The organism is Pseudomonas sp. NPDC090208 (genome assembly GCF_044746785.1).
Taxonomy (GTDB): domain Bacteria; phylum Pseudomonadota; class Gammaproteobacteria; order Pseudomonadales; family Pseudomonadaceae; genus Aquipseudomonas.
Window position 1 is genome coordinate 378436 of sequence record NZ_JBIVCU010000002.1, and the last position, 57509, is coordinate 435944.

Annotated in this window: 49 protein-coding genes (2 of these 49 only partly in view); 24 read left to right on the forward strand and 25 right to left on the reverse strand. The window is 62.3% G+C overall.

What is annotated here, in order from left to right; genetic code table 11:
- The 6 genes from lepB to pdxJ all read left to right on the forward strand — a co-directional run.
- Window positions 1–497, forward strand: partial view of a signal peptidase I gene (gene lepB / locus ACIPL0_RS04780; RefSeq protein ID WP_400592979.1) — the 3' portion only. It extends 358 nt beyond the left edge of the window; only the last 497 of its 855 coding nucleotides appear in the window; the start codon falls outside the window, past its left edge; it ends in the stop codon at window positions 495–497.
- Window positions 498–601: 104 nt separating this feature from the next.
- Window positions 602–979, forward strand: coding sequence for a DUF4845 domain-containing protein (locus ACIPL0_RS04785; protein ID WP_400593922.1), 378 nt, complete (start codon window positions 602–604; stop codon window positions 977–979).
- On the forward strand, window positions 976–1665 hold the full coding sequence (rnc, locus tag ACIPL0_RS04790) for a ribonuclease III (protein WP_400592976.1): 690 nt from the start codon (window positions 976–978) through the stop codon (window positions 1663–1665). The genes ACIPL0_RS04785 and rnc overlap by 4 nt, the downstream gene beginning before the upstream one ends.
- Window positions 1658–2560, forward strand: coding sequence for a GTPase Era (gene era, locus ACIPL0_RS04795; protein ID WP_400592973.1), 903 nt, complete (start codon window positions 1658–1660; stop codon window positions 2558–2560). Before rnc ends, era begins: the two co-directional genes overlap by 8 nt.
- 178 nt (window positions 2561–2738) lie before the next feature.
- Window positions 2739–3428: a DNA repair protein RecO gene (gene recO, locus ACIPL0_RS04800; protein ID WP_400592971.1), complete on the forward strand. Its 690-nt coding sequence runs from the start codon at window positions 2739–2741 to the stop codon at window positions 3426–3428.
- Window positions 3429–3473: 45 nt separating this feature from the next.
- Window positions 3474–4220, forward strand: a complete 747-nt coding sequence (pdxJ, locus tag ACIPL0_RS04805) for a pyridoxine 5'-phosphate synthase (RefSeq protein ID WP_400592968.1) — start codon at window positions 3474–3476, stop codon at window positions 4218–4220.
- 136 nt (window positions 4221–4356) lie between these two features.
- On the opposite strand, the gene cmoB is transcribed toward pdxJ, so the two are convergent.
- From cmoB to lon, 4 genes are all read right to left on the reverse strand, one after another.
- Window positions 4357–5316, reverse strand: coding sequence for a tRNA 5-methoxyuridine(34)/uridine 5-oxyacetic acid(34) synthase CmoB (cmoB, locus tag ACIPL0_RS04810; RefSeq protein ID WP_400592965.1), 960 nt, complete (start codon window positions 5314–5316; stop codon window positions 4357–4359).
- Complete coding sequence (gene cmoA, locus ACIPL0_RS04815; protein WP_400592962.1) at window positions 5313–6056, reverse strand: carboxy-S-adenosyl-L-methionine synthase CmoA; 744 nt, start codon at window positions 6054–6056, stop codon at window positions 5313–5315. Before cmoA ends, cmoB begins: the two co-directional genes overlap by 4 nt.
- A 254-nt stretch (window positions 6057–6310) precedes the next feature.
- Entirely contained in the window at window positions 6311–6703 is a 393-nt protein-coding gene (locus ACIPL0_RS04820; RefSeq protein ID WP_400592959.1) for a protease inhibitor I42 family protein, read from the reverse strand.
- Window positions 6704–6948: 245 nt separating this feature from the next.
- Entirely contained in the window at window positions 6949–9363 is a 2415-nt protein-coding gene (gene lon, locus ACIPL0_RS04825; protein ID WP_400592956.1) for an endopeptidase La, read from the reverse strand.
- 382 nt (window positions 9364–9745) lie between these two features.
- Here lon and ACIPL0_RS04830 point away from each other — a divergent pair, with 382 nt between their 5' ends.
- Genes ACIPL0_RS04830 through ACIPL0_RS04845 form a run of 4 tightly spaced genes read left to right on the forward strand, consistent with a single transcriptional unit; the run spans window position 9746 to window position 14108 of the window.
- Window positions 9746–10417, forward strand: coding sequence for a methylamine utilization protein (locus ACIPL0_RS04830; RefSeq protein ID WP_400592953.1), 672 nt, complete (start codon window positions 9746–9748; stop codon window positions 10415–10417).
- Window positions 10414–12768: a putative bifunctional diguanylate cyclase/phosphodiesterase gene (locus ACIPL0_RS04835; protein ID WP_400592950.1), complete on the forward strand. Its 2355-nt coding sequence runs from the start codon at window positions 10414–10416 to the stop codon at window positions 12766–12768. Before ACIPL0_RS04830 ends, ACIPL0_RS04835 begins: the two co-directional genes overlap by 4 nt.
- A 60-nt stretch (window positions 12769–12828) precedes the next feature.
- Window positions 12829–13677, forward strand: coding sequence for a DUF3034 family protein (locus ACIPL0_RS04840; protein WP_400593919.1), 849 nt, complete (start codon window positions 12829–12831; stop codon window positions 13675–13677).
- 2 nt (window positions 13678–13679) lie between these two features.
- Window positions 13680–14108 (forward strand): group 1 truncated hemoglobin, encoded by a 429-nt coding sequence (locus ACIPL0_RS04845; RefSeq protein WP_400592948.1) that lies wholly within the window; start codon window positions 13680–13682, stop codon window positions 14106–14108.
- Window positions 14109–15391: 1283 nt separating this feature from the next.
- On the opposite strand, the gene ACIPL0_RS04850 is transcribed toward ACIPL0_RS04845, so the two are convergent.
- From ACIPL0_RS04850 to ACIPL0_RS04860, 3 genes are all read right to left on the reverse strand, one after another.
- The gene (locus ACIPL0_RS04850) at window positions 15392–17812 is read right to left on the reverse strand and encodes a glucose/quinate/shikimate family membrane-bound PQQ-dependent dehydrogenase (protein ID WP_400592946.1); all 2421 of its coding nucleotides are present in this window, start codon (window positions 17810–17812) and stop codon (window positions 15392–15394) included.
- A gap of 125 nt (window positions 17813–17937) precedes the next feature.
- Complete coding sequence (locus ACIPL0_RS04855) at window positions 17938–19290, reverse strand: carbohydrate porin (protein ID WP_400592943.1); 1353 nt, start codon at window positions 19288–19290, stop codon at window positions 17938–17940.
- Between the two features lie 565 nt (window positions 19291–19855).
- Window positions 19856–21886 carry a TonB-dependent receptor gene (locus ACIPL0_RS04860; protein ID WP_400592940.1) on the reverse strand — a complete coding sequence of 677 codons (2031 nt, stop codon included), beginning with the start codon at window positions 21884–21886 and terminating at the stop codon, window positions 19856–19858.
- 332 nt (window positions 21887–22218) lie between these two features.
- Between ACIPL0_RS04860 and ACIPL0_RS04865 the strand changes: the two genes are divergently transcribed.
- Together ACIPL0_RS04865 and ACIPL0_RS04870 are read left to right on the forward strand one after the other, a co-directional pair.
- Complete coding sequence (locus ACIPL0_RS04865; RefSeq protein WP_274135493.1) at window positions 22219–22446, forward strand: VF530 family protein; 228 nt, start codon at window positions 22219–22221, stop codon at window positions 22444–22446.
- A gap of 37 nt (window positions 22447–22483) precedes the next feature.
- Window positions 22484–23131, forward strand: coding sequence for a Pr6Pr family membrane protein (locus tag ACIPL0_RS04870; RefSeq protein WP_400592937.1), 648 nt, complete (start codon window positions 22484–22486; stop codon window positions 23129–23131).
- Between the two features lie 157 nt (window positions 23132–23288).
- Here the strand turns inward: ACIPL0_RS04870 and ACIPL0_RS04875 are convergent, their stop codons facing one another.
- The 6 genes from ACIPL0_RS04875 to ACIPL0_RS04900 all read right to left on the reverse strand — a co-directional run bounded on the left by ACIPL0_RS04875 (window position 23289) and on the right by ACIPL0_RS04900 (window position 32133).
- On the reverse strand, window positions 23289–24059 hold the full coding sequence (locus ACIPL0_RS04875; RefSeq protein ID WP_400592935.1) for a siderophore-interacting protein: 771 nt from the start codon (window positions 24057–24059) through the stop codon (window positions 23289–23291).
- Window positions 24056–24640, reverse strand: a complete 585-nt coding sequence (locus tag ACIPL0_RS04880) for a PadR family transcriptional regulator (RefSeq protein WP_400592933.1) — start codon at window positions 24638–24640, stop codon at window positions 24056–24058. The genes ACIPL0_RS04875 and ACIPL0_RS04880 overlap by 4 nt, the downstream gene beginning before the upstream one ends.
- Window positions 24641–24859: 219 nt before the next feature.
- Entirely contained in the window at window positions 24860–27985 is a 3126-nt protein-coding gene (locus tag ACIPL0_RS04885) for a transglycosylase domain-containing protein (protein WP_400592931.1), read from the reverse strand.
- 168 nt (window positions 27986–28153) lie between these two features.
- A complete protein-coding gene (locus tag ACIPL0_RS04890; protein WP_400592928.1) occupies window positions 28154–29299 on the reverse strand; it encodes an OpgC domain-containing protein in 1146 nt (381 codons plus the stop codon).
- A gap of 325 nt (window positions 29300–29624) precedes the next feature.
- Window positions 29625–31238, reverse strand: coding sequence for an FMN-binding glutamate synthase family protein (locus ACIPL0_RS04895; RefSeq protein WP_400592925.1), 1614 nt, complete (start codon window positions 31236–31238; stop codon window positions 29625–29627).
- 79 nt (window positions 31239–31317) lie between these two features.
- Window positions 31318–32133, reverse strand: coding sequence for a response regulator transcription factor (locus ACIPL0_RS04900; RefSeq protein WP_400592922.1), 816 nt, complete (start codon window positions 32131–32133; stop codon window positions 31318–31320).
- Window positions 32134–32266: 133 nt separating this feature from the next.
- Between ACIPL0_RS04900 and ACIPL0_RS04905 the strand changes: the two genes are divergently transcribed.
- The 4 genes from ACIPL0_RS04905 (at window position 32267) to ACIPL0_RS04920 (ending at window position 36269) form a co-directional block, all read left to right on the forward strand.
- Window positions 32267–33091, forward strand: a complete 825-nt coding sequence (locus ACIPL0_RS04905) for a carbon-nitrogen hydrolase family protein (protein WP_400592920.1) — start codon at window positions 32267–32269, stop codon at window positions 33089–33091.
- 123 nt (window positions 33092–33214) lie between these two features.
- Window positions 33215–34540 carry an APC family permease gene (locus ACIPL0_RS04910; protein ID WP_400592917.1) on the forward strand — a complete coding sequence of 442 codons (1326 nt, stop codon included), beginning with the start codon at window positions 33215–33217 and terminating at the stop codon, window positions 34538–34540.
- 236 nt (window positions 34541–34776) lie between these two features.
- Window positions 34777–35868: a D-alanine--D-alanine ligase gene (gene ddlA / locus ACIPL0_RS04915; protein WP_400592914.1), complete on the forward strand. Its 1092-nt coding sequence runs from the start codon at window positions 34777–34779 to the stop codon at window positions 35866–35868.
- Entirely contained in the window at window positions 35865–36269 is a 405-nt protein-coding gene (locus tag ACIPL0_RS04920) for an NUDIX domain-containing protein (RefSeq protein WP_400592911.1), read from the forward strand. Before ddlA ends, ACIPL0_RS04920 begins: the two co-directional genes overlap by 4 nt.
- Window positions 36270–36464: 195 nt before the next feature.
- On the opposite strand, the gene metR is transcribed toward ACIPL0_RS04920, so the two are convergent.
- Window positions 36465–37382 carry a transcriptional regulator MetR gene (metR, locus tag ACIPL0_RS04925; RefSeq protein WP_400592908.1) on the reverse strand — a complete coding sequence of 306 codons (918 nt, stop codon included), beginning with the start codon at window positions 37380–37382 and terminating at the stop codon, window positions 36465–36467.
- Window positions 37383–37636: 254 nt separating this feature from the next.
- Between metR and ACIPL0_RS04930 the strand changes: the two genes are divergently transcribed.
- From ACIPL0_RS04930 to ACIPL0_RS04955, 6 genes are all read left to right on the forward strand, one after another.
- On the forward strand, window positions 37637–38629 hold the full coding sequence (locus ACIPL0_RS04930; protein ID WP_400731315.1) for an alpha/beta fold hydrolase: 993 nt from the start codon (window positions 37637–37639) through the stop codon (window positions 38627–38629).
- Between the two features lie 200 nt (window positions 38630–38829).
- Complete coding sequence (locus tag ACIPL0_RS04935; RefSeq protein ID WP_400592903.1) at window positions 38830–39498, forward strand: DsbA family oxidoreductase; 669 nt, start codon at window positions 38830–38832, stop codon at window positions 39496–39498.
- Between the two features lie 160 nt (window positions 39499–39658).
- The gene (locus ACIPL0_RS04940) at window positions 39659–40372 is read left to right on the forward strand and encodes a GntR family transcriptional regulator (RefSeq protein ID WP_400592900.1); all 714 of its coding nucleotides are present in this window, start codon (window positions 39659–39661) and stop codon (window positions 40370–40372) included.
- Window positions 40369–41385, forward strand: coding sequence for an ADP-ribosylglycohydrolase family protein (locus ACIPL0_RS04945; protein WP_400592897.1), 1017 nt, complete (start codon window positions 40369–40371; stop codon window positions 41383–41385). Before ACIPL0_RS04940 ends, ACIPL0_RS04945 begins: the two co-directional genes overlap by 4 nt.
- A 161-nt stretch (window positions 41386–41546) precedes the next feature.
- A complete protein-coding gene (locus ACIPL0_RS04950) occupies window positions 41547–43016 on the forward strand; it encodes a purine-cytosine permease family protein (protein WP_400592894.1) in 1470 nt (489 codons plus the stop codon).
- Window positions 43006–43926, forward strand: coding sequence for a PfkB family carbohydrate kinase (locus ACIPL0_RS04955; RefSeq protein ID WP_400592892.1), 921 nt, complete (start codon window positions 43006–43008; stop codon window positions 43924–43926). The genes ACIPL0_RS04950 and ACIPL0_RS04955 overlap by 11 nt, the downstream gene beginning before the upstream one ends.
- A gap of 152 nt (window positions 43927–44078) precedes the next feature.
- On the opposite strand, the gene ACIPL0_RS04960 is transcribed toward ACIPL0_RS04955, so the two are convergent.
- Genes ACIPL0_RS04960 through ACIPL0_RS04985 form a run of 6 tightly spaced genes read right to left on the reverse strand, consistent with a single transcriptional unit; the run spans window position 44079 to window position 51375 of the window.
- Window positions 44079–45476 (reverse strand): sigma-54-dependent transcriptional regulator, encoded by a 1398-nt coding sequence (locus tag ACIPL0_RS04960; protein ID WP_400592889.1) that lies wholly within the window; start codon window positions 45474–45476, stop codon window positions 44079–44081.
- On the reverse strand, window positions 45473–47242 hold the full coding sequence (locus ACIPL0_RS04965; protein ID WP_400592886.1) for an ATP-binding protein: 1770 nt from the start codon (window positions 47240–47242) through the stop codon (window positions 45473–45475). The genes ACIPL0_RS04960 and ACIPL0_RS04965 overlap by 4 nt, the downstream gene beginning before the upstream one ends.
- Window positions 47239–48366, reverse strand: coding sequence for a GNAT family N-acetyltransferase (locus ACIPL0_RS04970; RefSeq protein ID WP_400592882.1), 1128 nt, complete (start codon window positions 48364–48366; stop codon window positions 47239–47241). Before ACIPL0_RS04970 ends, ACIPL0_RS04965 begins: the two co-directional genes overlap by 4 nt.
- A gap of 3 nt (window positions 48367–48369) precedes the next feature.
- A complete protein-coding gene (locus tag ACIPL0_RS04975) occupies window positions 48370–49293 on the reverse strand; it encodes an alpha/beta hydrolase (protein WP_400592879.1) in 924 nt (307 codons plus the stop codon).
- On the reverse strand, window positions 49290–50684 hold the full coding sequence (locus ACIPL0_RS04980) for an aspartate aminotransferase family protein (RefSeq protein ID WP_400592876.1): 1395 nt from the start codon (window positions 50682–50684) through the stop codon (window positions 49290–49292). Before ACIPL0_RS04980 ends, ACIPL0_RS04975 begins: the two co-directional genes overlap by 4 nt.
- Entirely contained in the window at window positions 50677–51375 is a 699-nt protein-coding gene (locus ACIPL0_RS04985) for an MtnX-like HAD-IB family phosphatase (protein ID WP_400592873.1), read from the reverse strand. The genes ACIPL0_RS04980 and ACIPL0_RS04985 overlap by 8 nt, the downstream gene beginning before the upstream one ends.
- Window positions 51376–51627: 252 nt before the next feature.
- Here ACIPL0_RS04985 and ACIPL0_RS04990 point away from each other — a divergent pair, with 252 nt between their 5' ends.
- Together ACIPL0_RS04990 and ACIPL0_RS04995 are read left to right on the forward strand one after the other, a co-directional pair.
- Entirely contained in the window at window positions 51628–52413 is a 786-nt protein-coding gene (locus ACIPL0_RS04990; protein WP_400592870.1) for a MipA/OmpV family protein, read from the forward strand.
- A gap of 63 nt (window positions 52414–52476) precedes the next feature.
- Window positions 52477–53343, forward strand: coding sequence for a fatty acid desaturase family protein (locus tag ACIPL0_RS04995; RefSeq protein ID WP_400592867.1), 867 nt, complete (start codon window positions 52477–52479; stop codon window positions 53341–53343).
- Window positions 53344–53492: 149 nt separating this feature from the next.
- Here ACIPL0_RS04995 and ACIPL0_RS05000 read toward each other — a convergent pair whose 3' ends face one another.
- From ACIPL0_RS05000 to ACIPL0_RS05020, 5 genes are all read right to left on the reverse strand, one after another.
- A complete protein-coding gene (locus tag ACIPL0_RS05000) occupies window positions 53493–53906 on the reverse strand; it encodes a transporter (protein WP_400592864.1) in 414 nt (137 codons plus the stop codon).
- Window positions 53899–55059, reverse strand: a complete 1161-nt coding sequence (locus ACIPL0_RS05005; protein WP_400592862.1) for a GNAT family N-acetyltransferase — start codon at window positions 55057–55059, stop codon at window positions 53899–53901. The genes ACIPL0_RS05000 and ACIPL0_RS05005 overlap by 8 nt, the downstream gene beginning before the upstream one ends.
- A gap of 7 nt (window positions 55060–55066) precedes the next feature.
- On the reverse strand, window positions 55067–55441 hold the full coding sequence (locus tag ACIPL0_RS05010) for a transporter (protein ID WP_400592859.1): 375 nt from the start codon (window positions 55439–55441) through the stop codon (window positions 55067–55069).
- Window positions 55438–56358: an arginase gene (locus ACIPL0_RS05015; protein ID WP_400592856.1), complete on the reverse strand. Its 921-nt coding sequence runs from the start codon at window positions 56356–56358 to the stop codon at window positions 55438–55440. Before ACIPL0_RS05015 ends, ACIPL0_RS05010 begins: the two co-directional genes overlap by 4 nt.
- A gap of 209 nt (window positions 56359–56567) precedes the next feature.
- Window positions 56568–57509, reverse strand: partial view of a sigma-54-dependent transcriptional regulator gene (locus ACIPL0_RS05020; RefSeq protein ID WP_400592853.1) — the 3' portion only. It continues 390 nt past the right edge of the window; only the last 942 of its 1332 coding nucleotides appear in the window; its start codon lies off the right edge, out of view; the stop codon is at window positions 56568–56570.

A 57509-nucleotide genomic window follows, 5' to 3' on the forward strand; every position in this document is an offset into this window, starting at 1 on the left:
TCCCGGTCGGTGATCCGCAGCGGGGCGATGTGATGGTGTTCCGCTATCCGAGTGACCCGAACGTCAACTACATCAAGCGTGTAGTGGGCCTGCCGGGTGACAACGTGCGTTACACCAACGACAAGCAGCTGTACGTCAACGGCCAGCTGGTCGCCAAACAGCTGATCGGCTCCGAGCCGGGCACGCTGGGCAGCGCCGAGCTGTACATCGAGAAGCTGGGTGAGGTGGAGCACCAGATCCGTCAGGAAATGAGCCGCTACCGCGCACCGCCGGACCACGAATGGACCGTGCCGGCCGGGCACTACTTCATGCTCGGCGACAACCGCGACAACTCCAACGACAGCCGTTACTGGGATGACCCCAATATTCCCAAGGACGAGCTGGGCATGGTTCCCGACAAGAACATTGTCGGCAAGGCCTTTGCCGTATGGATGAGCTGGCCTGAGCCGAAGCTCAGCCACCTGCCGAACTTCTCGCGGGTCGGCTTGATCAAGTAACCGCTGCGGCGCTGTCTCAAGACAGCGCCGTATGTCATTTCGGCGGGCTATGCTGCAACGTTCAGGCGGTATGCAGCGGGAAAGGACTATTCTTGATGGCGCACATGACATCTGCCGGTTCGCAAAAAGGCTTGTCGTTCATTGGCTGGCTGGTTTTGCTGGCTGTTCTGGCTTTTGCCGCGAGCACGGCCGCCAAGGTGGTGCCGCATTACCTCGATTACATGTCGATGAAGAAAATCATCGAAGCAGCCGGAACCGACAAGGCCGCGGAAATCAACAACAGCAGTGAGTTCCTCGACTACGTTGCCAAGGGCATGCAGGTCAATAACATTCGGGATTTGGATTTGAACAAGGCGTTAAGTGTGACGACGGAGAACAACAGGTTCCTCGCCCATTTGAAATATGAAAAACGTGAACCGCTGATCCAGAACATCGATCTGGTGGTCAAGTTCGATCACGAATTCAGCGTGGTCAAACCGTGAGCATGTCATTGAGTCGTCTGGAGCGTCAGCTCGGTTATACCTTCAAGAATCAGGAACTGATGGTGCTGGCTCTGACCCACCGCAGTTTCGCCGGACGCAACAACGAGCGTCTGGAGTTTCTCGGTGATGCCATTCTCAACTTCGTGGCCGGCGAGGCGCTGTTCGAGCGTTTCCCTCAGGCCCGCGAAGGTCAGTTGTCGCGTCTGCGCGCCCGTCTGGTCAAGGGTGAAACTCTGGCCCTGCTGGCCCGCGGCTTCGATCTGGGCGAGTACCTGCGCCTGGGGTCGGGGGAGCTGAAAAGTGGCGGTTTCCGCCGCGAATCGATCCTCGCCGACGCGCTGGAAGCCCTGATCGGCGCGATCTATCTGGACTCCTCCATGGAAACCGCGCGCGATCGCGTGTTGTCCTGGCTGGCCAGCGAGTTCGACAGCCTGACGCTGGTGGACACCAACAAGGACCCGAAAACCCGTCTGCAGGAGTTTCTGCAGTCCCGGGCCTGTGACCTGCCACGCTACGAAGTGGTGGACATTCAGGGCGAGCCGCATTGTCGAACCTTTTTCGTCGAATGCGAAGTCACCCTATTGAACGAAAAAAGCCGGGGACAAGGCGTCAGCCGACGGATTGCCGAACAGGTAGCCGCCGCTTCAGCCCTTATCGCCCTTGGTGTGGAGAACGGCAATGACTGATTCAACTGCAACACGCTGTGGCTATGTCGCCATTGTCGGCCGGCCAAACGTGGGCAAGTCGACGCTGCTGAACCACATCCTCGGCCAGAAACTGGCGATCACCTCGCGCAAGCCGCAGACCACTCGCCACAACATGCTCGGCATCAAGACCGAAGGTGATGTGCAGGCGATCTACGTCGACACCCCGGGCATGCACAAGGGCAGCGACAAGGCACTGAACCGTTACATGAACAAGACCGCTTCGGCGGCGTTGAAAGACGTCGACGTGGTGATCTTCGTAGTGGACCGCACCAAGTGGACCGACGAAGACCAGATGGTGCTGGAGCGCGTGCAGTACGTGACCGGCCCGCTGATCGTCGCCCTGAACAAGACCGACCGCATCGAAGACAAGACCGAGCTGATGCCGCACCTGTCCTGGCTGCAGGAACAGCTGCCGAACGCGCAGATCATTCCGATTTCGGCTCAGCAGGGGCATAACCTCGATGCGCTGGAAAAAGTGATCGCCAACGAACTGCCGGAAAACGATCATTTCTTCCCCGAAGACCAGATCACCGACCGCAGCAGCCGCTTCCTGGCCGCCGAGTTGGTTCGCGAGAAGATCATGCGTCAACTCGGCGCAGAGCTGCCGTACCAGATCACCGTCGAGATCGAAGAGTTCAAGCAGCAAGGCAAGACCCTGCACATCCACGCGCTGATCCTGGTCGAGCGCGACGGCCAGAAGAAAATCATCATTGGCGACAAGGGCGAGCGCATCAAGCGCATCGGCTCCGACGCGCGGCGTGACATGGAAGTGCTGTTCGACTCCAAAGTCATGCTCAACTTGTGGGTCAAGGTCAAGGGTGGCTGGTCCGACGACGAGCGCGCGCTGCGTTCGCTGGGTTACGGCGACCTGTAAGGATCCGTTCGTACCACCGTTTTCTGGTACAGGCGCCAAATATTGTGGGAGCGAATTCATTCGCGAGAGGCCGGTTCAGTCGATATGGATATGTCGTCTGGAATGGCGCATCGCGAATGAATTCGCTCCCACAGTGATATCAGGCAGACCTGACATCTGTTTCGGTCATTGAGAATCCATGTCCCAGAACCCTCCCGCCGGCCAGTTTGCCTACGTGCTGCACAGCCGGCCCTACCGCGAAAACAGCGCTTTGGTGGATTTCCTCACGCCGCAAGGTCGCTTGCGCGCGGTGCTGCGCAGTGCCAAGGGCAAGGCCGGGTCGCTGGCGCGGCCGTTCGTGCCGCTGGACGTGGAGTTTCGCGGACGTGGCGAGCTGAAGAATGTCGGGCGCATGGAAGGTGCGGGCCTGGCGGTCTGGCTGGAAGGCGAGGCGCTGTTCAGTGGCCTCTATCTCAACGAACTGCTGATCCGCCTGCTGCCGGCCGAGGACCCGAACACCGTGGTGTTCGAGCAATATGCGGCGACCCTGCTGGCGCTGGCCGAAGGGCGTCCTCTGGAGCCGCTGTTGCGTGCGTTCGAGTGGCGCCTGCTGGACGAGCTGGGTTACGGTTTCGCCCTCGACATGGACATCAATGGCGAGCCGCTGGCCGCGGACGGCATGTATCGTCTGCTGGTGGACGCCGGGCTCGAGCGGGTGTATCTGTTGCAGCCCGGATTGTTTCAGGGCGCCGAATTGCTGGCCATGGCCGAAGCCGACTGGAGTGCGCCAGGCGCCTTGTCGGCTGCCAAGCGTCTGATGCGTCAGGCGCTGGCCGTGCATCTGGGAGGCCGCCCCTTGGTGAGCCGGGAATTGTTTCGCAAGCCTTAGCCACGGTCGTCGAGGCCTGGCAGATCAAGTTTTCAGGAGAACAAAGTGACCCAAAGCACCCGCATTCTGCTTGGCGTGAACATCGACCACGTCGCGACCCTGCGTCAGGCCCGTGGCACCCGCTATCCCGACCCGGTGAAAGCCGCGCTGGACGCCGAAGAGGCGGGCGCCGACGGCATCACCGTGCACCTGCGTGAAGACCGTCGGCACATTCAGGAGCGCGATGTGCTGCTGCTCAAGGACGTGCTGCAGACCCGCATGAACTTTGAAATGGGCGTCACCGAAGAGATGATGGCGTTTGCCGAACGCATTCGTCCGGCGCACATCTGTCTGGTTCCGGAAACCCGTCAGGAGCTGACCACCGAAGGCGGTCTGGATGTCGCCGGCCAGGAAGCGCGGATCAGGGCCGCCGTGGAACGCCTGTCGGCCATTGGCAGCGAAGTGTCGCTGTTCATCGACGCCGACGAGCGCCAGATCGAAGCGTCGGCTCGGGTCGGCGCGCCGGCCATCGAGTTGCACACTGGCCGTTACGCCGATGCCGAAACGCCGAGCGATGTGGCGGAAGAGTTGAAGCGGATTGCCGACGGTGTCGCGTTCGGTCTGGGCCAAGGCCTGATCGTCAACGCCGGTCACGGTTTGCACTATCACAACGTCGAAGCGGTGGCAGCGATCAAGGGCATCAACGAGCTGAACATCGGTCACGCGCTGGTGGCCCATGCGCTGTTCGTCGGCTTCAAGTCGGCGGTGGCGGAGATGAAGGCACTGATTCTGGCGGCGGCTGCCAAGGCTTGATTCACGACTGCAACCGATTCATCTGTGGGAGCGAATTCATTCGCGAAGCGGCATTCCAGACGATATATCCATATCGGCTGAACCGGCCTCTCGCGAATGAATTCGCTCCCACAGTGTTTTTCGGTGTTGCAGAGTGTCAGGCCTTGCGCCCGACAATCACCGCGCGGCGTGGCGCCGGCAGGCCTTCCACGGTTTTGCTGTGGTCGTTCGGGTCGAGGAAGTCGCTCAGCGACTGATAGCGCATCCAGTCGGTGCTGCGCTGTTCTTCCACCGTCGTCGTGCTGACATCGACACAGCGCACGTCGACGAAACCGGCACGACGCAGCCACAGCTCCAGCGCCGGCACCGACGGCAGAAACCACACGTTGCGCATCTGCGAGTAACGGTCTTCCGGCACCAGCACCTGGTGCACGTCGCCTTCCACCACCATGGTTTCCAGCACCAGTTCGCCGCCTTTGACCAGGCAGTCCTTCAGCGCCAGCAAGTGATCGATCGGCGACTTGCGGTGATACAGCACGCCCATGGAAAACACCGTGTCGAAGCCTTCCAGCCGTGCCGGCAGGTCTTCCAGGGCGAACGGCAGGTGCCACGCCGGCAGATCCGGCAGGTAACGTTGCATGGCCTGGAACTGGCAGAAGAACAGCCAGTTCGGGTCGACGCCGATCACGCTGTCGGCCCCGGCACCGAGCATGCGCCACTGGTAATAGCCGTTGCCGCAGCCGACATCCAGCACGCGTTTGCCTTTGAGGTCCAGATGCGGCGAGACCCGCGACCATTTCCAGTCCGAGCGCCATTCGGTGTCGACGTGTACGCCGAACACATCGAACGGGCCCTTGCGCCATGGCGACAGGCCCATCAGGGCTTTGTGTACCTGCGCGCGGGTGGCGTCGTCGCAATCGGTATCGATGGCGAAGCGCTCGACCAGCTCGACCTGGCTGGGCAGCAGATCCGGCAAGGCATTGAGCGCACCCTGCCAGCGTTCCAGGTCGCCATGACCTTTTTCCATCTTGGCATCGAGTTGCGCTTGCAGGCCCTGGGCCCAGGTGTACAGAGGAGTGCCCGCCAGACGGCGGACCAGTGGAGCGAGATCGATCATGGCAGGGCAATCAGCGAAGAGAAGTTAAGGCACTGGAACCACAGCACGACTTTGGAAAACCCGGCGGCCAGCAGGCGTTCGCGGTGTTCTTCCAGGCTGTCGGGTTTCATCACGTTTTCGATGGCGCTGCGCTTCTGGGCGATTTCCAGTTCGCTGTAGCCATTGGCGCGCTTGAACGCCACGTGCAGGTCGGTGAGCAGGGCGTGCTCGGCGTCGTCGTTGAAGCGCAGCTTTTCCGAAAGGATCAGCGCCCCGCCGGGCAGCAGCGACTGGCGGATCTTGCCGAGCAGTTCGAGCCGCTGTGCCGGGGCGATGAATTGCAGGGTGAAGTTCATCGCCACCACCGAGGCCGGCTGAAAGTCGAGGGCGAGGATGTCGCCTTCGATGACTTCGGCCGGCAACAGCTCCTGGAACATCGAGTCCTGGGCGTTGAGGTATTCCCGGCAACGCTCGACCATGGCAGCGGAGTTGTCCACGGCGATCACTTTGCAGTCATCGGTACGCACGTGCCGACGCAGGGACTGGGTCACCGCGCCGAGGGAGCTGCCCAGGTCGTACAGCACGCTGTGGGGCTGGGCGAACTGCGCGGCGAGCACGCCAAGGTTCTCGACGATGGTCGGATAGCCGGGCACCGAGCGCTTGATCATGTCAGGGAACACCCGCACCACGTCCTCGTTGAAGGCGAAGTCGGGCACCTGGGCCAGTGGCTGGGCGAATAGGCGATCGGGTTCTTGGCTCACGGCAGTTCCGGTGGATGAGGCGAAAAGTGCGGCATTTTAGCCAATTGAGCGGGGATGTAGAAAGCTAATCTGCTTGAACGGCACGGATCTCCTGTAGAAGCTGGCTTGTCCTGCGAGCGGCTGCGAAGCAGTCGTAAAACCATACGCATTGGTTGTGTCAGGTGCGCCGCGTGCACAGGTTTTACGACGACTGCGTCGCCGCTCGCAGGGCAAGCCAGCTCCTACACATACGCCAGCGCCTGCAGAGTGACTGGTCACTTCACAGTGATGACGCAATCGAAGGTCTTTTCGGGCCGTACTTCCGGTGCCCAGGGTTGTTGATAGACCAGGGTCAGGCGACCGGAACCGGCGGCGGTGGCTTTGTAGCGCCATACCGACTGTCCGGCGGTGCCGACCAGGCCAGCGTCTTCGGCCGAGTTGAACACTTCCGGCCCCAGGCTGGTGAGGATCGCCGGTGCCGGGTTCTGCTTCAGCCAGCGATGCCCGGTGGTGGGGTTGCTGGGCAGCATCAGCATCAGGGTCTGGCCGGTGTTGAGGGTGATCGGGCAGTCCTGCTGGTTTTCCAGGGTGACGATCTGTTTTGGCGTCTGGGCGCAAGCGGCCAGCAGGGCAAGGCTTGCAGGGACGAGCAGGCGGGCAGGGGTCATGAAGGCTCCGGTCTGGGCAACGTTGGCCGAGCATAACCGAAGATGATGAAGCTGGGAGTGCTGTAGGAGTGAGCTTGCTCGCGATTGCGTACTAACCGTCGTCACAACCTCGACAGATAGATCGTAATCGCGAGCAAGCTCACTCCTACAAAATTACGCGGGGTGACCTGTGTAGCAGTCCGGCTTGCCGGCGGTAGCGATCCAGAAGACGCCACCGCCGGCAAGCCGGACTGCTACGGGGCACGTTAGAACAACACCTTCGACACATCCGAGAAGCGCTTGGCGAAGTGCACGGTCAGGCCTTCCTTGAGGTAGTCCGGCAGTTCTTCAAAGTTGCCACGGTTGGCTTCCGGCAGGATCAGTTCAAAGATCTTCTGCCGGCGCGCCGCGATGACTTTCTCGCGCACGCCGCCAATCGGCAGGACATGGCCGGTGAGGGTCAGCTCGCCGGTCATCGCCACGCCTTTCTTCGGCGCCTGATTACGCGCCAGCGACAGCAGGGCGCTGGCCATGGTCACGCCAGCGCTCGGGCCGTCTTTCGGTGTAGCGCCTTCCGGCACGTGCAGGTGAACGAACGCCTCGTCGAAGAAGCCCTTGTCGCCGCCGAACTTCGCCAGATTCGAGCTGACGTAGCTGTAGGCGATTTCCGCAGACTCTTTCATCACATCGCCCAGTTGCCCGGTCAGCTTGAAGCCGCGGTTATGGGTGTGGATGCGTGTGGCTTCAATCGGCAAGGTCGCGCCGCCCATGCTGGTCCAGGCCAGACCGGTAATCACGCCCGTGCCGGACAACACCTGTTCGCTGCGGAACACCGGCATGCCGAGGGAGGCTTCCAGGTCTTTCGGGCCGATCTTGACCACCGTGTCCGGGTTATCCAGCAACTTGACCACGGCCTTGCGCACCAGTTTGCCCAACTGTTTTTCCAGCTGACGCACGCCGGACTCGCGGGCATAGCCCTCGATGACCGCACGCAGGGCGCTGTCGCTGATGGTCAGGCTGCTTTTCGACACGCCAGCCTTGTCCAGCTGCTTGGGCCACAGGTGGCGTTTGGCGATGGCCAGTTTTTCTTCGGTGATGTAGCCGGACAGGCGAATCACTTCCATGCGGTCCAGCAGCGGGCCGGGGATCGAGTCCAGGGTGTTGGCGGTGCAGACGAACAGCACTTTCGACAGATCCAGACGCAGGTCCAGGTAGTGATCGAGGAATTCGACGTTCTGCTCCGGATCGAGGGTTTCCAGCAGCGCCGAGGCCGGGTCGCCCTGATAGCTCTGGCCCATCTTGTCGATCTCGTCGAGCATGATCACCGGGTTCATCACCTCCACTTCTTTCAGTGCCTGCACCAGCTTGCCCGGTTGGGCGCCGATGTAGGTGCGGCGGTGGCCCTTGATCTCGGCTTCGTCGCGCATGCCGCCGAGGCTGAAACGGTAAAACGGACGCCCCAGCGACTCGGCAATCGATTTGCCGACACTGGTCTTGCCCACGCCCGGCGGGCCGACCAGCAGCACGATGGAGCCAGCGATCTCGCCTTTATAGGCACCGACCGCGAGGAATTCGAGAATACGGCTCTTGATGTCGTCGAGCCCGGCGTGATGCTGGTCGAGCACCTTGCGCGCGTGTTTCAGGTCGAGCTTGTCTTCACCGTACACGCCCCATGGCACCGAGCTGGCCCAGTCCAGGTAGTTACGGGTGACGGCGTATTCCGGCGAGCCGGTTTCCAGTACCGACAGCTTGTTGATCTCTTCGTCGATGCGCTTGCGTGCCTGCGGCGGCAGAACCTTGCCGGCCAGACGCTCTTCAAACTGCTCGATGTCGGCGCTGCGGTCGTCCTTGGTCAGCCCCAGCTCCTGCTGGATGACCTTCAGTTGTTCCTTGAGGAAAAACTCGCGCTGGTGCTCGCCGATCTTGCGGTTCACCTCGGCGGAGATTTCCTTCTGCAGGCGCGCTACTTCAACTTCCTTGCGCAGCATCGGCAAGACTTTTTCCATGCGCTTGAGCACGGGCACGCAGTCGAGCACTTCCTGCAGCTCGTTGCCTTTGGCCGACGTGAGGGCGGCGGCAAAGTCGGTCAGCGGCGAAGGATCGTTGGGGCTGAAGCGGTTGAGGTAGTTCTTCAGCTCTTCGCTGTACAGCGGGTTGAGCGGCAGCAGTTCCTTGATCGCATTGATCAGGGCCATGCCGTAGGCCTTGACCTCATCGGTCGGCTCATTGGGCTGGTGCGGGTATTCGACTTCCACCAGGAACGGCGGGCGATGGTGCTTGAGCCAGGTCTTGATGCGCACGCGGCTCAGGCCCTGGGCAACGAATTGCAGTTTGCCGCCTTCACGGCTGGCGTGATGGACCTTCACCAGGGTGCCGTATTCAGGCAGCGCCTTGGTGTCGAAATGGCGGGGGTCTTCAGGCGGCGTGTCCATGAAGAACAGCGCCAGCGAGTGGTGTTCGGACTTGCTCACCAGCTCCAGGGTTTCGGCCCAGGGTTCTTCGTTGACGATCACCGGCAGCACCTGCGCGGGGAAGAACGGGCGATTGTGAATCGGGATGACATAGACCTGATCGGGCAGATTCTGGCCCGGCAATGCCAGGCTCTTGCGGTCGGAACCGAGCACGACGTGTTCGTGATCGAGTTCGTCGGCGTGTGTGGCGTCTGCTTGCTGGTCGCTCATGGGGCACCTGCATAAAGGGAGTTGAGGCTTAGATGGGGCAGTGGGGTACAGGTTTCAATAGCCGCCATTCATACCTGTGTATAGAAGCGCGCCGCGTATTTGTGGCAATCCGCTTGTTTTTGCCGCCATCGGTGGCACCGTCGTGGAGCCTGTCGCAGGGATGAACGGTGCTCAGGATTCACTTGTTCGAGTCGATAACGATAGAGAGAGTGTGGAGCGTCGGAGGGGCAATATCGGCCGTTTGTCGGCGAATCGTGCGGTGATGGCATTTTGATATTTTTAGTGCGTGATCTTCCGCTCCCGGGCGGCTAACCTGCGCGGGACGCAACAGATATTGCCAGGGCCGGCACTTTTTTCGACCATGCCGTTCTGGAACGTCTACATGACCCATGTTGCTCCGTCATTTCTGCTGGCTGCGAGTTTGTTGTGCGCCAGCGTCGTTCATGCCGCCACGTTGACGGCTGATTTCGTCGACGCCCAGGGCAAGCCGCTGAACGATGTCGTGCTGACCCTGCAAGGGCCGGCAGGCAAGCCCGATCCTGCGCCCAAAGCCGACATGGACCAGCGCAATCAGCGTTTCGCACCCCATGTGCTGGCTGTGCGTACCGGCACCCAGATCAAATTCCCCAACAGCGACAACATCCGCCATCAGGTCTACTCCTTTTCGGCGGCGAAACGTTTCGAGTTGCGTCTGTATGGCGGCACACCGTCGGACCCGGTGCTGTTCGACAAGCCGGGCATCGTGGTGCTGGGCTGCAACATCCACGACTGGATGTTGGGCTATGTTTATGTCACGGACGATCCGTGGTTCGGTGTCAGCGACGGTAAAGGTGCGCTGACCCTCGATCAACTGCCTGCCGGCCATTACAAGGCCACCCTGTGGCATCCACAGGTACAGGACATGCAATCCGTGCCAGGAGGCGATTTTGATATCCCTGCCGAAGGTCTGCACCGACGCATCACCGTTGCGATCCAGCCCAAGGCTGACGACATGCCGGCCGCGCCGCCCCCCGATGCGTTCAGCGACGCCTTTCACAAGGCCGCCCATGAATGAAATTGCGCGTTAGCTTTCAGGCACGCATTGCCGGCGTGTTGATCATGTTGTTGCTGACCGTGGTCGTGGCGGTGTTTCTTGCCGTCAAGGCGGCGACCCAGGACGCCGTGCGCAAGCAGGCCCAGGCGCAACTGGAGGTCGGCACGCGGGTGTTTGAAGGCTTGCTGGAAATGCGCGGCAAGCGTCTGCGCGATGCCGTGCAATTGCTCTCCAGCGACTTCGGTTTTCGCGATGCGGTGGCCTCGGCGGACTCGGCGACGATCCGCTCGGTATTGCTCAACCATGGCGCGCGAATCAGCGCCGACGACATGTTTCTGCTGGGCATGGACGGCACTGTGCTGTCCAGCACTGCCGAGCAGATCCCGGCCGGTTCGCCGTTTCCGTACACCAAGGCGCTGCGTGAACTGAAGTCGCGCAACCAGTCGATGCTCATCGTGCCGTTGCAGGGCAAAGCGCACCTGCTGGTGGAGAGCACTGTACTGGCCCCGCTGCCGATCGCCCGGGTGGTCATGGGGTTCAGCATGGACGACGAGCTGGCACGGGAGCTGCGCACCCTCAGCGGTCTGGAAGTGTCGTTCCTGTCGGTGGTCGACCGCACTCAAGGGCAGATCGTCAGTACCCAGCCGTCGGCGATGTTCGACAGCCTGGGGCAGGTGATGATGAGCCCGGCCAGCGAGCAGAGTCAGATGACTCGGCACTCCAGCCACAGCTTTCTGAGCAAGACCCTGGAGTTGGACAACACCGGTAATGACAACGGCGACCGCGTCGTCGCGTTGCTGCAAAGCCCGCTGGATCAGGCGATGCAGGCGTTCGCGCCGATCAACGAGCGGATTTTCTGGATCACCGTGATTGCGCTGCTCGGTTCGCTGATCGGCACATTGCTGCTGGCAAGAAGCGTGTCCCTGCCGGTGCGCGCCCTGGCGCTGGCGGCCCGGCGCATTGGCGACGGCGATTACGGTACCCAGGTCGAACTGCGCCGCAATGACGAACTGGGCCTGCTGGCCGGGGCGATCAATTCGATGCAGAGCGGCATTGCCGAACGCGAACAGCAACTGGCGCACAACGCCCTGCATGACGGCTTGACCGGCCTGCCCAACCGGGTGCTGGTGATGGAGCGTCTGACCAGCGCCATCGCCGCCCAGCGCCCGGTGGCGCTGCTGTGCCTGGGCATCGACAACTTCCCGGCCATCAATGACAGCATCGGCGCGGAAGGGGTCGAGGACCTGTTGCAGCGCGTCGGCGAGCAAGTGCAACTGCCGCTGCGGCCGGGTGATACGGCGGCGCGGCTGTCCGGCCACGAATTTCTGCTGCTGGTGGAAAACGCCGAAAGCGACACGGCGGTGGCGATGGCGGACCGTCTGCAACGCCTGCTGATGGTGGCGCACCGCATCGGCGAACACGACGTCGTGCTGGAGCCCAGCATCGGCATCGCTACTTATCCGCACAACGGCGACATGCCGTCCGAACTGCTGCGCCGCGCCGCCATCGCGCGTCAGGATGCTTCGCAAATGCCCGGCCGTTTGCGGGTATATGAAGACGGTCGCGACCTGGCGCACCAACGCCAGATCAGCCTGATTCGCGACCTGCGCCATGCCGCGCACAAGGGCGAACTGGCGCTGCACTACCAGCCCAAACTGGATATCCGCAATGGCCGCGTGCGTCAGGCGGAAGCCTTGCTGCGCTGGCAGCATCCGCAATTCGGCGCGGTCTCGCCGGCAGAATTCATTGCCCTGGCCGAGCGCACCGGCAGCATCCGCACGCTGACGCTTTGGGTCATCGAAGAAGCCATGCGCCAACTGGCCGAATGGGCGCGGCGGGGTCTGCATGTGCAACTGTCGGTGAACATTTCCGCCGATGACCTGCTCAGTGCGCAACTGGTGGACCGCGTGTCGGGCCTGCTCAAACGCTATCGCGTGCCGGCCGAACAGCTGATTTTCGAGATCACCGAAAGCGCGGTCATGCGCGAGCCAGAGCATTCGCTCAGAGTCCTCAATGCGTTGCGTGAGCTGGGGATCAGCCTGTCGGTGGACGACTTCGGCACCGGTTACTCGTCGCTGGCGCACCTCAAGCGCCTGCCGGTGCAGGAGTTGAAAATCGATCAGTCGTTCGTGCGCAACCTGGATGAAACCAGCGAGGACGCGGTGATCGTCCGTTCAACCATTGAAATGAGCCACAACCTGGGTCTGAAGGTGGTGGCTGAAGGTGTCGAGTATCAGCACAGCCTGCGCCTGCTGGAGCGCTGGCATTGCGACACCGCGCAGGGCTATCTGATCAGCCGGCCGCTCAATGCGCTGGCGTTCGAGGCATGGATCGCCAATTCCCTTACTTCACCGGGCATGGTGCTTCACTGAGTGGTTCGATGACTTATGACACGTAGTCTCTCGGCTGTTTTCAGCCCTGTGGTGTTGGCAATGGTGGCGGGTGGATGCGCTTCGGCCCTGAGCGGTACGGCTGAAGCCGGCGGCCAGGGGCGTCTGATCGCCACGGGCGGTGCCACCAGTATCGAAGGTGCGGCGGGCGGCGGGATCATCCCGTGGGCCGTGCTGGCCGGGTATGACGAAAAGGGCGAGTGGGGCACGAACCTGTTCGCCACCCACATTGACCTGCCGGATTACACGCTGGATGTCGCCGGCATGGCGTTTTCCTACGGCAACCGTGTAGAGGTGTCCTACGCGCACCAGCGCTTTGACCTTGGCTCGCTGGTTCACAAGTTCAGCCTGCCGGAAGACAACCTCAGCCAGGACATCTTCGGGGTCAAGGTTCGCCTGTTTGGCGACCTGATCTACGACCAGTTGCCGCAGGTGTCCGTAGGGCTTGAGTACAAGCATCAGAACGACTTCCTGATCCCCAGCCTGGTCGGCGCCAGACGCGATTCGGACGTCGAGGGCTACCTCACCGCCAGCCGCTTGTTCATGGGCGCGGCGTTTGGCTACAACGTGGTGGTCAACGGCGGCGTGCGCTACAGCCGCGCCAACGAAACCGGACTGCTCGGTTTCGGCGGCGATCGTCGCGACAGCCGCAGCGTGCTCAAGGAGGGTTCGGTGGCGCTGCTGTTCAACCCGCGCTGGGCGGTGGGTGTCGAGTACCGCGAGAAGCCGGACAACCTGTCGTTTGCCGGTGAAAGCGACTGGGCTGACGCCTTTGTCGGCTGGTTCCCCAACAAGCACGTGTCCGTGGTGCTGGCCTACGCCCGCCTCGGTGAAATCGCCACGCTGGACAACCAGAACGGTACTTATCTGTCCATCCAGGGGAGTTTTTGATCATGCGCCCCTTGTCCTGGATCACCGTGCTGATGCTGGCGCTACTGGTCGGCTGCGCGCAGCAGCCGCCGAAGGATGACAGCTTGTACCGCGACCTCGGCGAACGAGCCGGGATTCAGAAAATCGTCGAAGGCATGCTGTTGCATGTGGCACGGGACCCTCGGATCTACAAATTCTTCGCCAAGGTCGACATCGTCCGCGTGCGCAACAAACTGATCGAGAAATTCTGCGTGGAAGCGGGCGGGCCGTGTACCTACACCGGCGACACCCTGGCCGAGGCACACAAAGGCCTGAACCTGAGCCGTAGCGACTTCAATGCGCTGGTGGAAAACCTGATCGATTCAATGGACGATCAACACATACCCGTACCGGTGCAAAACCGCCTGATCGCACGACTGGCGCCGCAGCGCGGGGATGTGATCGAGAAGTGAAGGATCACCCGTAGCAGTCCGGCTTGCTGGCGGTGGCGATTTCAAGAACGTCTTCGCGGGCAAGCCCGCTCCCACAGGAGTTTGGGTTTCGCCGGCTTTTGATCTGGCTTTTGATTTTGATCTTGGGCCCCGTTCCAGAAGGCCGAACGCAGGCGATGTGGAGTGGGTTGAGCGACAGGATGTCGCGAGAGCCGCGTGGGCCATGGATGGCCCATTCGCGGCGTGCCCACGGAGCATTGCCTGTGTGAGGGAACACCGAGCATTAGCGAGGTGCCGTATGGCGGGGTAAAGAGCCCTTGGTTACTTGGGGCTTTTCCAAGTAACTCGCCGCCCGGCGAAACCAGCTGCGTTAGCAGCTACAGCGATCCGCCAGATAAACCGAGTGCATAGGATTTACGACGACTTCGTCGCCGGTCGCAGGGCAAGCCAGCTCCTACAAGAGTTCGCGTAACGTGCTGGAGGCGAAATGGGGCTGCGTTCGCAGATCAGCAATCCATCAGACACACCGCATGCACAGGTTTTACGACGACTTCGTCGCCGATCGCGGGCAAGCGCGCTCCTACAGCTGGTCGCAGGGCAAGCCAGCTCCTATAGGGAGTTTGGGTTTCGCAGGCTTTTGATCTGGCTTTTGATTTTGATCTTGGGGCCCCGTCCCAGAAGGCCGAACGCAGGCGATGTGGAGTGGGTCGAGCGACAGGATGTCGCGAGAGCCGCGTGGGCCATGGATGGCCCATTCGCGGCGTGCCCCCGGAGCATTGCCTGTGTGAGGGCATGCCGAGCCTGGGCGAGGCACCGTATGGTGGGGATAGGAGCCCTTGGTTACTTGGGGCTTTTCCAAGTAACTCGCCGTCAGGCGAAACAGGGCTGCGTTAGCAGACTCGGCGGAGTAACTGACACACCGAGTGCACAGGTTTTACGACGACTGCGTCGCCGGTCGCAGGGCAAGCCAGCTCCTACAAGGGTTCGCGTAACGTGCTGAGGGCGAAACAGGGCTGCGTTAGCAGACTCGGTGGGGTGTCAGACAAGCCAAGGACACAGGTTTTACGACGACTTCGTCGCCGGTCGCAGGGCAAGCCAGCTCCTACAAGGGTTCGCGTAACGTGCCGGGGGCGAAACAGGGCTGCGTTAGCAGACCATGCAACCTGTCAGGCACACCGAACGCACAGGTTTTACGACGACTTCGTCGCCGGTCGCAGGGCAAGCCAGCTCCTACACAGGGACGGTGTAAACAAAAAAGGCGGTCATCTCGCGATGACCGCCTTTTCGTTTACCGCGCTACCGAATCAGTTCGGCAGCTTGTAGGCAATGATGTAATCGCCCATGCGCGTGCCCAGCGAGCCGTGGCCGCCAGCAACGATCAGCACATATTGCTTGCCGTCCTTGCCGGTGTAGGTCATCGGTGTAGCCTGGCCGCCTGCTGGCAGACGCCCGGCGAACAGCTCCTTGCCGGTCTTCACGTCGTAGGCACGCAGATACTGGTCGAGAGTACCGGCGAGGAAGCCAACGCCGCCTGCGGTCACAATCGAACCGCCCATGCTCGGCACACCGACCGGCAGACCGATCGGTACCGGCGTGTTGTCACGGCTGGTGCCGTTCTTGTGCTTCCAGATCACCTGATTGGTGGTCAGGTCGACCGCCGCCACGTTACCCCACGACGGCGCCTGGCACGGCAGGCCGAACTGCGACATCAGCGGATGCATGATCACCGCGTACGGCGCACCGGTGTTCGGCTGCACGCCGCTGGTTTCGCTCTCGCGCTTGCTGCCCGCTTCCACCTTGGCACGCGGTACCAGTTTCGAGACGAAGGCCATGTAGTTCGGGCTGGTGAACAGCAGTTGACGGACCGGATCGACCGACACGGCGCCCCAGTTGAACACGCCGACGTTACCCGGATAGACGATGGTGCCTTGCTCGGACGGCGGGGTGTACTGGCCTTCATAGCGCAGTTGCTTGAACTGGATGCGGCAGAGCATCTGGTCAAACGGGCTGGCGCCCCACATGGCTTTTTCGGTCAGCTCCGGCGGCAGCATGTTCAGCTCGGAACGGGCCTGGGTCGGCGCGGTGTGGTCGCCCTGGGCGGCACCGGTCGGCGCCGGGACTTCGTGGATCGGCACGATCGGCGTACCGTCGCGACGATCCAGCACGTACAGGCTGCCTTGCTTGGTCGGCTGAATCACGGCCGGTTTGACGCCGTCCTTGGTCTTCAGGTTGATCAGCGTCGGCTGGCTCGGTACGTCCATGTCCCACAGGTCGTGGTGGGTGAACTGATAGTTCCAGCGCACCTTGCCGCTGTTGACGTCCAGCGCGACCAGACCGGCGCTGAACTTCTCGGCGCCCGGCGTGCGATCGCCGCCGTACTGGTCAGGCATCTGGTTGCCCAGAGGCAGGAACACCAGGCCGAGTTTTTCGTCGACGCTGGCCAGCGACCACATGTTCGGCGCGTTGCGCGAGTAGAACTGGTCGGCAGCGATCGGCGCGGTGGCGTCCGGGTTGTTCGGGTCCCAGTTCCACACCAGACGACCGTCGTGGACGTCGTAGGCGCGAATCACGCCGGACGGCTCGTTGGTCGATTCGTTGTCGGTGACGTGGCCGCCGATGATCACCAGATTGCGGGTGATCGCCGCCGGCGAGGTGGAGTAGTAGCCACCTGGCGTGAACGGGCCGATATTGGCACGCAGATCGACCGCGCCCTTGTTGGCGAAGTCTTCACAGACCTTGCCGGTGTCGGCGTTCAGCGCGATCAGGCGAGCATCGGCGGTCGGCAGGTACAGACGACGCGGGCACGCCGTTGCAACCGCTTTGCCGGCGGTTGACAGCGCGGCTGCCGGGGCGCCGACGTCCGACTTGGCGTAGGCGTCTTCGTCGTAGTACGACACGCCACGGCAGGTCATGTGCGCCCAGCCGGTGAAGTCCTTGGCGCCTTCCTTCTGGATCTGCGGGTCGTAGCTCCAGATCGTCTTGCCGGTGTCAGGGTCCAGCGCCAGCACTTTGCTGTGCGGTGTGCAGGCATAGATCATGCCGTTGACCTTGAGCGGGGTGTTCTCGTTGGTCAGCTCCACCGGGTCTTCTGCGTTGGGCAGGTCGCCCGTGCGGATACGCCAGGCTTCCTGCAGCTTGCCGACGTTTTCCGGGGTGATCTGTTTCAGCGGCGAGTAGCGGTTGCCGTGTTCGGAGCGGCCATAGGCCTGCCAGTCGCCATCGGGCATCGGCTGCGGATCGTAGGCCACGCCTGCGTCGTCGCGGTCGAGTGTGCCTTTGATCTCACCCGGGCTGGTGAACTGGCTGGCGAGGGCGGCCAGACCGGCCAGCACCACTGCGATGCTCAGAGCCGTGGCAGGCAGACCGCCGGGTTGGCCGCGCAGCAGCGGACGGCGGAACCATGGCAGCAGCATGACGATGCCCAGCACGAACCACAGCGACAGGCGTGGCACCAGTTGCCACCAGTCCAGGCCGACTTCCCACAGCGCCCAGACGGTACTGGCGAACAGCACCAGGGCGAACACGCCAAGGGCCGAACGGCGGCCCATGATCAGCAACACGCCCGTGACGACAAAGCCGATCCCGGCGAGCAGGTAGTACAGCGAACCGCCCAGTGTCAGTAGTTGTACACCCCCGGCCAGCAAGGCCAGGCCCATGATGAGAATCACCAGCCCGAGCACGCTCGGTAACCGGCGACCCTGACTGAAAGCACCTTCAGTGCTCATAGTGTCGTACTCCGTAACGATTAAGTGGTTGACGCTAGTCCCTTCTTGCGCCGGGGCTGATGCTTTGAAGCCCTGCCCCTAACGCTAGTTCCTGAAAAAGAATTCAGAAAGCCGATAACGATCGATCAGAACGAGGACTGGATTTTCAGACCGGCCACCAGCGCGTCATCGACCTGACTCACACCACCCGGATGGCGGATGAATTGCAGGTTGGGACGCACGGTCAGCCAGTTGGTCAGGTGCACGCCGTAATACAGCTCGGCGTTGTATTCGGTGTCCTGCACCGGCAGGAAGGCCGGGTCGTGGTAGTCGCTGACGTTGTTGGCCAGGTTCTGCAGGTTGATGTTCTTGCGGTACGCCGGGTTGACGTGGATGCGGCTGACGGCCAGACCGATGTCATCTTTCGGGCGGGCGTCGAACGGACCGGCGTAGGTCATGCCGAGCGCGACGAAGTTGTCGACCATGTTGGTCTTCTTGTCGTGCAGGGTGCCGTTGGCGAACAGGCTCAGGCCGCGGCTGTTGTCGCTGGCCAGGCCAGTGACTTGCTGACGCAGGGTCAGCCACATGCCGTGCTTGCTGGACGATGGCGCGTGCTCTTCACCGGTGAGGGCGGCGTAGCGACCATTGCTGTCCTTGTACACGTCGGTGCTGTCGGCGGTGCTGTAGTAGTAACCGAGGCGGTACTCGCCCGGCAGGTCGTTGACCTTCGGCGACCAGACCAGCTCAACCGGCAACACCGCACCCTGCGTGCCGCTGCCGCTGAGCTTGAAGTTGTTGTCGTTTTCCAGGTTCGACGGGTTCTGCTCGAAGGCGCCGACCTGCACGAACAGCTCGGGGTTGAGCTGGTATTTGACGCGCATCGCCCACTGGCTGATCGGCCAGTTGTACCAGATGCCACCGCCCCAGTTGCCGACCTGCGAGCCGCAGAAAGACAGGTTCTGGAAGTCACAGGGGAAGGTGTTGAAGTCTTCGCCTTCGTTGAAGCGGCCGACCTTGATGCTGAGTTTCTGGTCGAAGAATTTCTGCTGGTACCACATGTCCGTCAGGCGGGTGACATTGCCACGGCCCCAGACTTCCTGGGACGAGGAAATGGTGCCGGCACGCGGATCGCCGATGCGGTCGTTGCTGATGTTGTCGCCGTTGCGATTGGTCAGGGTCAGCTGGAATTCAGCATCGTGCCAGCCAAGGATTTTCTGCAGGTCCAGATGCGCGCCGATGGCGAACTGGTCGCTGTAGCGGGTGGCCTTGTCATGGTTGTAGCCGCCGTGCAGGTTGGAGCCCACCTCGACCACGGTGTCGAATTTGAAGTCGTAACCTTCTTGCGACAGCTCGCTGCGCTTGCCACCCCAGTCGCCCAGCATCCACGGTGATTCGCTGTCGAAGGCCGAGGCTGCGTGAGCGCCGGTGGTCAGGCAGACCAGGGCGAGGCCCGTCAGGCTGTTCTGGCGGAAAGTGCGACGTTTCTTGTGTCTGTCCATGGCGACGAGCTCTTGTTGGATACGGGTCAATACAACGGCAAACGCCCCCGCTGAGCAGGGGTACTGCAGGGCAGGTGAAGCAACGATGATTGGATTAATCGTTTCAGCGTTTTTCAGGGCGGCGATGATAGGGTGCTAACGATTTTTTAAAAAGACGAAAATACGACATGAATAGTTACTAAAACAGCAATAGTCGTAAATAGGTGAGGTAGCGCTGTCCTATAGTAACTACAAGAGCATTTGGCTCTTTCAGACTGACAGGGGAAGGCAAGACCGTTGCGTTATCTGTACAGGTAAGGCGAGGAACTGTGGGAGCGGATTTATCCGCGATGCAGTCTTTCAGGCGACATGGATGTGCCGACCCTACGGACCTCTCGCGAATGAATTCGCTCCCACAGGTGAATTTGATGGTGGCCTTGGAAAGTTGTACGCGGGTCTGTACAGGTCAGGCGAGGAACTGTGGGAGCGGATTCATCCGCGATGCAATCTTTCAGGCGACATGGATTTGCCGACCCAACGGACCTCTCGCGAATGAATTCGCTCCCACAGGTGGAGCATGGCGACTTTAGAACGTGGTACGCAGGCCCACTTCAATGCTGCGTCCCTGTGCCGGTGCGATATCTCGCAGGATCGAGCTGGCGTAGCGCACGGTCTGGTTGGTCAGGTTTTCGCCGTTGACGAACGCCAGCCACTGGCTGTCGCCCACATTGAATTTGTATCCGGCGCTGGCGCCCAGGGTGGTGTAGCCATCGGTGCCGCTTTCGTTGTCCGGCACGCGATGCTGGGAGGCGGCGTGTTCGACATCGATGCGCGCCTGCCACTTGTCCAGCTCCCACAGCAGGCCGCTGTTCAGGCGCAACGGCGCAATGCGCGGCAGCGCTTCGCCGGTGTCCAGGTTCTTCGCCCGGGTGTAGTCGCCGGACAGTTCCAGGGCGAAGTTGCCGTACGGCGTCTGCGCCAGTTTCCAGTGGTCCTGCGCCTCGATGCCAGCAAACCGGGCGCGCACGCCGGAGTAGGTGTATTCCGGAATGCCGTCCGGGTCTTCTTCGCCTTCGTCATTCAGCGTGCGGCCGGTGCCGAGCAGGCCGATGTAATTGGAGAAGTGGCTGTAGAACACGCCGACACTGCCTTTGTGCGTGCCGTTGTCGAAGCGCAGCGCCAGGTCGCTGGACACCGCTTTTTCCTTCGACAGATCGGCGTCGCCGACTTCATAGGTGCCGGTGGCGACGTGGGCGCCGTTGGCGTACAGCTCGTAGAACGTCGGCGCGCGCTCGGTGTAGCCCAGCGTGGCCGCCAGCGACCAGACCGGCGTCAGCGTGTACACCGCGCCCGACGACAGACTGCCAGCGGTAAAGCTGCTGGAGCGGTCGGCGTTGGCGAAACGCTCGTTGCCATTGCCGTCCGGGTCGACGGTGGTGTGTTCCAGACGGCCCCCGAGGCTGAGTTTCAGGCGGTCGGTGGCTTGCAGCTCTTCAAGAATGAACAGCGCGCCGCTGTCGGTATCGGTGTGCGGCACGAAGGCTTCTTCGCCCAATGCGGAAAACTCGCTGCGGCTGACCTGCGCGCCAATCACACCTTCCAGCGGGCCGAGAGGCTGGTGGCGGGCCTCGACGCGCGCCTCGTAGCCCTTGTTCTTGAAGGTCGTGCCGACTTCGCCGTCCTCGATTTCCATGTGCTTGTACTCGGTGTAACCGGCATCGAGTTTCACCGAGGTGAACGGGCCCGAGAGGTTGCGGATTTCCGAGGCGAAGGCGTAGTGGTCCTGCTTCATGCGGATGCGCACGTCCTGCTCGGCGGGCGATCCGTAATTGCTGTCGTAGTTGCTGTAGGACAGCCCGGCATAGCCGTCATCCCAGGTGTAGGAGCCGCCGATGGCACCGCCGTCCTGGCGTCCGTCGCTGTTACCGAGGCGGTGTTTCTTGTCCTCGCCATCGGGGTCGCGGGCACGTTGATCGGCGGTGCGGGCGAAACCGGGGATTTTCAGATCGTTGAACTCGCGGGCGTTGGCGTCCAGGTGCAAGGCGAAGGTGCCGTTGCCGGCTTCCAGTTTGCCGGCGCTGCTGCGCGTGGTGTCGGCGCCGCCGTAGCGCAATTCGCCAGCACCGTGAATGCCTTCGATGGCTTCGGTGGGGATGCGGTTATCAAAGGTGTTGACCACGCCGCCGATGGCGCTGCCGCCGTACAGCAAGGCCGCCGGGCCGCGGACGATTTCGATGCGGTCGACGTTGACCGGGTCCAGCGGCACCGCGTGATCGTAGGACAGCGAAGACGCATCCAGCGCACCGACGCCGTTGCGCAGCAGACGAATGCGGTCACCGTCCAGGCCGCGGATGATCGGGCGACTGGCGCCCGGACCGAAATACGACGAAGACACGCCGGGCTGCTTGTTCAGGGTTTCGCCGAGGCTGCCTTTCTGCTGCAGGGTCAGATCGTCACCGCTGAGCACGGTGCTGGGCGACGCCAGTTGATCGCTGCCCAGCGGGTTGGCGGTGATGGTCTGTTGTTCCAGCTCGATGGCGTAGGCCGGTGCCGTGACCAGCAACGCAGTGGCCAGCGGCGTCAGGCGCCAGAGTCGGGAGGAGGAGGGACGGGACATGCAGGATTTTCCTTCGCAGGCTGTTTCAAATTGATTCGCCTTGTTAGTGTTATAACATAACAATAAAAATGCAATCATTTTGGAATCGAGCTACAGCACGCAGGGCCAGACGCTATGCTTTCCGGCATTGGACCAGAGATCCTGTGGGAGCGAATTCATTCGCGATGAGGCCGTAGGCTCGATAAATCCGTGTCGTCTGATCCTCAGCATCGCGAATGGATTCGCTCCCACAAAAAGGCAAACGGTGCGCGCGCGTCTTCCCAGGGCAGACCGCCTCGGCTAAGGTGCGCACCTCGCGAAATCTCCATCTTCACTCCGTACAAGGGCCACCCATGACCACACCGAACACAGACCCGCTGCATGGCGTGACGCTGGAGCAGATCCTCAACGCGCTGGTCGAGCACTACGAGTGGTCGGGGCTGGCAGAGCGCATCGACATTCGCTGCTTCAAGAGCGATCCGAGCATCAAGTCGAGCCTGACGTTCTTGCGCAAGACGCCGTGGGCCCGGGAAAAGGTCGAAGCCCTGTACGTCAAGCTTGCCCGCACCAAACGCTGGTAAGGCGGGCGCCGACTCACATCGTCAGGGATTGAAACCGATGTTCAGTTCAACGCTGCACCTGGCGCCAGGACAGCGCCGTTACGCCACCTTCGCTGCCGTGCTCGGCTGGTTCGCCCTTGCCGTGCAGCTGTATCTGATCCTGTGGGGGCGCTGGGTCGACCAGAGCAGCCTGCTGGGCGGGCTGGTGAAGTTTTTCAGTTTTTTCACCGTGCTGACCAACACCCTGGTCGCGACGGCGCTCACCTGCGCGGTCACTGACCGCCATTCCATCGGGCACCGTTTCTTCCGATCGCCCATCGTCTGCGCCGGGATTCTGGTGTGCATTCTGATCGTCGGCATCGCCTACAGCCTGCTGCTGCGCCACCTGTGGAGCCCGCAAGGCTGGCAGTGGCTGGCTGACGAGTTGCTGCACGACGTGATGCCGCTGGCGTTTCTTGTCTACTGGTGGCTGTACGTCGACAAGGGCACGCTGCGCCTCAAGCATGTGCCGCTGTGGCTGCTGTATCCGGCGCTGTACTTCGGCTACGTGCTGTTTCGCGGCGACATGATCGGCGACTACGTCTATCCGTTTCTCGATATCGGCACGCTGGGCGTGCGCGGGGCGCTGATCAATGCAGCGGGCGTGCTGGCGGGGTTTGTCGGGATTGGGTTGGTGGTGTGGTGCGTGGACAGAGTGCGGGGATGAGCGTTCACACGCCCCCCCCTGTAGGAGCTGGCTTGTCCTGCGACCGGCTGCGCAGCAGTCGTAAATCCGGTAAGCACGGTGTGTCAGGTGAGTCGCATGCACAGAATTTACGACGGGTTCCCCGCCGGTCGCAGGACAAGCCAGCTCCTACAGTTGCTTATTCGTCGTCCGACTCGCTCAAGCGCCAGTAACCGGCAGCCTTCACCGCCGCTTCATCAAGCTTGAACTCATCCAGCAACACCCGCCGAACCTTGCGCGACAGCGCCGATTCAGTCGCCACCCACGCATACAGATCGCCTTCAGGCAGGGTCAGTTGGCGGGTCACGTCGAGCAGGTCCTGCTCACCACGCACCACCCAGATCACCTCGACCTCGGCCTTGCTGACGAAGGTCTGCCGCTCGGCCAGATCCTCGATTTCCACCGCCGCCAGGACACGGCGGCCTTCCGGCAATTCCTCAAGACGACGAGCGATGGCGGGCAGGGCGGTTTCGTCGCCGATCAGCAGATAGCTGTCGAACATGTCCGGCACGATCATCGAGCCGCGCGGGCCGGCAATGTACAGAAATTGCCCTGCTTCGGCCTGGGCTGCCCAGGTGGCAGCAGGGCCGTCGCCATGCAGCACGAAGTCGATGTCCAGCTCGCCGGAAGCGGCGTCGTAGCGGCGCGGCGTGTAATCGCGCATGGCCGGACGCGGGCCGTCGTTGCTGCTGCCGGGCATGAAATTGTCCAGCGCGGCCTGCTCTTCCGGCGTGGTGGCAAACAGCAGTTTGACGTGATCGTCAGTGCCCAGGCTGATGAAGCCGGTCAGTTCCGGACCGTGCAGGGTGATGCGGCGCATGCGCGGGGTGATGTCGGTGACCCGCAGGACCTGCAGTTTGCGGCGTTTGATTTCGTGGCTGACGCGGTGGATCGATTGCGCTGAATTCATGCGGACTTCTCCGGCGAGGAAGGGGTGCCATCGGCGACGGCTTTGGCAGTGGCGTTGAGCAGATCGCGGACCCGGGCGATTTCTTCTGGGGTCCAGCGACCGTGGTGCATGTGCAGGGCGTGGCGCAGGTTGTGCACCGCTTCATGGATCTCCGGCGGCCGGTCATGGCCTCGCAGCGAGCGTTTGCTGAGTTCGATGCGCATCTTCACGCCGTCCAGAGCGACGGCCTGCTCATCGAGAAACTGCTGACCGGCCTCGGTGATGCGGTAGCGCTTCTTGCCGCTTTCGGCATCGCCTTCGATCAGTTCGCTTTCTTCAAGGAAAGTCAGCGTCGGGTAGATCACGCCGGGGCTGGGCGTGTAGGCGCCGTCGAACAGGCCTTCGATCTGACGGATCAGGTCATAGCCATGGCAGGGCTGTTCGGCGATCAGGGCCGGCAGCAGCAGTTTCAGGTCGCCGGGCGCGAAGACCCGAGGACCGCGTCCGCCGCGTTCACGGCCGGGGCGCTTTTCAAAACCGTCGGCATGATCGCCGAACGCGGGGCGATGGTGACGGGGGTGATCGTGTGAGTGGTCTCTCATCGTTCTCTGTCTCTCGTTACATTTAGATATACCTTAAGATATATCTTAAGCGCTGCGCAAGACAGGTTAAGACGAACGGTTCTCATCTTTGGGGGGCAGAATGGTTTGCAGAGGCTTTTGTGGGAGGGAGCCCTGCTCGCGAAGGCGTCTGGCCAGACACTGCAATGCTGACTGACACGACGCTTTCGCGAGCAGGGCTCCCTCCCACAAAAAAGCGTGTTATCGAGAAAGGCTTGCCACCTGCGTCGCCGCTGGCGCCTTGCACTGGCTGTACGTTCCCGGCTCCAGATAGCGATTGAGTATCGGCGCCATGCCCTTGAGCACTTGCACGGGCAGGGCCGAGGTGAATTTGAAGCTTTCGGCGGCGCGACCCGGCACATAGGCGGTCAGCGTGCCGAAGTGGTTGTCGCCGATGTAGAACACGAACGTCGCCGTGCGGTTGAGTGAGCGCGACGCCAGAATCCGCCCGCCGGAACCGAAGCTTTCGATGCGGTTGTCGCCGGTACCGGTCTTGCCGCCCATGGCCAGCGCGGTGCCGTCCTGGGTCTTGAAGCTGCCGGACACGCGCCGCGCCGTACCGGCGTCCACCACTTGCGACAAGGCTTCACGCATGGCCGTGGCGACTTCCGATGGCAGCACTCGTTTGCCCAGTTCCGGGTTGTTGTTGAGCAGGGTTTCGTAGGGCGTGTCGGCGGCGAAATGCAGGCTGTCGATGCGCAACACCGGCAGACGAATACCGTCGTTCTGGATGATGCCGATCAACTCGGCCAGCGCCGCCGGACGGTCGCCCGAACTGCCGATAGCGGTTGCCAGCGACGGCACCAGATGGTCGAACGGATAGCCGAGTTTCTGCCAGCGCTGGTGAATGTCGAGGAAGGCTTCGATCTCCAGCATGGTGCGGATGCGGCTGTCGCGGGCGCTCTTGTGCTTGCTCTTGAACAGCCAGCTGTACACCTCCTGACGCTCGAAACGGCTGGCGGCCACCGCGTCCTTGAACTTCGCTTCCGGGTTTTCCAACAGATAGCCCACCAGCCACAGGTCCAGCGGGTGAACACGGGCGATATAGCCCTGATCCGGCAGGTCGAACTTGCCGGGACCGTAGGCCCAATAAAGGTCGTCGAGGCGTTTTTCGGTCAGCGGCGGTTGATGAATGTCTTTCACCGTGTGCGCGCGGACGAAGGCGTTGAACGCGCTCTGGCTGGCGTTGGGCAGCAGATAGCGGTGTACGGCGGCCAGCCGGCTGGCGGTCGGGTGTACGCCGTCGAGGAAGGTGTCGAGGCGGTCCTGAGTAGTCTTGTCCCTGTAGCGCTTCCAGAAACGCAGCAGGAACGAACGGCCTTCGCGGTCGGCAAAGTCGGCCAGGTACTCCTGACGGCGCGGGTCGCTGTCGTCCTTGAGCAACACGGCACTGTTGCTCGGTGCCTGATAGGTGCTGTAGCGCACCAGGTCGCGCATCAGGCGAATGAACGGCAGGTTGATCGATTCGCGCAGGGCTTCGCGCAGGGTCGGGTTGCGGCCGTTGTCTTCTTTGCGGAAGTTGTTGAAGTGATGCAAGCCGCCACCGGTGAAAAAGTTCTCGCCGGGACTGGCCGAGTATTTGCGGTCCAGCGCTGCGGCGAGCATTTTCGACAGGTCGCGGTCGTTGTTCTGGATCATGTAATCCAGCGCCCAGCGGGTCAGCCGGTCGGGTTCTTCCACCGGCACTTTTTTCAGGTCGGCCACGCTTTGCCCGGCGTACTTGTCGTGCAGTTCAGAGATGATCTGCAGATAGGTGGTCAGCACCCGCATCTTCGCCGTCGAGCCCAGTTCCAGCTTGCTGCCTTCGTTGATGTCGAACGGCTGATCGGTGCTGTCGGTCTGCACCCGCACCCGCGAGCCATCGATGTCGCGCTCGAACAGCGTGAAGCTGTACCGCACCGCCTGGGTGCTGGTCGGGGTCAGCAGATGCTCGCCGATCAGCCCCAGCTTGCCGGCGAATTCCGGGTTGGCGAGGTCACGCAGGTATTGGCCGATGCTGGTCTGCAGGTCGTTCTGCAGAGTGCTGGTGGCGGACAAGTCGAGGCGGTCAAGGTCATACAGCGGCCGGTTGAGCATGTTCGACAGCCGCGTACGGGCGACGGTGATGCCCTTGTTGGTTTCGATGGGCTGCACGGTCGGTTGCTGCACCCAGTCGCGGTACGTGACGGTCGCCGCCAGCGCGGCATCGGCCAGCTTCTGATCGATGACCTTGCTCTGTGCCAGCAGGCGGATATGGCTGTCGGTGAGATCGGCCAACTCCTGACGCCCCTTGGCGAGGAAATGCGAAGGGCGACGCTGGGCGATCACCAGCGACAGCACTTCACGCAAGGCCAGGCCCTGTTCGGCGAGGGTCTTTTCGTCTTTGGCCGGCGAAGCCAGCAACTGGTTGGTGCGGTCGAAGTCGGCCCCGTACCAGACCCGCAGTCCTTCAGCCATGCCGTGTACTTCACCGTGGCCCGGTACTGCCGACAGCGGCACGGTATTGAGGTAGTCACGCACCACGCGCTGGCGGGCTTCCAGGGTCTGCGGCCCCGGCTGGTAGGCGCGCACGCTGGCGGAAATCATCTGGCGAATCTTTTCGCTGCCGGACTGAGTCAGGCCGTCGGGCGAATGGCGGTATTTCTCCAGTTGCGTGGCCAGGGTGCTGCCACCGGCCGACTGACCGGGCAGACCCACTGCCTTGGCCACCTGGGAAACGGCGGCCTTGAGGAAACGTGGCCAGTCTACCGCCGGGTTGGCCAGTGGTTGACGCTGGTCCAGCAGGTCACGGTTTTCGATGAACAGCAGGCTGCTCACCACCACCGGCGGAATGGATGAAAAGGTCGGGTACAACTGCTGCGGATAGGTGAATTGGTAGAGGGAATCACCACGGCAGTCGGCAATAGTCAGACCGGACTGGCTCTTTTCCTGGTAGGGCACGAAAAAACCGTGTCTGGCGTAGGACAGCAGCTCAGGCGAAAAGCGCGTCTGCTCGGTGATCCGATAGTCGCGCTTGAGCAGGCGTGGCAGAAATTCGTCCAGCGACGAATAGCCCAGACGTTTGTCGAACGGCCCATCGCCGGGATAGAGAATCGAGTCGCTGGGGCCGGGCTCCAGGGTATAGGCGAGATTATGGGCGAACTGGCTGAATTCCCGGGCCTGCAGCTTGGAGCTGCGGGTTTCGGTGCGGATCGCAAAGGCCAGAATCACGGCCGCCATGATCAGAATGACCCAGAACACGCGCCACACATAACGCCTGTGGCGGGGGCTTGCAGGCACTGGAACGTCACCTTGACTGTCAGCCGCAACTGCAGTCTTTTTCTCATCGGAATGCCACAAAGCGCCCATATCGTTGGCCCGGTTAAACCTGTTAATCGCACCTGGTTACAAGCGTAGACGCTGGCCGTCGATGGTGAAAATTTTGTGATTGTGCGGTCAGATTTTCCGATGGGGCGTTGACGGCGAGGTGCTTGTGTAGGAGCCAGCAAGCCGGCTCCCACAGGGCGAGGTGGGTGATTACATACGCACCGGCACAGGCGCCACCTTCGGCGCCCCGAGCCGCTTGTTCAGCTCCAGCCAGTTGGACAGCAGCAACATCGCCGCCAGCCCCAGCAGCGCCGTGATCACCCGCATCTGCCAGGCATCGTCGGCCAGGGCATTGGCCATGTCGGCCAGCGGCGCGAGCAGGACGCCCAGACAGAAGATTTCCAGCGAGTAACGGCCCATGCGGCAGGTTTGCTGAGCCGGCCAGTTGTCCAGCCAGCCGGTCGAGCGTGGCAATACACTGGCGACGACATACACCAGTGCGATGAAGTGCAGCAGGCGCAGCGGCGACAGGTTGGTCTTGTCGATCGGGTAGATCAGCTCGGTGAAGGCCTTGGGCAGCAGCGCGTCGTGAACGTCGGGGAATTTCCACAAAAAAGTGATGGTTCCGGCGATCAGCATGTACAGCACCGCCAGCAGAAACAGCGGCCGTTGCCACAGTGGCCGTGAATGCCCGGAGATGACCGCAGGTCGTTGCGTGTAGACCGCCACGGCACCGCCCAGCACGAAAATCAGTTGCCAGGCCACCGGGTTGAAATACCAGTAACCGCCGCCTTCGTAGGCGCGCAGGTTCCAGCCGTAGATCGGCACCATCATGTACAGCGCGATGGACAGGCCCACGGCCACGGCGACGTTGCGCAGCATGATCGGCAGGATCAGCGGCAGTGCAGCCATCAGCAGGATGTACAACGGCAGCGGGTCGGTCAGGTTGGGCTTGAAGCGCAGCAGCAGTTCGTCGGCCAGCGCCTGTTGCGGGTTGCCGACAAAATACTCGAGGCCCATCTCGCGGACCATGTCACGGGTTTCGACGTGATTGTTGGCAACGAAAATGATGCCCATCAGCAGCGTCAGCAGAAAAATATGCGCGACATACAGCACCCAGGTGCGGCGCAGGATGCGCAGGCAGGCGACGACATAACCGTCGCGCTGAGCGATGCGCCCGTACGCGGTGACAGCGGCGAAACCGGCGAGAAAGACAAAGACCTCCGCTGCGTCGCTGAAGCCGAAGTTACGCAGGGTCAGTTGCGCGAAGGGGTTGTCGGGTACGTGATCCCAAAAAATGAAGATCAGCGCCAGACCTCGAAAGAAGTCGATTCGATGGTCGCGTCCGTTCGTCATGACGGTGGGCTCTTGCAAAGATATTTAAAGAAGATAGGCCGCGGCGGGCCTTGGTTCCGCACCGTCAGCGGCGGCTGATCGGCGGCGCGAAGGGTGGCGGGTTTGTCATGTAAATGCAAAGAAGGGGTATTACAGAATGTCTCAGCTTTACAGTCAGGTTTTATGAGTATGCAGGAGCTGGCTTGTCCTGCGACCGGCTGCGCAGCAGTCGTAAAATCGCTACATGCGGTGTTTCAGGCAAGTCGCGGGCTCAGGTTTTACGACGACTGCGTCGCCGGTCGCAGGGCAAGCCAGCTCCTACAGGAAGCAGGAGCTGGCGTCTTGATCAATCGATCTGATTAGGCTCGAAGCTGTCTGCCCGCGCCATCCGCCACATGCGCGAATAGAAGCTGTCGTCGACGATGCCGTTGAGCAGTTGCCCCGGGTGCAGGAACACATGGGACTGCGAGAACAGTTTCACTTCGGTGGCCGACTGACGGCGCACCAGGTGTTTGGCTTCCAGCTGGTTCGGTGAGTCCAGACCGGCGGCGGCAATCATCTCCGCCAGTGCGTGCAGGGTGCTGCGGTGGAAGTTGTACACGCGCTGCGCCTTGTCCGGTACCACCAGCGCACGCTGGCGCAGCGGGTCCTGGGTGGCGACGCCGGTCGGGCATTTGTTGGTGTGGCAGCTCTGCGACTGAATGCAGCCGATGGCGAACATGAAGCCGCGCGCCGAGTTGGCCCAATCGGCGCCGATGGCCAGCACACTGGCGATGTCGAAAGCGCTGACGATCTTGCCGCTGGCCCCCAGCTTGATCTTGTCGCGCAGGTTCAGGCCGACCAGAGTGTTGTGCACGAACAGCAGGCCTTCGCGCATCGGCACGCCCATGTGGTCGGTGAACTCCACGGGTGCTGCGCCAGTGCCGCCTTCGGTACCGTCGACGACAATGAAGTCCGGGAGGATGCCGGTCTCCAGCATGGCCTTGGCGATGCCCATGAACTCCCACGGGTGGCCCAGACAGAACTTGAAGCCCACCGGTTTGCCACCGGACAGCTCACGCAACTGGGCGATGAACTGCATCATCTCCATCGGCGTGGAAAACGCGCTGTGCCGCGACGGCGAAATGCAGTCTTCGCCCATCGGAATGCCACGGGTGTCGGCGATTTCGCGGGTCACCTTGTGCTTGGGCAAGATGCCGCCATGGCCCGGTTTGGCGCCCTGGCTCATCTTGATTTCGATCATCCGCACCTGCGGATCCTGCGCCTGCCGGGCGAATTTCTCGGGGTCGAAACGGCCGTCCTCGGTGCGGCAGCCGAAATAACCGCTGCCCAGCTCCCAGGTCAGGTCGCCGCCGTTTTCCCGGTGATACGGACTGATGCTGCCTTCGCCGGTGTCATGGGCGAAGTTGCCCAGCTTGGCGCCCTTGTTCAGCGCCCGAATGGCGTTGGCGCTCAGCGAGCCGAAACTCATTGCCGAGATGTTGAAGATCGACGCCGAATACGGCTGTGTGCATTGCGGCCCGCCGACGGTGACGCGGAACTGGTTGTGATCGGCCAGCGGCGCCGGGCGCATCGAGTGGCTGATGAATTCGAAGCCGGTCTGATACACGTCGATCAGCGTGCCGAACGGCTTGTCCGCCGACTCGTTCTTGGCCCGTGCATACACCAGCGAACGCTGGGCGCGGGAGAAGGGCAGGGCGTCGCTGTCGGACTCCAGCAGGTACTGGCGGATTTCCGGGCGGATGGTTTCCACGGCGTAGCGGATATTGCCCAGGATCGGGTAGTTGCGGCGTACCGAATGCGGCACCTGGATCAGGTCGAAAATGCCGACCAGGCTGAGCAGACCGGTGACGAGGGTGAAGGGCCAGAGCCATTCGTGGTGCAGGAATGGCAGGCTCAACAGGGTGAACAACACGCAGCCGACAAAGAAGGCGTAGCGACTGAGAAGGGACAAGCTCATAGGCTCTCCAGAAGGTCTTTACACGGTTAATAAGGTAGCGCTGTACCGCGCCTTTTTCGGCAAGACTTTTTGCTTCGTTTCACGCGCTCTGCGCCTGAAGAAAAATCGAAAACAGCTCGGACTGCGATTTGATCCCGAGTTTGCTGTAAATATGTTTCTTGTGTACGCGCACGGTCTCCGCCGAGATCTCCAGTTTGCGCGCGATCTCCTTGCTTGAGCAGCCGCTCAACATCAGCCGGCCGACATCCAGTTCGCGGGCGGTCAGTTGCGCCCCCCGGCTCTGTTGCACCGACGCTTCCAGTTGCGTGCGCCAGTCATTGACCGGCAAGTGCGCCATCTGTTCCGGCAGTGCCTCCAACAGCGGTTCGGCCAGTTCGAAGGGTAGACGCTGGCGCAGCAGGGCGATGACCCACGGCTGAATCATCGACAGCAAGGCAATCTGCTCGGCGTCGAAACGCCGGGTCGAACCCAGCGACAGGCACAGCGTACGGTCATGATCGAGCTGGCAATTGAACTGGATTTCGTCGGCGACGACATTCACACGAAAGTATCGTTGATAGTACTCGGTGAGTTCGAAATGCTCCGGCGCCACTTCGGCCAGACGGAACAGGCCGCTCTGCGAGCGCTCGCGGCTGGCGATATAGAAGGGGTCGAGCAGGTACAGGCCCTTGAGGTAGTCCTGAAACAGCTGGTCGGGACTGCCGTCTTCGGCGGGGGATTCGGCGAAGACGTGGGGACGCTCCGTGGAGCTGAATTGCAGGGCCACCCAGCTATCGAAGCTGACGTACTGATTGAGCAGGCGCACCAGTTGAGCCCAGAAGTTCGGCCGGTCCAGCGCCTCGATCAACTGCGCGACCGAGCGGTGCCAGGCGATGTCCTGCAGAGCGATTGTCATGGTCTACCCCTATTGGGTTACTACAGCTGCGTAATTCCCCGTAACACTTGCTGATGCGCATACTGCCCGCAGAGCCAATGATCGGGCCAGCATTTTATGCCCGATCGGCCACGTGACTCGATAAGGAGAACCCATGAAGGTCGAATTAGCCCAACTGACGGGCCAGGACAATGGCACAGCCCATAACCTGAAACAGGCGCTCAACGCGATTGCCGCCTGTGCCAGCGACACCGCGCTGATCGTATTCCCGGAAACCCATCTGATGGGCTTCCCGTCCAGCGAGACCGTCGCTCAGGTGTCCGAAGCCGTTGACGGTCCGACCGTTCAGGCGATCATCCAGGCTGCACGCGCACGCAATGTTTCGGTGGTGATCGGCATGGCCGAAGCCGACGCCGGCCAGTTCTACAACACCACCCTGCTGATCACCCCGGAAGGTGTGGCCCTGCGCTATCGCAAGACTCATCTGTGGGCGTCCGACCGTGGTGTGTTCAGCGCGGGCGATCGCTACGCGACTTGCCTGTGGAACGGCGTACGGGTCGGCATGCTGATCTGCTACGACATCGAATTCCCCGAGTCGGCCCGTGCCCTGGCACAACTGGGCGCCGAGCTGATCATCGTCACCAACGGCAACATGGACCCGTACGGTCCGACCCATCGCACCGCGATCATGGCCCGCGCCCAGGAAAACCAGGCGTTCGCGCTGATGGTCAACCGTGTCGGCGAGGGCGATGGCGGTCTGGTTTTCGCCGGTGGCAGTGCGCTGGTCGACCCGTTCGGCACGCTGCTGCATGAAGCCGGTCGCGAACAGACCCAGTTCAGTCTCGAACTGGACCTGACCCGGCTGCAGGCCGCGCGTCGCGATTACAGCTACCTGAACGATCAGCGCCTGCGTCTGCCGGGCGAAGTGGTCGAGCATGCCAACGGCGTGCGCGAGTTGTTGATTCCGCAACACCCATAAAAGCAGTGATGTCCGGTCGCCGCCGTGGAGCGCGCGGTGGCCGGTGACGCCCAATAAAAGAAACGCCTTTGTTCTGCCGAACTTTTCTCTGCCATAAAACCTATAAATCCGGAGTAGTCGCTCATGGCTCGTTTGCAACGCACCCTTTCACTGGGGGCGGTGGTGCTGTTCGGCATCGCCTATATGACTCCCATCATCGTGCTCGGAACCTTTGGCATCCTCGCGCAATCCACCGGCGGCATGGTGCCGGCCTCGTACCTCGCTGCGCTGGTGGCGATGTTTTTCACAGCCTTGAGCTACGGGCGCATGGCCGCGGCTTTCCCGGTCGCGGGCTCGGCGTACAGCTACGTGCGCAAGGCGATCAGCCCCAAGCTGGGCTTCATCGCCGGCTGGGCGGTGCTGCTCGATTACCTGTTCCTGCCCATGGCCATCTGGCTGATCGGCGCGGCGTACCTCGGTTCGGCGTTCCCGTCGGTGCCACAACCGGTGTGGGTGCTGGCGTTCATCGTCACCACCAGCCTGATCAACATCGTTGGCCTGAAGCTGGCCAACACCGTCAACGCACTGCTGATGATCGTGCAGTTTCTGGTCCTCGCCGCGTTTGTCGTGCTGTGCATTCATTACATCGGCGGTGACGCCAGCAAACCGCTGTGGACCCTGACGCCGTTCCTCAATGGCGACATGCAGATGCCGTTGATCATGAGCGGTGCGGCCATTGCCTGCTATTCGTTTCTGGGCTTCGACGCGGTCAGCACCCTGACCGAAGAAACCCGCGACGCTCGCCGCACCATTCCGAAAGCGATCATGCTGATCACCCTGATCGGCGGTTTGATCTTCGTCGGCGTGTCGTACTTCGTGCAGTTGGCGCACCCATCGGCGCAGTTCGAAAACGTCGATTCGGCGGCCTATGAAATCGCCCGCAACATCGGTGGTGACGTGTTCGTGACCATCTTCCTGATCGGCCTGATCGTCGGCCAGTTCGCTTCGGGTCTGTCCGCCCAGGCCAGTGGTTCGCGTCTGCTCTACGCCATGGGCCGCGACGGTGTGTTGCCCAAGTCGTTCTTCGCCGGTCTGAGCGAGCGTTACGGCACCCCGGTCAACAGCATTCTGCTGTGCGCGGTGGTGGCCCTGCTGGCGCTGAAACTGGACGTGACCACCTCGACTTCGTTCATCAACTTCGGCGCGTTCCTGGCGTTCAGCCTGGTCAACCTGTCGGTGATCTTCCATTACTGGATCGGCGGCGAAAAACGCGGTCTGCGCGAACTGCTGCTGTTCCTGATCTGCCCGCTGATCGGCCTGGTCGCCGACCTGTGGCTGATGATCAGCCTGGACAAACTGGCGATCATCCTCGGTGTCAGCTGGCTGGTGCTGGGCTGCATCTACCTGGCCTGGCTCACCGGCGGTTTCCGTCGCCAGCCACCGGAGATGGATTTCCAGGAAGCGGCGTAAGCTAAAGCGCTAAACCTGTAGGAGTGAGCTTGCTCGCGATTGCGTCATATCAGGCGATGCGATGTCGACAGGTATGCCGCTATCGCGAGCAAGCTCACTCCTACAAGTCATGTGGCGTGCAGAGAATGCGCGGAGACTCTTTTTCTTCTGCATTCCGTCCAACAAAAGGGGCGGGGACTGGACTAACGGCGCAAATTGCTTTTAGCTCTGCGACCTGAAATCCAGGAGCTTCCCCTTTGAAAAAGTCAGTCGCCATCGTCTTCGGTGGGCAATCCTCCGAACATGAAGTGTCGTTGCAGTCGGCACGCAACGTGATCAATGCGATTGATCGCAACAACTACTACGTCACCCTGATCGGTATCGACAAGCAAGGCCACTGGCTGCGCTTCGACGAACGCGATTACCTGCAGAACCCTACCGACCCCGCGCACATCAAACTCAGCGAATCCGGCCGTCTGCTGTCGCTGATGCCGGGCGCCAGCGGCCCGCAATTCGTCGAAGTGGAAACCGGCCTGGAAGTGCCGCGCATCGACGTGGTGTTCCCGCTGATCCACGGCAGCTACGGCGAAGACGGCTCGTTGCAGGGCCTGCTGCGCCTGCTCGACATTCCCTTTGTCGGCCCGGACGTGCTGGGTTCGGCGTCGTGCATGGACAAGGACGTGACCAAGCGCCTGCTGCGCGATGCCGGGATTGCCGTGGCGCCTTTCGTGGTTCTGCACCGTGGCGAGTCGGTGGATTTCGTCAGCGTTTCCGCACAGCTGGGCCTGCCGCTGTTCGTCAAACCGGCCAGCCAGGGTTCGTCCGTTGGCGTGAGCAAGGTCACCGACGAAGCCAGCTACGCCGCTGCGCTGAAACTGGCCTTCGATTACGACCACAAGGTGCTGATCGAGCAGGGCATCGTCGGCCGCGAAGTGGAATGCGCGGTGCTGGGCAACCATGAGCCGCAGGTCAGTGTCTGTGGCGAAGTGGTCGCCAACGACGAGTTCTACGCCTACGACACCAAATACCTGAACGACGGCCAGGCACGCACCGACATCCCGGCCAATCTGCCTCAGGACCTGAGCGACGAAGTGCGTGAAGTGGCCTTGCAGGCTTACCGCGTGCTGGGTTGCGCCGGCCTGTCGCGGGTCGATTTCTTCGTCACCGAGGCGCGGGAAATCATCATCAACGAGGTCAACACCATCCCCGGTTTCACCTCCATCAGCATGTACCCGAAACTCTGGCAGGCCAGCGGTCTGACCTACCCGGAACTGATCGACCGGCTGATCGTGCTGGCGCTGGAGCGTGCCGAAGAAAACCGCGCGCTGAAAACCGAGGTGGTGCTGTGAAGGTCATTCGCATCGCTGCCGCGTTGCTGATTGGCGCCGATGGCCGGACGCTGCTGGTGCGCAAGCGCGGCACCCAGGCGTTCATGCAGCCGGGCGGCAAGATCGATGCGGGCGAGTCGGCGGCACAAGCGCTCGCCCGTGAACTGCACGAAGAACTCGGCCTGATCGTCGACGCGGAACAGGCGGCGTTTCTGGGTGAGTTTTCTGCGGTGGCGGCCAATGAGCCGGGCTTTGAAGTGAACTGTCAGCTGTATCGACTGCATGTCGAGCAAGAGGTGGTTCCGGCGGCGGAGATCGAGGAAATCGTCTGGGTCGATGGCGGCAACCTCGATCACCTGAACCTGGCGCCGTTGACCCGGGATTCGATTCTGCCGTTGTATCGGTCGCTGTTGTCGGCGTAACTCCGTCCGGGCCTGGCTGACTACATATCCTGTAGGAGCTGGCTTGTCCTGCGAGCGGCTGCGCAGCAGTCGTAAATCCATTCGCATTGGCCGTGCCAGGTAATACGCATTGACTGGTTTTACGACGACTTCGTCGCCGCTCGCAGGACAAGCCAGCTCCTACAGTTAAACCAGCGCCTACAGGTGCATGGCGATTCAGCGCACCGCACTCACCCCATCCAGCGTCGAGAACGACGTGTCCTTGGCCGTCAGCAGGAAGTCGCGCATGTACGGCGCATCCAGCATGTCGGCGCGGATCGCCGCATACAGCGTGGCGAACAGACCTTTCTCGCCCAGACGCTTGGCCTTCACGTAACCCCTTGAACTGTACTCATGCAGCGCCCAGTGCGGCATGCCACAGACGCCACGGCCGCTGGCGACCAGTTGCATCATCATCACCGTCAGTTCGGACGTGCGCACCTGCGCCGGCTCGATGTCGGCCGGCTCCAGGAAACGCGTGAAAATGTCCAGCCGGTCGCGCTCTACCGGGTAGGTGATCAGCGTTTCACTGGCAAGGTCTTCCGGCACCACGAAGGGTTTGCCCGCCAGCGGATGCTGATTGGCGACAGCCAGCATCGCTTCGTAAGTGAACAGCGGCACATAGGTAATGCCTGCCAGGTCCACCGGGTCTGAGGTCACCACCAGATCCAGATCGCCACGGGCCAGAGCGGGCAGGGGGGCGAAGGCGAAACCGGAGGCCAGGTCCAGTTCGACTTCCGGCCAGGCATCGCGGAACTGGTCGATGGTCGGCATCAGCCACTGAAAGCAACTGTGGCATTCGATCGCCATGTGCAGCCGCCCGGCCACGCCACCGGCCAGCCGGGAAATGTCGCGTTCGGCGTTGCGCAATTGCGGCAGCACGGCGTCGGCCAATTGCAGCAGGCGCAGCCCGGCGCTGGTGAAGCGCACCGGCTTGGTCTTGCGCACGAACAGCGGCATGCCCATGCGCTCCTCCAGCTCCTTGAACTGGTGGGACAGCGCGGATTGCGTGAGATGCAGACGATCAGCGGCCTCGACCAGACTGTCGGCCTCGCGCAAGGCGTGCAGGGTTTTCAGGTGGCGTATTTCCAGCACCAGCGTGCTCCATGAACAAAACTTGTGATCGCAGAATATACGATGAGCCTGCTTCATGTAACACGCAGTGTCGAAAACGCCACTCCTGAGAAGCCCGCTCAACTGCTTTTACTTGAAGCTTGCCGCTTGCCACTTGTATCTGTCGCCGACCGTTCAGCTCTCTTCATCAAACTGTCACGCAACTGTGGCAGCGCGACCGGGAAAACTTCATCAGACTCGCGGCCAATTGGGGTTCTGCGTGCCGGTATTTTTCAATGCGTGTTGTCTTCTTTCTGGCTGCCTTGCTGTGCAGCCTGCCGTCGTTTGCGGCTTCTCGATGTGACGTCGACGTTCCCACCCAAGTGGCCGAACTCGATCAGGTACACATTGCCTATCAGAGTATCGGGCGTGAGTCCGATCCGGCCTTGCTGCTGGTCATGGGCCTGGGCGGCCAGTTGATCCACTGGCCGGACGAAGTGGTCGTCGCCCTGTGTCAGCAGGGTTTCCGGGTGATTCGCTACGACAACCGCGACGTCGGCCTGTCGAGCTGGGTGCAGGCGCCTTCCAGCGCCAACCTGACCTACGAAGTGCTGCGCTTCAAGATCGGCCTGCCGGTGTCGGCGCCGTATTCGCTGACCGACATGGCCGAAGATGCGCTGAGCCTGATGGATACCCTGCATGTGCAGAAATTCCATGTGCTGGGCGCCAGCATGGGCGGCATGATCGCCCAGCATCTGGCCGACATGGCGCCGCGTCGGGTCGAGAGCCTGACCCTGATCATGACCAGTTCCGGCGCGCCCGGTCTGCCGATGCCCAACCCGGCGTTGCTGCAACTGTTGGCCCGCCGTGGCGCGCCGGACCGGCAGACTGCCATCGAACAACAGGCCGACCTGCTGGCGGCGCTGGGCAGCCCGGAGGTCAAGGATGATCGGCAAAAACTGCTGCAACAGGCGGCGATTGCCTACGATCGTGCGTTCAACCCGGAAGGTGTGAAACGGCAGATTCTGGCTATTCTGGCCGAGCCCAGCCGGGTCGACCTGCTCAATCGCCTGCGCGTGCCGACCCTGGTGGTGCATGGCACGGCGGATCCGTTGTTGCCGGTGATGCACGGCATTCATGTGGCAGCGCACATTCAGGGCAGCCAGCTGCGGCTGATTCCGGGGCTGGCCCATCGTTTTCAGGAGGCTTTCAAGGCGCCGTTGCTGGCGGCTGTGCTGCCGTATCTGCGCGAGCATCGTGACGATGCGTCCCATGTGGCACAACTTTGAATAGCGTCAACGTCCGTAGGAGCCGGCTTGCTGGCGAACCGTTTTGCCAGTCACCACGGGTGCAACCGATCCTGCGTATTCGCCAGCAAGCCGGCTCCCACGGCCTTCGGCCAGAAGCAGGGCCAATATGGCATTCCGGAGTTTGTGTGTGAGGCGTACAGGCGTATCGTGCGAGCTTTCCTCATTTGTTCGAGACTGCCATGAGCACTCCGCTGAAAATCGATTTCATCTCCGACGTGTCCTGCCCCTGGTGCGCCATTGGCCTGCATGCCCTGAATCAGGCCTTGGACCATCTGAAAGACGAAGTGCAGGCGCAGATCCACTTCCAGCCGTTCGAGCTGAATCCGCACATGGGCCCCGAAGGCCAGAACATCGTCGAACACATCGTCGAAAAGTACGGCATCACCCCGGAACAGGTCGCCGCCAACACCGAAAACATCCGCCAGCGCGGTGCCGAACTGGGCTTCGTCTTCAAGCTGGGCGAGCGGGGTATCTACAACACCTTCGATGCTCATCGTCTGCTGCACTGGGCTGAACAGGAAGGTAAACAGCAGGCACTGAAAGAAGCGCTGCTGGTCGCGTATTTCAGCCAGCATGCCAACGTGTCCAACCACAAGGTACTGGCCGACGTTGCCGAGAAAGTCGGCCTGGACCGCGCACGCGCAGAAGCGATACTGGCCTGTGGCGAGTACGCCGGGGAAGTGCGCGAGCTGGAGAATCTGTGGGTGTCCCGTGGCGTCAGCTCGGTGCCGGCCATCGTCTTCAACGATCAATATCTGGTCTCCGGCGGCCAGCCAGTGGACGTGTTCGTCAACGCCATTCGTCAGATCGTCAGCGAGCAGGCCAGCGTGATCGACCCTGCCGGCTGATCGCGCCATCATCGCGGATAAATCCGCTTCCACAGGGGAATGTTGCACCTTCGTGGGAGCGGATTTATCCGCGAACAGCTACAACTGTCTGCGCAATTCTTCAGCGTGATCCCAAAAAACCGCTTGCCTCCATCCACCCCTTTCGGATATCAATTTGTACATGATTAGACAGGTTCGCTTTGACAAGAAAACCCGCGTGGTCGAAGAGCTCGCCCGACGCATTGAAAGTGGTCAGATGGGCGCCGGCGAATTGCTGCCGGGGGAAAACCTGTTGGCTCAGGAATTCAACGTCAGCCGCGGCACGCTGCGCGAAGCGCTGAGTGAACTCAAGCGCCGCAATTACATCGCCACGCAAACGGGTGTCGGCTCCATCGTCACCTACGACGGCATTTCGCTGGATCAGCGCGCTGGCTGGGCGCAGGCGCTGGCCGATACCGGCGCCAGGATCAGCACCGAAGTGCTGCGGCTGGTGGCCGTACAGCGGCCCGATCTGGCCGGCCGTTTCGGCACCGAGCAGTTCATCGCTCTGGACCGTCGACGCAAGGCGGCAGACGGCAGCGTGGTGTCACTGGAGCGAGTGTTGGTGCCAGCGGTCGACGGGCTGGAAAACCTGCCCCGTGACGGCCTGATCGATGACTCGCTGACCGTGACCATGGCCGCCTACGGCTATGTCGGGGATCGCGGCGATCAGTGGATCGGCGCCGAACCGCTGAGCCAGGACGACGCCGCGCTGGTGCTGCGCGAGCCGGGTGTGGTGTTTCTAAAGGCGATCCGGACCACGTTCGACCGCCAGCAACGTTTCATGGAGCACGTGGAAAGTCTTCTGGACCCCGTGCATTTTCGTCTGCATCTGGCATTTGGATCGAGTACATGACGGCACTGATCGATATTCGCGACCGAGGTCTGGGCGCTTTTTATGGCCTGGCCCTGGGCGACGCACTGGGCATGCCCACGCAATCGCTGAGTCGCGAGCAGATCAAGCAACGCTTTGACTGCATCACCACGCTGACCGCTGCCGACGCCGATCAGCCGATCGCGCCGAACATGGCTGCAGGTTCGATCACCGACGACACCGAACAGGCGGTGCTGGTGGCCGAATTGCTGGTGGCCGGTGGCGGCCGTATCGAACCGGCGGACCTGGCGCAGAGCCTGATCGACTGGGAAGCGGTGATGCAGGCCAAGGGCTCTCAGGATTTGCTGGGCCCGTCGACCAAACGTGCCATTGAAATGATCCTCGCTGGCCACAGCCCTGAAGAAGCCGGGCGTTACGGCACCACCAACGGCGCGGCAATGCGCATCACCCCGGTCGGCATCGCGGCAGATGTGGCAGACGAGGCGTCGTTCATCGAATCGGTGAAGCAGGCCTGTCAGGTCACCCACAACACCAATCTGGGCATTTCCAGTGCGGCGGCGGTGGCGGCGGTGGTCTCGGCCGGCCTCAACGGCGCGACCCTGAACGACGCGCTGGCGACCGGCGTGCGCATCGCGGCTCAGGCGGAAAAGCTGGGTTACTGGATTGCCGGCGGGCGCATCGCCGCACGCATCGAATGGGCCAAGCAGCTTTGTCACGGCTGCAGCAACGCGCAATTGCCCGAATTGATCTACGACGTCATCGGCACATCGGTGGCCTCGCAGGAATCAGTGGTTGCGGCCTTCGCCCTGGCCCAACAGGTGGCGGCGGACAAACTGTCGGCCTATGACGCGGTGTGCATGGCCGCGAGCCTGGGCGGCGACACTGACACCATCGCCGCGATTCTCGGCGCCATGCTGGGTGCTTGTGAGGGCATGCAGGCGTGGCCCGCCGGGTTGATCGAACAGATCAAGACCGTGAATGGACTCGAACTGCAACCACTGGTCGAGCATTTGCTGTCCCTGCGCGCGGTCTGAACCGGCGCGACAGTTCATCGAATCGAACAAGACACACATCGCCCCGGCAAACGGGGTGACATGGGGAGCTGCATGCTGTCGAAAGCCCCCGAACCGACACGGATGTCACTTGCTTTGCGTACTGCCCACAACCAGAACAAATGGCAACAGGAGCATTTCCCATGACGTCATCCAACGCCAATCAAGGCGCAGGACAACTTGAAACACGCGGCATCGAGCCGGTTCCGGAAAACGAGTGCAACGGCCATCCGCTGCAGCTGTTCTGGGTCTGGTTCGCGGCCAACATCAGCATTCTCGGCTTGCCGCTGGGCGCGACCCTGGTGGCCTTCCGTGGCTTGTCGATCGGCCAGGCGATCATCGTCGCCATTCTCGGCGCGGCCGGCTCGTTCGCCGTGGTCGGGGTGATTTCCATCGCCGGCCGCCGTGGCCGGGCGCCGAGCCTGACCCTTTCCCGCGCTATCTTCGGCGTGCGCGGCAACATTGGCCCGACCATCGTCTCGCTGATGTCGCGCCTGGGCTGGGAAACCGTCAACACCACCACCGCGGCATTCGTGCTGTTGTCGTTGTGCTCGATCCTGTTCGGCACCCCGGTAGAGGCGAAAAGCGCGCCGGGCCTGACCCTGGTGTTCATCGCCATCTTCGTGCTGCTGACCCTGACCGTTTCCGGCCTCGGCCATGCCACGCTGCTGGTCATCCAGAAATGGGCGACCTATATCTTCGGCGCGCTGAACATTGTGGTCGGCGGTTTCCTGATCGCGCACATCGACTGGAGCGCCGTGTTCAACGCCACCCCGGCACCGCTGAGCGCGATGATCATCGGCGTCGGCACCATGGCTGCCGGCACCGGTATCGGCTGGGCCAACGCCGGTGCCGACATGTCGCGTTATCAGCATCGCAGCGTCAAGGCCGCGCGTCTGGTGGCCTCGGCCGCATTCGGCGCGGGTATTCCGCTGGTGCTGCTGATCACCCTCGGCGGCCTGCTGTCGGTGGGCAACGATCACCTGGCCTCGGCCACCGATCCGATCATCGCCATTCGCGAACTGCTGCCGACCTGGATGGCCGTGCCGTACCTGATCACCGCGTTCGGTGGCCTGCTGCTGTCGAACAACCTGTCGGTGTACTCGGCGGGCCTGACCACGCTGACCCTGGGCCTGAAGATCAAGCGCGTGCATGCGGTGATCGTCGACATCGTGGCGATCTTCGCCGGTTCGATCTACTTCATGCTGATCGCCGACAGCTTCTACGGTCCGTTCATCACTTTCATTTCCATGCTGGCCGTGCCGATCACCGCCTGGGTGGGGATCTTCGTCGTCGACCTGATCCATCGTCACTATTATTCGGCCAAGGACCTGATGGACCTGTCGCCGCGCAGTGCCTACTGGTATCGCGGCGGTGTGGAGTGGCGTGCGCTGGGCGCGTGGGCGCTGGCCATCGTGCTCGGCTTGAGTTTCACCACCGTCGCCACCACGCCGGAAAACGTGTTGTTCAAAGGCTTCCTGTCGGATTCCTGGTTCGGCCATAACGGCCTGGGCTGGATCGTGACCTTCGTGGTTGCCGGTGGATTGTATGCTCTGCTCGGCGGTTCCCGCGACCGTCGTGTCGTTACCGAAGAGGCTGCTCATGCCCGCTAGATTGCTGTACACCGGCCAGGTCGTGGTGGACCTGGTCATGGCCCTCGATGCCTTGCCCCGCTCGGGTGGCGATGTGCTCGCCCGTTCGGCGGCGTTCGAAACCGGTGGCGGTTTCAACGTCATGGCCGCTGCCCGTCGCAACGGTCTTGAGACGGTCTATCTGGGCCGGCACGGCAACGGTCGCTTCGGCGATCTGGCGCGTCAGGCCATGGCGGCCGAAGGCATCGACGTCGCCACACCGGCCTCGGACGATCAGGACACCGGTCTGTCGGTGGCGCTGATCGAGCCGTCGGCGGAGCGCTCGTTCATTTCCTACGTTGGCGCCGAGGGCGGCCTGTCCGCCAGTGACCTGCACAGCATCACGGTGCAGGCCGAAGACTATGTGTTCGTCAGCGGCTACAGCCTGCTGCACAAAGGCAAGGTGGCGACCCTGCTGGGCTGGCTCGGCGAGTTGCCGAAGGGCGCGGGCGTGGTGTTCGATCCGGGGCCGCTGGTCAATTCGCCGGACAGCCTTGAAATGCAGACCGTGCTGCCGCTGATCACCCTGTGGACCAGCAACTGCGAAGAAGCGCTGCGTTTTACCGGCTGCGCGGACATCGCCCAGGCGCTGGATCGCCTGGGGCAGTGGCTGCGTGACGATGCACTGATCGTGGTGCGCGACGGTCCGCAGGGCTGCTGGTTGCGTCAGCACGGCGAAACCCGGCATGTCGATGGTTTCCCGGTCGAAGCCATCGACACCAATGGCGCCGGCGATGCCCATGCCGGCGTGCTGCTGGCGGGCCTGGCGGCAGGCCTGCCCACCGAGCAGGCCGCCCTGCGCGCCAACGCCGCCGCCGCTATCGCCGTGACCCGCTGGGGCCCGGCAACCGCGCCGGTGGCGGATGAAGTGGACCGTCTGATCGGTGAATAGCTTTTTGTGGGAGCGAATTCATTCGCGAAGCGATGGTGCAAGCGATACATCAGGGCGAACCTGGTAGCCCATCGCGAATGAATTCGCTCCCACAATACCTGTGCCAGGCTGGACCGCCCGGTGAGGCCTCTGGCCGGCAAGACGAAACGCCTTTACCGCACAATCTTGTCCACATGAATCTCCAGCTTCTTCAGCCGATACCACAGGCTGCGTTCTGATATGCCGATCAGTTGTGCGGCGGCGGCCTGGACGCCGTTGGTTTCGTTCAGGGCGGCGAGGATGTAGGCCTTTTCCACTTCTGCCAGGGCGGCGTCGAGGTTCGGCGGGATGCCTGGTCCGTCGCTGAGGATGCTGGCTGCCGAATCGTGCAGCGGTTTGGCGCCGAACAGGTAAGCGGGCAGGTCCGACTCTTCGATGGTGGTGCCGGAGGCGACGATGGTGGCGCGTTCGACGCAGTTCTGCAGTTCGCGGATGTTGCCCGGCCACGAGTAACCGGCCATCGCCAGCAACGCATCCGGGCTGAAACCGGTGATGCGCTTGCCTGCCGTGGCGCCGAGCACGTGGGCGAAGTGACGGGCCAGCGCCGGAATGTCTTCGACCCGCTCGCGCAAGGCAGGCAGGGGGATCGGGAACACGTTGAGGCGGTAATACAGGTCTTCGCGGAATTCCTTGCGCGCGACCGCTTCCAGCAGGTTCTTGTTGGTCGCGGCGATCACCCGCACATCGACCTTGCGCTCGCGCGGATCGCCCACCGGCTCGATCACCCGTTCCTGTAAGGCGCGCAGGATCTTGGCTTGCAAGGCCAGCGGCATGTCGCCCACTTCGTCGAGAAACAGGGTGCCCTTGTCGGCTTGTTGAAAGCGTCCGATCCGGTCGGAGACAGCGCCGGTGAAGGCGCCTTTCTTGTGACCGAACATCTCGCTTTCCAGCAGCCCTTCGGGAATCGCTGCGCAGTTCACCGCCACGAACGGCTTGTCCGCGCGGTTGCCGTGCTTGTGAATGGCACGAGCGACCATTTCCTTGCCGGTGCCGCTTTCGCCGGTCAGCAGAATCGTCGCACTGCTCTCACGCACCGAATCCACGGCCTGCAGCACACGCCGGAACGCCGGGCTTTCGCCCACCAGGCTGTCGATCTGCTGATGCTCGTCCAGCTCGGCGCGCAAGCGCTGGTTGTCCCGCAGGATGTCGCCGAACTGCAGCGCCTTGTGTACGGTGATGTCCAGTTCGTCGATGTCGAACGGCTTGCTGATGTAGTCGTAGGCGCCGTTGCGCATCGACTGCACCGCGTTCTTGACCGTGCTGTAAGCGGTCATGACGATCACCGGCAGATGCGGGAAGCGCTGTTTGATTTCGGCCAACAGTTGCGGGCCGTCCATGCCGGGCATGCGCCAGTCGCTGATGACCAGGTCGATTTCCTCACGCTCCAGTACCGTCAAGGCATGCAGCCCGTTTCCGGCAGTGAACACGTGAATGCCGTCCTGGCCAAGGGCCGAGGCCAGCAGGTCGCACAGCTTGGGTTCGTCGTCGACCACCAGCACGTTATGGCTCATGCCTGTTCTCCTTCATCGGCCGGCAGGTACAGATTGAATGTCGCGCCGGCGCCGTGTTCGCTGATGCATTCCACACGGCCGTCGTGGTTCTCCATGATCGAAAACACCTTGGCCAGACCCAGCCCGGTGCCGGATGCCTTGGTGGTCACGAACGGGTTGAAAATGCGCTCGATGACCTCCGGATCGACGCCGTGACCGGTGTCGCTGACGCTGATGCAGGTGGTCGGCGGCTCGTCGACAGTCTGGACATGGGCGATGGACAGGGTCAACCGGCCACCGCCGGGCATGGCGTCGATGGCATTGAGGATCAGGTTCAGGCAGGCCTGGGTCAGTTGGCGGGCGTCGGCGTAGACCGTGGCGCCCGGCGCCTGTTCGTCGATCACCGCTTCGACGTTCTGCGTCGACAGTTCCGGCGCGCAGAAGCCGAGCACGTCTTCGAGCAGGGCGCGTGCCGATTGGGTCGAGCGGATCGGTGCGCTGGGCTTGGCGAAGTCGAGGAACTCGGTGATCAGGTCGTTGATGCGCGTCACTTCGGAAATCACGTATTCGAGATGGCGCATGTCGGCTTCCGGCAGGCTGGCGCGGCGGTGCAGCAATTGCGTGGCGGTCTTGATGATGCCCAGCGGATTGCGGATTTCGTGGGCCAGCCCCATCGCGACCTCGCCCAGCGTGTGCAACCGGTCGCGTCGGCGCAGTTGCGCTTCCAGATGCTGCAGCTCGCGCAGGCGTTCGGTCATGTGGTTGAAGGTCACGCTCAACTCGGCGAGCTCGTCGCCGCCGATGACTTCGACCTGGCGATGATAGTCGCCGGCAGTCACGGCTCGCACGCCTTCGCGCAGGCCGCGCAGCGGGCGGGTCAGGTGCTGGGAAACCAGCGAGCCGACGCCCAGCGACAGCGCCGAGCCCACCAGGAAGATCGCCAGGAACAGGTTGGTCTGATTGATCAGCCCCACCAGCGAGGAATGACGCAGCAGGCCGCTGAAAATCACCCCCTGCAACTCGCCGTTGTCATTGAAGATCGGCGAATACAGGCCGCTGTAGCGCTGGGTGGACTGCTCGCTGGGTTCCTTGGTGGTGCGCAGGATGTTCTCGACGCGCGCCGGCACTTGCGGCGGGTGATCCTCGAAACGCTGGGTGGAAAACACTTCGCCGAAGCCGTCGTTGTTGCTCAGGTAAAGGCGCAGGTCCAGCGAATGCACATCGGCCACGCTGGTGAGGAAGCTGCTGTCCAGGTAGGTAGCAATCACCAGCACGTAATCGACGCCCCCCTGAATCGTATGGAACGTCGAGACCACGGTGCCCACGGCGCTGCCGCCCTCGTGAATGGTCTGCAACACGGCCTTGGGCGCCAGGCTGATCTGGCTGACGATGTCGTCGGCGGCGGTGGAGAACACCACTTTATGGTCGTCATTGCGAATCAGCGCCACCACGTCGATGCCCATGGCGTCGGCGACGTCGGCGATCAGCTTGTCGCGCTGGGTGTCCGACTCCACGTTCGGTCGCGCATAGGCCTCGAACAACTGTGCCACGCGCGCGTTGTTGTGCATGATCTCGGTGGTTTCGTCGATGACGATCTTGGTCGATTCCTGCAACCAGATACGTACGTTGCTTTCAAAGATCTGCGACAGCGTCGAGGCCGCCAGTTCGGCGGCGATCATGGTCGGGATCACGCTGACCAGCCAGAACGCCAGGACCAGCTTGCGTTGTACGCTCCAGCGCGAGAAGGAAAACAGTGAGCGGACGGAGCGTTCCGGAAATTCAGTCATCGATGCTCGCTTAGTGCCGCAGCCACGGCGGGATCGGATCGGTCGGGACGGATAACCCGCTTGAGCAGTCCGAGCAGTGCGTTCAGTAACCGGTTGCGGTGACGAAAGAACAACAGGTTGGGCTCGAACCGGCAGCCAAAACGGATCTTGCTCGCATAACCGGCCTGGCCGGCTTCGTACAGCGGAATGCGATTGTGGATGCAGTACTCGACATTGGCCAGCCAGCTGCGCGCATAAAGGTTGTGCGCCCGGGTGCGATCCGGGTCGTGGGCGAAAATCTTGTCGATCAGGCGTTGTTCGTTCAGCAGCATGAGGTTGAACGCCACCAGGCGATTGTCGATCCAGTACAGCACGCACACGGCGCGTTCGCCGAGCTGCTCCAGGATACCGGTGAAGTAGCCGGGGCCCAGCCGCTCGAATTGTAGATCACTGCGGGCGAGCGTCGCGTCATAGAGCTGCATGATGTCCGGCAGCACGTCATCGATCTGTCGTCGCCATTCGATCCGCGGGGCCGGGCCGCGCATGGTCCGGCGCAGGTCCTTGCGGGTGGACTTGCCCAGCGAGCCCAGGTAGGCGTCGACCGACGGGTAGGTCACCGGCAGCAAGGCACTGGGCAGTCCCGGCATCGACTGTAGCCCGGCAGCGTGACAGGTTTGTGCCCACAGCTGCTCTTCGGAGGGCGCATCCTTTACCGCCAAAAGGCCGATGCCAAGGCGGTCGGCATCGTGCCGTGCCCTGTGCAACAAGTGATTGAACACTTCCTGGCGGCGGTGAGCGGGGACATGGCTGGCGGTCCCGGCATTGCAGCGCTCGGCCACCGGCGAGCCGACTGCATACAGCTGCAACTGGAAAATGCCGGGCCACAACCGCGCCAGACGTTCGGTGACGCGCTTGCCGACGCCCTGCAGCGTGGTGTCCAGGCTGTAGCGAGTGACGAACGCCGGGGCGACGCCCAACAGCAACGGGCCGTCGAACACCGCCAGATAGCGCCAGTCGAAACGCTCGATGCCGGCCTGTTCGACCGCGAGGTAAAAATCCCAATCCTCCAGTTGCCCGGGAAAACAATCATTCCACTCGTCACGCCCGATGGACCGGATGCTGGAAAAGGCATGCGTCGTGATCATGGTTCAAGCCAGTTGAGGGTGATCGTCGTTGGCGAGCAGGTCGTCTTGCAGCACCGGTTCGTCCATCGGCACCTGCGGCTGCAGGCCAGCCTGCACGCGGGTTTCGATGAACGATGCACTCAGGTCGATGACCTGCCGGTATTCCAGATCCACCGTGATCATGTGATAGCAGTTGTCGAGCAACACCTTGACCACCGGCCCGCCCAGATGCCGCTCGACGTAATCGGCGTTCCAGCGGCTGGTGATGTCATCCTCCAGCGAGTGCAGCACCAGTGCCGGCGTGGTCACTTTCGGCATGTCGCGCTTGACCACGGCGATCAGCCGGTGCAACTCGCGCACGCTGATACCGGACATGGTCAGCAGGCCGGCATTGCTGCTTTCACCGTCCTTCATCTGCTTCTCGACGATGGCACGCAGACGCGGGTTCTTGATGCCGTAAGGCGGCTTTTCGTTGAACCGGCAAATGTGTACGCCGAACGGCACCATCATGTAGAGATGAGTGAACTTGGCGGCGAACGGCATGTTCCAGCCGTCGTAGCGCAGGGTCGTCGAATACAGCAACAGCCCGGCGATCTCGCCGGGATGCTGCGCCGCCATGTGCATCGACATCACGGCCCCCATCGACAGGCCGCCGACGAACACTTGAGCGTGTCGCTGACGAATGCCGACGAAGGTGCGACGGGCACTTTCGTACCAGTCGCTCCAGCGGGTGCGCTGCAGGTCGCTGTTGTCACCGCAGTGGCCGGCCAGGGTCGGCACGTACACCGTGCAGCCCCGGTCCGTCAGGCCTTGGGCGACCCGACGCAATTCGGTCGGGGTGCCCGTCAGGCCGTGGATCAACAGAACCCCCACGGCGCCGTTGCCGAGTATGAACCCGGCATCGCCTTCGCCCATGTCGATCGCGATTTGCGAGGGCGCTGGACTCATCGCTTCATGGCCCGGTGCAGCAGACGGTCGAGCAGGGCGATGCCCAGATCGATCTCCGGATAGCTGATCTCCAGCGAAGGTGCCAGGGTGATCACGTTCTTGTAGTAACCGCCGACGTCGAGCACCAGGCCCAGGCGTTTGCCGTCGATCTCGATGTCGCCTTTCATGCCTTCTTCGACCATGAAATCCAGGGTCGCCTTGTCCGGTGTGAAGCCGTCCGGTTTGCAGATTTCCGCGCGCAGGGCCAGGCCCAGGCCGTCGACGTCACCGATGATCGGGTAGCGCTTCTGCAAGTCGCGCAGGCCTTCAAGGAAATACTTGCCCTTGTTCATGACCATCGAGCCGTAGTCGGTTTCCGAGGTCATCTTGAACATTTCCAGGCCCACGGCCGTGCCCAGCGGGTTGGAGGCAAAGGTGGAGTGGGTCGAACCTGGCGGGAAGATTTTCGGGTTGATCAGCTCTTCACGGGCCCAGATGCCGCCCAGCGGGTTGAGGCCGTTGGTCAGTGCCTTGCCGAACACGATCACGTCGGGTTTGACGTCGAAGTGCTCGATCGACCACAGCTTGCCGGTGCGGTAGAAGCCCATCTGGATTTCATCGACCACCATCAGAATGCCGTGCTGGTCGAGCACATGCTTGAGTTCGCTGTAGAAGTTCATCGGCGGAATCACGTAGCCGCCGGTGCCCTGGATCGGCTCGACATAAAACGCGGCGTACTCGCTCTGGCCGACTTTCGGGTCCCACACGCCGTTGTATTCGGTCTCGAACAGACGGGCGAACTGCTGCACGCAGTAGCTGCCGTACTCTTCCTTGGTCATGCCTTTCGGGCCGCGGAAGTGATATGGGAACGGAATGAACTGCGCGCGCTCGCCGAAGTGGCCGTAGCGGCGGCGGTAGCGGTAGCTGGAGGTGATCGACGAGGCGCCGAGGGTGCGACCGTGGTAACCGCCTTCGAAGGCGAACATCAGGCTCTTGCCGTTGCTGGCGTTGCGCACCACTTTCAGCGAGTCCTCGATGGACTGCGAACCGCCGACGTTGAAGTGTACGCGGCCGTCGAGGCCGAACTTGTTCTTGGCGTCCACGGCGATGGTTTCCGCCAGTTCGATCTTGCCTTTGTGCAGGTACTGGCTGGCGATCTGCGGCAGGGTGTCGATCTGTTGCTTCAGGGCATTGTTCAGACGCGGGTTGGCGTAGCCGAAGTTCACTGCCGAGTACCACATCTGCAGGTCGAGGTAGGCCTGATCGCTGGTGTCGTAGACGTACGAGCCTTCGCAGCGGCTGAAAATGCGCGGTGGGTCGATGTAATGGACGGTGTCGCCAAACGAGCAATATTTGGCTTCTTTTTCCAGAAGGATCTGGTCTTCGGCAGTAGCGATGCGGATATCAGACATGGTGGAAGCGTTCCTGAGATTCGGAAGAAAGATGAACAACGGGGGCCGGCAGGCTGTGGGGCAGCTGGGCCAGCAAAGCGGGGAGTTCGGCGAAGCTGTCGAAGCGGGCGAACGGGATGCCGTTGCGCTCGCAGTGTTCGGCCAGGCGGCCCTTGGCGAACACGAAGTCGGCGGCGCCGGCGACACACATGTCGGACTTGCCGTCACCGATCACCAGCACGCGGCGGTCACCGGGCGTGGACTTGCATTTGCAGTTGCCCGAGGCTGCGCGGCAGGCGTCGCTGGCATGGGGAAACACGATGCGCCAGGCGGTCTGATCGACCTGATGCAGGCGGTTGGCAATGATCGGCAACAGCGGCACCTGATGGCGGGAAAGAATCCGCGCGATGCCCTGTTCGAGGCCGTCGCTGACCACGTCCAACGTGGCACCCAGGCCCAGCACGTGGTCGACGAAAGCGGGAAAGTCGGGGTCGATGCTGACGCTGTCGAAGTAAGCCAGTAATTGCGCGGGGGTGGCCTTGACCAGTGCGAGCTGGCGGCTGAGGCATTCACGCGAGCCGATGCGGCCGCTGAGCCATTCGTCTTCGATATCTGCCCAGCTCGGGTCGGCGAAGCGCTCGAGAATGTTGTCGATCACGTCGGTCGGGGTGATCGTCCCGTCGAAATCACACACGATATGCCAATGCATCATCTGCGTTTGCCTGTCTTGTCCAAGGAGTGAGCCGGGCGAGCGGGTCGCCGGGTGGCTCGTGACAGGGCAGGAGCAGGGACTGTGCCAAGGCGCTGAAAGCCCGCTGGCAGTGGGCTTTGGCAGGTATCGATGGGGAAGCGAGGGCCGCGAAGCTACAATTTTTGTAGCTTGCTACAAACAACATCAGTGCTTGCGCTGGTGTGGCGCTCTGGGGATTGATGCGCGCATGTTTGCCGCCCCGAGGCCTCCCTCATGACTGTCCTGCCGTCCTCTTTCAAGCGCTGTCTGTGTCTGGCCGGCGTGCTCTGCGCCGCGTATTTCAGCCAGTTCTGCCATGCCGATTCGCTGACCGGCGATGTCGGTGCGGGCGTGGCGTTGCAGCCCCACGACCCCACGGGCACCCGCTATGAAACCCGTCCGATTCCTTATCTGGACCTGTCCTGGGGGCGGGTCAATCTGAGCAGCGACGATGGCTTGTCCTGGGATGCGCTGAAGGTCAACGGCTGGAGCGCCGGGCCGTTCGTCAATTACGTTCAGGGCCGTACCGCCAACGGTGCGCTGCATGGCCTGCACGACGTTTCCGACATGGGCGAGGCCGGTGGTTTCATCGAATACAGCCCTTCGGACGCCTGGCGCGTGTTCGCCGAAGTGGGCCGCACTTTCGGCGGCAGCAACGGCCAGGGCGGCGTGCTGGGACGTGTCGGCGGCGAGGTGGATTATCCACTGGGGCGAGGCATTTTCGGCGGCACGACCCTGACGGCGCATTACGCCAACGCCGAACAGGCGCAGACCTTTTACGGTGTGAGCGGCGCGGAATCACTGGCTTCAGGCATCCGGCCGTACAACGCCAGCGGCGGTTTTCAGAACCTGACCCTGACCCAGAGCGTGGCCTTCCCGCTGGCGCCGAACTGGTCGCTGATCACCAGCGCCAGCTGGATTCACCTGGTCGGATCGGCCGCCGACAGCAGCATCGTGCGTCAGCAGGGGCGGGTGAATCAGGGCGAACTGGACGTCGTGCTGGCCTGGCACTTCAAGTAAGTCGCGGGTTGGTCTGGCCCTTGCAACGAGCCGAAGCACTCATCGCATTCGAGGAAGTTCTTCATGGCTCGTCCCGTTTACCGCTGGCTCGCTTACTCACTCTGGGACATCGTCCCGATTGCCATGGCGCTGGCGCATTTTTCATTCGTGCTGTGGCTGGTCCTGGCCTTTCACAGCCTGTCGTGGTGGGCCATCGTGCCGCTGGCGCTGTTGTATGCGGTCAGCCTGTCGTGGAGCATCAACAGCATTTCGCACAACCAGATCCACAACCCGTACTTCACCCACAAGCGCATGAACCGGGCGTTCGACCTGCTGCTGTCGGTGACCATCGGTTTCTCGCAGACCATGTACCGCGACATCCACAATCGCCACCACCGCGGCAACTCCGACCGCCCCGACGCCAAGGGCGAAACCGTCGACCCGCTGTCGATCTACCGCTATGGGCACAATGGCGAGCCCGAGGCGCTGTGGCGTTACGTGTTTCTCAGCGCCTTTCGTGACGAGCCCAAGAGCTACTACGAAGAGATGAAGCGCAAACACCCGGACGACGCGCGCTGGGCCAAAGTGGAAATCTATGTGACCGTCGCGGCCTATCTGGCGCTGGCGTTCTACGATTGGCACGCGGTTCTGCTGCTGGTGCCGTTCTGGTACCTGGGGCAGTCGCTGTCGTCGCTCAATGGCTATTACGAGCACCTGGGCGGCAACCCCGACCTGCCGATTGCCTGGGGCGTGAGTTCATACAGCAAGCTGTACAACGTCATCTGGATGAACAACGGCTACCACGCCGAACACCACTACCGGCCGAAAATGCACTGGACCAAGGTCAAAGCCTTCCACAAGGAAATCCACGAGCAACAGCGGGCGATGGGCGTGAAAGAAATCCCCGTGTCCCACGGCCTGGGCTTTCTGCTGGATCACACCCAGCGCTAGTCAGGCGGCCACGGCCCGACCCAAATACGACGATCCCCCCGTAGCAGTCCGGCTTGCCGGCGGCAGCGATTTCAAAAACGCCACCGCTGGCAAGCCATGCTGCTACGGGGAGATCGTGGTACCCCGCCATACCAGGCATCGCGGCAACCTCAGGATTCACCCTCTGCCAACAACGCGATCCCGCCGATGATCACCCATACGCCCAGCCAGTGCAGGGCGCTGATGTGTTCGCCCAGACCCAACCACGACCCCAGCAACACCACCACGAACACCAGCGAACTCAGCGGAAACGCCAGCGACAGACTGCTGCGGCGCAGGATCAGCATCCAGCTCAGGAACGAGCCGATGTAACACCCGACCGCGCCCAGCACGGCAAGATTGGTGAGTGCTGCCAGCAGCCAGCCGAGACCGAACGGCAGGGCCGTCAGGTCGTCGCCGCCGACTTTCAATGCCAACTGCGCGGCGCTTTCAAAGCCGATCAACAAGGCCCACAGGCCAACGCTGGCGGCGCGGCTTTCGAGCCAGCGCCAGGCCGGTTTTTCATTCAAGGTCTGCTCACTCATGGGTGGACTCCCTGCCAAGGATGTTCGACCGATCCAGCCCGGCCCCACGCACCAGCCAGCCGATCAGCCGGGTCAGCCACGGGTTGCGGTGACGGACGTAATGGTCATTGCCCGACAGCCGGCAGCCCAGCCGCAGCTTCTCGCCATACGCCGCCTGGCTGGCCTCGAACGTCGGGATGCCGTGCTCGATGCAACGCTGCACATGGGTCAGCCAGGTGCGGTGATAGAGGTTGTGCTCGCGGGCGGCGATACCTTCGGCCGCGAACACTTTGTCGATCTGCCGCGTGTGATCGCCGAGCAACAGGTTGAAACCGATCAGGCGGTCGCCGGACCAGAACAGGTAACAAGTGGCCCGCTCGCCAAGCCGGGCCAGCACCGCGCGAAAATAGTCCGCAGTCAGCGGCTCGATCTCTTCGCCGCTGCGCGCCACAGTGTCGGCGTACAGCGCCAGCATGCGTTCGATCACGTCATCGACCTGATGTCGGCGTGCCTCGATACGCAGGTCTGACGGCGCGTTCAGCTTGCGTTTCAGGCCCTTGCGGGTGACCCGGCCGAGGCTGCCCAGATAGCCGTGCAGATCGGCGTAAGGCAGTGGCAGATGCGTTGTCGGCATCCCGGCGACACGTATGAATCCCTGCTTTGTCAGGGCGCTACGCAGCGTTCCGTGCTGTTCAGCGACATCCTTGAACAGATACAGCCAGGCGCGTGACAGCCGCGCCTCTCGCCGCACTTCATCGATCAGCCGCGGCACAAGGTCCGCCGTACGGGCCAGCCAGTCTGGCGCGCAGGCGATCGGGCAGGTTTCGGTGACGGGCGAGCCCACTGCCAGCATCGGCACCGACAGTTGGCCCAGCAGCCGTGCGGCCAGCCCGTCGAGCACCTGCTCCAGCTTGAGCCGGTGCAGATAGGCCGGTGCGACCGCGATCAAACGTTGCTGATCGCGCACGATGAAATAGCGCAGCTCGATGCCCGGCAGCCCGGCGTCTTCGATGGCGGCGAAATAGTCGTAGCCTTCCAGCGGGTCGCTGACCAGTGTCGCCCAGTCGGTCCGGCTGACTCGATGGATGCTGTGACTGACCTCGACGCTCAGCGCCAAGGTGTCGTCCAGGCTGACCGGGGCCATGCCTGTTGGAACGGATTGAATCTGTGTCATCTGCACCTCACGCGCCTGTGACGCACACCAGCATCACGCCGGCGGTCACGACCAATGTGCCGAGCCAGCGTCGACGGCTGACCGCCTCGCCGAGCACCAGCCGTCCACCCAGCACCACGCCGACGTAACTCAGGCTGGCGGCCGGAAACACCAAGCTCAACGGCGCCAGCGACAGCACCAGCAGCCAGGTGATGAACTCGATCGCGTAGGCGCCGACGCCAAACCAGAGCAGCGGAGCGCCCGCGAGCTGGACCCAGAAACTGCGCAGGCGAAAGCCGCCTTCCTGTGCCGGGAGGCGATCCAGGCCGAGCTTGAACGCCAGTTGGCCGATCACGTCGAGCAGGATCGACAACGCCGTCAGCAGCACCACCGTCAGCGTCATGGGAACAGCTCCTCGAACAGTGCGATCAAGGCCGCGTTGGTCTGCGCGTTGCGCGCAAGGTCCGCTTCGCTCCAGCGCTCGGCGGGTGGCTGATCGGATTTCGCCTCCCAGCGCTTGAGCGGATTGCTGAACGCCGGGGGCGCGAATTCGCCGCAGACATCAATGCCCAGCACACGTTTTTGCGCGGCCAGCGCCCGGATCGCTTCGAGCAGATGACTCAGGCGCATGCCGCCCTGGTCCCAATTGGTGGCTGCGTCTTCGCTGGCCAGCACGTCCTTGTCGATGGTGATCCACACTGCCTTGGTGGGCAGGCTGGCCAGCAATTGTTCAAGAAAGACCGCCCAGTCGACTTCGGCCAGGTTGTGCCAGTGCAGATAGCCATCGACCTGGCGATGGCCCGGCCCGTCGCCGATCCTGCCCCAGACCCGTGAAGGCGGATGCCGCCATGGAAACAACTGCAGATCGCCGCGCTTCAACGCACCGAGGTTGCCGCCCTTGAGCTGCGGGCTTTGCAGATCGTCGCTGCACGGCCCCAGTGTGACGACGCGTCGGACCGCAGGCAGTTTCAGCGCCCGGTTGACCCACGAACCACAGTGGCGCCTTGGTGCGAAATGCACCCAGTCGGGGTGGTTGTCGAAGTGGATCAGCGTGACCGGCTCGCGCAGCTCGCTGAGCAGGGCAGGGGTCAGGTGATGGTAGTCACCGGAGCCGACGAAAAAGATTTCCGGGCGGCTGCCCAGTGGCCGGGCCCGGTAATCCAGCTGTACGGCAAAACGCTTGTAGTTGGTTTCCGTGGACCAGAGTCGCAACTGCGGGCCGAGCGCCAGCAAATCCAGGCGGGTCGCGCGGCCGTCATGCAGCCGGTCCCTGATCGGCGCCTGCTGCGTGAGGCTGTGATCGAGATCGAGAATGTTCAAGGTTGCCTTCACCCATGAAATGCCGCCCCGGACACCGGGTTCATGGCCATGAACACCGGCCGGGCGGGCCTTTCAGGGGGATTGCAAAGGGTGGGCCAACGGCTTGAACGAGTGCTGAACGGCGTCTTTCCGTTTGTAGCAGTCCGGCTTGCCGGCGGTGACGTATTCAGAATCGCTGCCGCCAGCAAGCCGGACTGCTACGGATAGGGTCAGCCCAGCCCGTACTTTTTCACCTTGTCGAACAACGTGGTCTTGGCCATGCCCAGTTCCTGGCTGGCCTGGCTGAGATTGCCGCCACTGCGCTGCAACGCCTCGCTGAGCAGGTTGCGTTCGAACGCTTCCACCGCTTCGGAAAACCCGAGGCTCTGGCTGCTCACCGACGAGCCCGACTTCTTGAATGCCGGCAGGCCCAGCGCATAACGCTCGGCGACGTTGCGCAGTTCGCGAACGTTACCCGGCCAGTCGTGGCTCATCAGCGCCGACAGGGTCTGTGGGTCCAGTTGCGGCGGCTCGCGGTCGAAGCGTAGAGAAGACAGCTGCAGGAAATGTTCGAACAGCTGCAGGATGTCTTCGCGACGCTCGCGCAACGGCGGCAGTTCCAGGGTTACCACGTTCAGCCGGTAATACAGGTCGCTGCGGAACTGGCTGGCTTTGCTCAATTCATCGAGGTCGGACTTGGTCGCCGCGATCACCCGGCAATCCACCGCCACGCTCTGGTTGGAGCCGAGGCGCTCCAGGGTGCGTTCCTGCAACACCCGCAGCAGTTTGATCTGCAGATTGATCGGCATGCTTTCCACTTCGTCGAGGAACAGCGTGCCGTTGTGGGCGTGCTCGATCTTGCCGATGCGGCGTTTGCCGGCGCCGGTGAAGGCATTGGCTTCGTGGCCGAAGATTTCGCTTTCGAACAGGTTTTCTGGCAGGCCGCCGCAGTTCAGCGCGACGAACTGCTGGCTCTGGCGTCGACTGAAATCATGCAGGCAACGTGCGACCAGTTCCTTGCCGGTGCCGGTCTCGCCTTCGATCAGCACGTTGGCCGAGGTGTCGGCGACGTTGGCGATCAGCGCGCGCAGATTCTGCATGGCCGGCGAACGGCCGATGATCTTGCCTTCCAGCGAATCGCGCTCGGCCAGTTGGCGACGCAGCGAGGTCAC

Coding starts and splice junctions, on each gene's coding strand:
- ACIPL0_RS04785 (WP_400593922.1), top strand. CDS start 602: ATGACATCTGCCGGTTCGCAAAAAGGCTTGTCGTTCATTGGCTGGCTG.
- era (WP_400592973.1), top strand. CDS start 1,658: ATGACTGATTCAACTGCAACACGCTGTGGCTATGTCGCCATTGTCGGC.
- recO (WP_400592971.1), top strand. CDS start 2,739: ATGTCCCAGAACCCTCCCGCCGGCCAGTTTGCCTACGTGCTGCACAGC.
- cmoB (WP_400592965.1), bottom strand. CDS start 5,316: ATGATCGATCTCGCTCCACTGGTCCGCCGTCTGGCGGGCACTCCTCTG.
- ACIPL0_RS04820 (WP_400592959.1), bottom strand. CDS start 6,703: ATGACCCCTGCCCGCCTGCTCGTCCCTGCAAGCCTTGCCCTGCTGGCC.
- lon (WP_400592956.1), bottom strand. CDS start 9,363: ATGAGCGACCAGCAAGCAGACGCCACACACGCCGACGAACTCGATCAC.
- ACIPL0_RS04830 (WP_400592953.1), top strand. CDS start 9,746: ATGACCCATGTTGCTCCGTCATTTCTGCTGGCTGCGAGTTTGTTGTGC.
- ACIPL0_RS04835 (WP_400592950.1), top strand. CDS start 10,414: ATGAAATTGCGCGTTAGCTTTCAGGCACGCATTGCCGGCGTGTTGATC.
- ACIPL0_RS04840 (WP_400593919.1), top strand. CDS start 12,829: ATGGTGGCGGGTGGATGCGCTTCGGCCCTGAGCGGTACGGCTGAAGCC.
- ACIPL0_RS04845 (WP_400592948.1), top strand. CDS start 13,680: ATGCGCCCCTTGTCCTGGATCACCGTGCTGATGCTGGCGCTACTGGTC.
- ACIPL0_RS04850 (WP_400592946.1), bottom strand. CDS start 17,812: ATGAGCACTGAAGGTGCTTTCAGTCAGGGTCGCCGGTTACCGAGCGTG.
- ACIPL0_RS04855 (WP_400592943.1), bottom strand. CDS start 19,290: ATGGACAGACACAAGAAACGTCGCACTTTCCGCCAGAACAGCCTGACG.
- ACIPL0_RS04860 (WP_400592940.1), bottom strand. CDS start 21,886: ATGTCCCGTCCCTCCTCCTCCCGACTCTGGCGCCTGACGCCGCTGGCC.
- ACIPL0_RS04865 (WP_274135493.1), top strand. CDS start 22,219: ATGACCACACCGAACACAGACCCGCTGCATGGCGTGACGCTGGAGCAG.
- ACIPL0_RS04870 (WP_400592937.1), top strand. CDS start 22,484: ATGTTCAGTTCAACGCTGCACCTGGCGCCAGGACAGCGCCGTTACGCC.
- ACIPL0_RS04875 (WP_400592935.1), bottom strand. CDS start 24,059: ATGAATTCAGCGCAATCGATCCACCGCGTCAGCCACGAAATCAAACGC.
- ACIPL0_RS04880 (WP_400592933.1), bottom strand. CDS start 24,640: ATGAGAGACCACTCACACGATCACCCCCGTCACCATCGCCCCGCGTTC.
- ACIPL0_RS04885 (WP_400592931.1), bottom strand. CDS start 27,985: ATGGGCGCTTTGTGGCATTCCGATGAGAAAAAGACTGCAGTTGCGGCT.
- ACIPL0_RS04890 (WP_400592928.1), bottom strand. CDS start 29,299: ATGACGAACGGACGCGACCATCGAATCGACTTCTTTCGAGGTCTGGCG.
- ACIPL0_RS04895 (WP_400592925.1), bottom strand. CDS start 31,238: ATGAGCTTGTCCCTTCTCAGTCGCTACGCCTTCTTTGTCGGCTGCGTG.
- ACIPL0_RS04900 (WP_400592922.1), bottom strand. CDS start 32,133: ATGACAATCGCTCTGCAGGACATCGCCTGGCACCGCTCGGTCGCGCAG.
- ACIPL0_RS04905 (WP_400592920.1), top strand. CDS start 32,267: ATGAAGGTCGAATTAGCCCAACTGACGGGCCAGGACAATGGCACAGCC.
- ACIPL0_RS04910 (WP_400592917.1), top strand. CDS start 33,215: ATGGCTCGTTTGCAACGCACCCTTTCACTGGGGGCGGTGGTGCTGTTC.
- ACIPL0_RS04930 (WP_400731315.1), top strand. CDS start 37,637: ATGCGTGTTGTCTTCTTTCTGGCTGCCTTGCTGTGCAGCCTGCCGTCG.
- ACIPL0_RS04935 (WP_400592903.1), top strand. CDS start 38,830: ATGAGCACTCCGCTGAAAATCGATTTCATCTCCGACGTGTCCTGCCCC.
- ACIPL0_RS04940 (WP_400592900.1), top strand. CDS start 39,659: ATGATTAGACAGGTTCGCTTTGACAAGAAAACCCGCGTGGTCGAAGAG.
- ACIPL0_RS04945 (WP_400592897.1), top strand. CDS start 40,369: ATGACGGCACTGATCGATATTCGCGACCGAGGTCTGGGCGCTTTTTAT.
- ACIPL0_RS04950 (WP_400592894.1), top strand. CDS start 41,547: ATGACGTCATCCAACGCCAATCAAGGCGCAGGACAACTTGAAACACGC.
- ACIPL0_RS04955 (WP_400592892.1), top strand. CDS start 43,006: ATGCCCGCTAGATTGCTGTACACCGGCCAGGTCGTGGTGGACCTGGTC.
- ACIPL0_RS04960 (WP_400592889.1), bottom strand. CDS start 45,476: ATGAGCCATAACGTGCTGGTGGTCGACGACGAACCCAAGCTGTGCGAC.
- ACIPL0_RS04965 (WP_400592886.1), bottom strand. CDS start 47,242: ATGACTGAATTTCCGGAACGCTCCGTCCGCTCACTGTTTTCCTTCTCG.
- ACIPL0_RS04970 (WP_400592882.1), bottom strand. CDS start 48,366: ATGATCACGACGCATGCCTTTTCCAGCATCCGGTCCATCGGGCGTGAC.
- ACIPL0_RS04975 (WP_400592879.1), bottom strand. CDS start 49,293: ATGAGTCCAGCGCCCTCGCAAATCGCGATCGACATGGGCGAAGGCGAT.
- ACIPL0_RS04980 (WP_400592876.1), bottom strand. CDS start 50,684: ATGTCTGATATCCGCATCGCTACTGCCGAAGACCAGATCCTTCTGGAA.
- ACIPL0_RS04985 (WP_400592873.1), bottom strand. CDS start 51,375: ATGATGCATTGGCATATCGTGTGTGATTTCGACGGGACGATCACCCCG.
- ACIPL0_RS04990 (WP_400592870.1), top strand. CDS start 51,628: ATGACTGTCCTGCCGTCCTCTTTCAAGCGCTGTCTGTGTCTGGCCGGC.
- ACIPL0_RS04995 (WP_400592867.1), top strand. CDS start 52,477: ATGGCTCGTCCCGTTTACCGCTGGCTCGCTTACTCACTCTGGGACATC.
- ACIPL0_RS05000 (WP_400592864.1), bottom strand. CDS start 53,906: ATGAGTGAGCAGACCTTGAATGAAAAACCGGCCTGGCGCTGGCTCGAA.
- ACIPL0_RS05005 (WP_400592862.1), bottom strand. CDS start 55,059: ATGACACAGATTCAATCCGTTCCAACAGGCATGGCCCCGGTCAGCCTG.
- ACIPL0_RS05010 (WP_400592859.1), bottom strand. CDS start 55,441: ATGACGCTGACGGTGGTGCTGCTGACGGCGTTGTCGATCCTGCTCGAC.